Genomic DNA, 56,460 nt, shown 5'->3' with positions numbered 1-56,460 from the left:
CAGCGACTTGATCACGAAGCTGGCGACGGTGCCATCGACATCCGAGCCGCTGAGGCTGACCGGGATACCCGCCGAATCTTCGCTACCCGAACCGCTGGCCGCGAGGGTATCCGGCGCGTCGTTGACCGAGGCAACGGTGATGGTACCGGTGGCCGGAGTGGCGTCCTCCAGACCATCGTTATCCACGGCGGCATAGTCGAAGGTGGTGGTGCCGTTCCAGTTGGCATTCGGCACGAAGGTGACGTTGGCGCCGTTGCCGGAGGCCGGGACGCTGTCGCCGGCGGCCAGTGCGACGCCGTTCAGCAGCAGGGTGCCGTTGGCCGGCAGCGACTTGATCACGAAGCTGGCGACAGTGCCATCGACATCCGAGCCGCTGAGGCTGACCGGAATGCCTTCTGCGTCTTCGTTACCCGAACCGCTGGCCGCATTGGTTTCCGGCGCATCGTTCTCCGGGGTGACGGTGATGGTCAGTGTGGAGCTGCTGCCGGTGTTGGTGGTGTAGCTGACTTCCGGGACCGTACCGTTCCAGTTTTGCACCGGGGTAAAGGTGTAGGTGCCGTTGGCATTGATCACCAGGCTTCCGATGCCATTGATGGTGGCTGCGGTACCGGCGGTGAAGGTACCGGGCACACCATTGATGCTGAAAGTGGCGACAGTGAGGGTGTCATCCACGTCGCTGTCGTTGCCCAGGACGTTGCCGGTGGCCGGGTTGTCTTCGGTCACGGTGTTGCTGTCGGGGCTCAGGACTGAGGCATCGTTCACCGGAGTGACGTCGGCGAAATTCAGTTCGGCGGTGTCGGTGGTGGTGCCGTCGCTGACGGTATAGATCGCGGTGGGTACCGGACCGTTGTAGTTCGGCGCCGGGGTGAAGGTGAAGCTGCCGTCGCTGTTGATCACCAGGGTGCCGACGCCACTGAGGGTGGCAGTCTGGCCAGCGGTGTAGGTGCTCCCGCCCACTTCGAACTGGGTGACGGTCAGGGCGTCGCCATCGACGTCGCTGTCGTTGGTCAGGACATTGCCGACCGCCTGGATGTCCTCGATCACCGGGACCGGGCCGTCATTGGCCGCCAGCGGAGCGTCGTTCGCCGGGGTGACGGTGATGTCCAGCGTGGAGCTGCTGCCGGTAGTGGTGACGTAGGTTACCTGCGGCACTGCGCCGTTCCAGTTGGCGGCCGGGGTAAAGGTGTAATTGCCGTCGGCGGCGAGGGTCAGGGTGCCGACGCCGGTAATGGTCGCCGTCGCGCCTGCGGCGAAGCTGCCATTGATGCCGGCCACACTGAAGCTGGCGACCGACAAGGTGTTGTCCACATCGCTGTCGTTGGTGAGCACGTTGCCGGTGGCCGGGCTGTCCTCGGCGACAGTGTTGCTGTCGGCAGCCAGGACCGACGCGTCATCCACCGGGGTGACATCGGCGAAGCTCAGTTCGGCAGTGTCGGTAGCGCTGCCATCGCTGACGGTGTAGGTCGCGGTGGGAACCGGGCCGTTGTAGTTCGGTGCCGGGGTGAAGGTGAAGCTGCCGTTGGCGTTGATGACCAGGGAGCCGACACCATTGATGGTTGCGGTCTGGCCAGCCAGGTAATTGTTCCCGCCGAAGCTGAAGCCGGTGACGGACAGGACATCGCCGTCGGCATCGTTGTCATTGGTCAGCACATTACCGCTGGCCTGGGTGTCTTCGGTCACGGCGGTCGGTCCGTCATTGCTGGCGACCGGCGCATCGTTGACCGGGCTGACGGCGCCGAAGCTCAGCTCACCGGTATCGGTGGCGCTGCCGTCGGTAACGGTATAGGTGGCGGTCGGCACCGGACCGTTGTAGTTCGGTGCCGGGGTGAAGGTGAAGCTGCCGTCGCTGTTGATCACCAGGGTACCGACACCGCCGAGGGTGGCGGTCTGGCCGGCGGTGTAGGTGCTGCCGTCCACGGTGAACTGGGTGACGGTGAGGGCATCGCCTTCCACGTCGCTGTCGTTGGTCAGGACGTTGCCGGTGGCCGGGGTGTCCTCGGTGACCGGGACCGGGCCATCGTTGGCTGCGACGGGGGCGTCATTCACCGGGGTGACGCTGATGCTCAGCGTGGAACTGCTGCCAGTGTTGGTGGTGTAGCTGACCTGGGGGACCGTGCCGTTCCAGTTGGCGTCGGGGGTGAAGCTGTAGTCGCCATTGCTGGCGATGGTCAGGGTGCCGACGCCGGCGATGGTGGCGGTCTGGCCGGCGGTAAAGCTGCCAGTGACACCGGCGATGGTGAAGCTGGACACACTGAGGCTGTTGTCGACGTCGGAGTCGTTGCTCAGCACGTTGCCGGTGGCCGGAGTGTCCTCGGCCACGGTGTTGCTGTCGGCGACCAGGGCGGACGCGTCATCGACCGGCGTTACATCAGCGAAGCTCAGCTCGCCGGTATCGGTAGCCGTGCCATCGGTAACGGTGTAGGTGGCGGTGGGCACGGGGCCGGTGTAATTCGGCGCTGGGGTAAAGGTGTAGGAGCCGTCGGCATTGATGACCAGGGTGCCGACGCCGCCGAGGGTGGCGGTCTGGCCGGCGGTGTAGGTGCTGCCGGCCACGGTGAACTGGGTGACGGTCAGGGCATCGCCGTCGGTGTCGCTGTCGTTGGTCAGGACGTTGCCGGTGGCCGGGGTGTCCTCGGTGACTGCGGCTGGGCCATCGTTGGCGGCAACCGGGGCGTCGTTCACCGGATTCACACCAATGGTGACGGTAATGGTGTCGCTGCCGCCCTTACCGTCTCCGACGACGACCGTGAAGCTGTCACTGCCGTTGTAGTTCGGATTGGGCGTGTAGGTGTAGGAACCATCCGGGTTGATCACCACGGTGCCGTTGCGAGGACCATCCCCCGGGGTATAGGTGAGCGGGTCGCCATCGGGGTCGGTGGCGCCGAGCTGCCCTGTCACCGGAGTGTCTTCGTCGGTGGTGATGCTGCTGTCCTGGCCCTGCGGGGAATTGTTGGGTACATCCGGCAGAACGGTATCGGGGGGCAGGGGGGCATCCGCATCCGGGGTGTTGTCGTCCTCCACCAGCGCTTCAGTGGCCAGGGGGACGTTGCTGGTGGCGAAACCGATGGTCGCATCGACCTGGCCCGCCGTGGCATCCAGCATCACGAAACTGTGGCCACCACCGGCGGCACCACCGCCTGCGCCACCGGCGCTCGGGCCGGCTGCGGTGGCTTCGAGTGCCTGGGTCGGGTCAACGCCGGCCTCGATCGCCTTCTGCAATTGCGCGACGTCATCGGCGGGCGTCTGAGGGGCCGGCTGGGCAGCCTGGGTTTCGACGCTGGCCACGACGTCGGATTCGCTCCACTGGCTGTCGCGGCCGAGGTCGACCGTGCTGCCATCGGTGAGTTCGAGAGTCACCATCCCCTCAAGCCCGGTTTGCAACTGATCGCCTTTGAAGAGTTTGTCCCCCTCGACGAGGAGCCGCTGGAACCCTTCCGGAGACATCGCGAAGACCTGACCAACAATGCTTTTGACGACCGCAATAACACTGCTCATGGAGTGACTCTCCTGAAATTGGCTCTCAGCTGGCTTGTCGTCGCTGGGGTCGAATTTCGATGACCAAGCGCAGGACTGACATTCCCTTTCTATAGTTAATGCATGGCGTAAAGGTGGCGCCAATTAATTGGCTTATGACAATTGGCTATTGAGAATATGCCAAAGTATTGACCAATTGATTCCCATCCTAAACAATCGATTTCATGCTGTCACTTTGATATTTGCGTCGCCGTCCAGTGCTTGGCAATGTGATCTCGTCCACAACGCGCGGTGCTGACGGAAAGCAATCTCCGGTGAAGTTTCCGGACCTCCAATTCAACGAAAAGGATGCCAAGAATATGCGTCTGAGATTCTCCGCCGTTCTCCCTTTTGCCCTCGCTGTGAGCCTTCCCACTCAGGCCCAGAGCTTGTCCGAAGCCATGCAGCACGCCATGGATGTCCACCCGGAAATCCAGGCGGGGGTTAACAGCCGTCTGTCGGCCGACAAACAGTTGAGGGCGGCCAAGGGCGGTTACCTACCGTCCGTCGACCTGCTGGGCGGTTATGGCCGTGAGGGCAGCGACAACACCACCACCCGCGCCGAAGGCGACGACCACTGGAAGACCATGACCCGTGGCGAGTCCAGCCTGCGTCTGCAGCAGATGGTGTTCGACGGCTTCGCCACCCAGAACGAAGTGGGCCGCCAGCAGGCCACCGTGAACTCCCGCGCCTATTCCCTGCTCGGTACTTCCGAGCGCACCGCGCTGGATGTGGCCCAGGTCTACATCGATGTGCTGCGTCGCCAGGAAATGGTGCGTCTGGCCGAGACCAACCTGCGCAGCCACGAACGCATCTTCGACCAGATCAGCCTGCGCAGTGAGCGCGGGGTAGGGCGCCTGGCCGACCAGGACCAGGCCGAAGCGCGTCTGGCCCAGGCCCGCAACAACCTGATCACCGAGCAGACCAACCTGCGCGATGCACGCACCAACTTCTACAGCGTGGTGGGCATCGACCCGGTGGACCTGAGCGAGCCGGCCGGCCTGCGTGGACAGCTGCCCGAATCCCTTGAAGCTGCCCGCGGCACCCTGCTGGCCAACAGCCCGGTCCTGCGTTCGGCCGAGTCCGACGTGGCGGCGGCCGAGAAGCAGTACGACGCCGCGAAGTCCTTCTTCTATCCGCGCTTCGACGCCGAACTGTCCCGTGGGGCGGACAATGACCTGGATGGCGAAGACGGCCACGTGAACGATTGGCAGGCAATGTTGCGCATGCGTTACAACCTGTTCGCCGGCGGCAGCCACAAGGCCGACCTGGAGTCCAAGGCCTACCAGATCAACGAAGCGCTGGACATTCGCAACAACGCCCTGCGTGTGCTGAACGAAGAACTCGGTCTGTCGTGGAACGCTCTGGACAACGCCCGCGAGCAGATTCCGATCGCCCAGCAATACGTCGACTACAGCACCCGTGTGCGCGAGTCGTACCAGCAGCAGTTCAGCATCGGCGAACGTACGCTGCTCGACCTGCTGGACAGCGAAAACGAACTGTTCACCGCCTCGCGTCGCCTTGTGGACCTGCGCTACACCGAGCTGTTTACTCAGTACCGCATCAAAGCGACCATGGGCGAGTTGCTGAAGAGCCAGGGAGTGGTGGCGCCGATGGCGACGGTCGTACAGACCGAGCTCAAGCCCGAGGCAACTCTTCCCGGCCTGAACTAGGTACCTGTTTCGGATCCACGCGGCGCAAGGGGGCGTCCCCTCCCTCTTGCGTCGTCGGGGTCCGGCCTAGGCCCTGCCTCCCGTAGACCCCAGAGCAGAGAATCCAGGCGTGGATCCAGAAGTCAGTCGTTCAAGTGTCAATACCGATCCACGTGGGCAGCACGACGACCCCTTGCTCGATTCGCTGCTGTCCCTGTGCGTCCTGCACCACAAACCCGCCAACCGGGCCATGCTCACCAGCGGCCTGCCGCTGCCCAAGCAGCGCCTGACCGCCGATCTGCTTCCCCGCGCCGCCGCCCGTGCGGGCCTGCAGGGCCGCCTGATGCAGCGGCGCCTGGATCAGATTCCGAAGATCGCCATGCCGGCGCTGCTGCTGCTCAAGGAAGGCCGCTGCGCGGTCATGCTCGGCTGGGGCGACGACGGCAAGGCGCGCCTGCTGCTCAGCGAGAGCGACGGCGGTGAAGTGAAGGTCACCCGCGAGCTGCTGCAGGAGGACTACAGCGGCCAGGTGTTCTTCGCTCAGCCGCAGCACAAGTACGACCTGAATACCGACAGCCTGATCCCGCGCACCGAGTCCTGGTTCCGCGACACGCTGAAGCGCTCCCGCTGGCTCTATACCGATGCGGTTGCCGCCAGTCTGCTGATCAACCTGATTGGCCTGGGCGCTCCCCTGTTCGTGATGAACGTGTATGACCGTGTCGTGCCCAACCAGGCGGTCGCCACCCTCTGGGTGCTGGCCGTCGGCATCTCCGGGGCCTACCTCTTCGATCTGTTGCTCAAGACCATGCGCGGCCTTTGCCTGGACCTCGCGGGTAAGAAAACCGACCTGATCATCTCCGCCACCCTGTTCGAGCGCATCGTCGGCATGGCGATGAAGTACCGCCCGATGCGGGTCGGCAGCTTTGCCCAGAACATCCATGAGTTCCAGACGCTGCGGGACTTCCTAGCCTCGCTGACCCTCACCAGCGTCATCGACCTGCCGTTCACCTTGTTGATCCTGCTGGTAATCGGATTGCTCGGCGGGCACCTGGTCTGGGTGCCGGTCCTGGCGTTCCCGCTGGCCATGGGGATCAGCTGGCTGTTGCAGAAACCGCTGGTGGCGACCATGGACCGCACCATGGCGCTGGCGGCGGAACGCCAGTCGAGCCTGATCGAGACCCTTGCCGGTCTCGACGCGGTGAAGGTCAACAACGCCGAGAGCGATCGCCAATACCTCTGGGAGCAGACCATCGGCACCCTGGGTCGCCTCGAGCTGCGGGTGAAGATGCTTTCCAGCCTGGCGATGAACCTGACCCTGATGATCCAGCAGTTGGCGGGCGTGGTGATGATCGTGTCCGGCGTCTACCTGATCATGGCCGGTGACCTCAGCATGGGCGGCCTGATCGCCTGCTACATGCTCAATGGCCGTGCCCTTGGTCCGCTGACCCAGCTTTCCGGTCTGCTCACCCGCTACCAGCAGGCGCGCCTGACCATGAAGTCCGTCGACCACATGATGGACTTGCCGCAGGAGCGCCAGGAGGGCGAGCAGCCTCTGGTGCGGGACAAGCTGCAGGGCAGCTTGGAACTGCGCCAGATCAACTTCACCTACCCGCACCAGCAGACCCCGGCCCTGAGCGAAGTGAACCTGATCGTTCGTCCGGGCGAGAAGATCGGCATCATCGGCCGCAGTGGTTCCGGCAAGAGCTCATTGGCCAAGCTGATCGTCGGCCTCTACCAGGCCGATTCCGGCAGCCTGCTGGTGGACGGCACCGACATCCGCCAACTGGACGTCAGCGAGCTGCGCCACAACGTCGGCTACGTGCCCCAGGACATCCAGCTGTTCAGCGGCACCCTGCGTGACAACCTCATGTCCGGTGCCCGCTACGTGGAAGATGAACTGGTGCTGCAGGCGGCCGAGCTGTCCGGCGTGCACGAGTTCGCCCGGTTGCACCCGCAAGGCTACGAACTGCAGGTGGGTGAGCGGGGCCAGAACCTGTCCGGCGGCCAGCGGCAGAACGTCGCCCTGGCGCGCGCGCTGCTGCTCGATCCACCGATCCTGCTGCTCGACGAGCCCACCAGCTCCATGGACAACCCCGGCGAGGAGCGCCTCAAGGAACGTCTCACCGGGATGATCGCCAACAAGACCCTGCTGCTGGTCACCCACCGTGCCTCGATGCTTTCGCTGGTGGATCGCCTGCTGATCGTCGACCGCGGCCGGGTCATTGCCGACGGTCCGAAGGAAGCGGTCATGGAAGCGCTGAAGAAGGGGCAGATCAGTGTCGCATAAGGGCATGGGCGCGCTGCGCCAGTACTTCAAGGGCGGCGATTCGCTGTCCGACCAGCCGCTGCCGGAGGTCAACAAGGCCCTGGTGGAGGACGCGCCCCGCGTGGTGCGCCTGACCATCTGGACCCTCATCGGCTTCACCCTGTTCATGCTGCTCTGGGCCAACTTCGCCCAGGTGGACGAGGTCACCCGCGGCGAAGGCAAGGCGATTCCCTCATCCAAGCTGCAGAAGGTGCAGAACCTGGAAGGCGGCATCATCTCCGAGCTGTTCGTCCACGAGGGCCAGGTGGTGGAAGTCGGCGATCCGCTGCTGCGCCTGGACCCGACCCGCTTCGAGTCCAACGTCGGTGAAACCGAAGCGGACCGCACCGCCATGCAGCTGCAGGTCGAACGCCTGAGCGCCGAGGTGGATGACCGGCCGCTGCAGATCTCCGACGAGCTGCGCAAGCTTGCGCCGGAGCAGGCCAATAGCGAAGAAGCGCTGTATCGCAGCCGCCAGCAGCAATTGCAGGAAGAGGTGGCGGGCCTGGAAGAACAACTGGTGCAGCGCCGCCAGGAATTGCAGGAGTTCATCTCCAAGCAGGGCCAGTTCCGCAACAGCCTGCAGTTGCTGCGTCAGGAGATTTCCATCTCCGAGCCGCTGGTGTCCCAGGGGGCGATTTCCAAGGTGGAGGTCCTGCGCCTGCGCCGTGCCGAAGTGGAAAACCGTGGCGAGCTGGAAGCCACCAGCCTGGCCATTCCCCGCGCCGAATCGGCGATCAAGGAAGCCGAACGCAAGATCGCCGAAACCCGTTCGCGCTTCCGCAGCGAAGCGCTGGCCCAGCTCAACGAGGCGCGCACCGAACTGAACAAGGCCAATGCCACTGGCAAGGCCCTGGAAGACCGCGTCAAGCGCACCCTGGTCACCTCGCCGGTGCGGGGCATCGTCAAGCAGCTACTGGTCAACACCATCGGCGGCGTGATCCAGCCGGGCAGCGACCTGGTGGAGATCGTGCCGCTGGACGACACCCTGCTGGTGGAGGCGCGCATCCGTCCGCAGGACATCGCCTTCCTGCACCCCGGGCAGAGCGCCATGGTCAAGTTCACCGCCTACGACTACACCATCTACGGCGGGCTGAGTGCCGACCTGGAGCAGATCGGCGCGGACACCATCACGGATGAGGAAGGCAACAGCTTCTACCTGATCAAGCTGCGCACCAAGAAGAGCCATCTGGGGACGGAGCAGAATCCGCTGCTGATCATCCCTGGCATGGTCGCCTCGGTGGACATCATGACCGGCAAGAAGAGCATCCTGAGCTACCTGCTCAAGCCCATCATCAAGGCCCGCGCCGAGGCACTGCGCGAGCGCTGATCCTGTTGCGTAGGGTGCGCCGCGCGCACCGCCGGTTGTATGCGGTGCGGGGCCTGAGCCGATTGCCTTGTGGGAGCGATTTCAATCGCGAATAAATTCGCTCCCACCAAAAGCGCGGGTTACTCCACAAACAACTTCTGCACCACCGAGAAGTCTTTCTTGCCCTTGCCCTGCTTGAGCAGCAGCCGATAGATCTGCAGTGCCAGGGCGCCCATGGGCGTGCTGGATAGGCTGGCCTGCGCGGTTTCCTGGGCGAGCCCCAGGTCCTTGGCCATCAGCTCGGCCATGAAGCCCCCATCGTATTCCTTGCTCGCCGGTGCATTGGGCATCACCCCCGGCCAGGGGTTGTAGCGTTCCAGCACCCAGTTGCCGCCCGAACTCTGGCGCATGATCTCGGCGAGGACAGCCGGGTCCAGGCCATTGGCCACGCCCAGCGCCATGGACTCGGCGGTGCCGATCATCTGCACCGCCAGCAGCTGGTTGTTGCACACCTTGGCCACCTGGCCGGCACCGTCGGGGCCGGCATGGAAGATGTTCTTGCCCATGGACTGGAAGATCGGCCGCGCCTTTTCCAGTGCCCCGGCTTCGCCCCCGACCATGAAGGTCAGGGTGCCGGCCGCGGCTCCGGCGGTGCCGCCGGAAACGGGCGCATCCAGCAGCTCGATACCACGGGCCTTCGCCGCCGCGTGAACCTTGCGCGCGGACTCCGGGGCGATGGTGGAGCATTCCAGCAGCAGGCTGCCGGCTGCGATGGACTCCAGCAGCCCACCGTCGCCCAGCAACAGGCCTTCCACATGCCGGCTGGCCGGCAGCATGGTGATCACCACCTGGGCGCCGTTGACCGCTTCCCGCGCATCCCTTGCGGGCTTGGCACCCTCGGCCGCGAGCTCGTCGACGGCGGCCTGCACCAGGTCGTAGACCTTGAGGTCGTGGCCGGCCTTGAGCAGGTTGCGGGCCATGGGCAGGCCCATGTGGCCAAGTCCGATAAAGGCGATCTTGCTCATCGTGCTACTCCTTGGCCCGGCCGGGGTGGCTGCGGGCGGATTGTCAGAGATCGTCCAGCGGGTGCCGGCCGTCCCACACCGGCTCGAAATGGGCCTCGATCACCGCACGGGGAATGGCCGCTACATCCGGCCAGTGCCAGCGTGGGGCGTTGTCCTTGTCGATCAGGCGGGCGCGCACGCCTTCGGGGAATTCCGGATGACGGCAGCAGTTCAGGCTCATGGCGTATTCCATGCGGAACACCTCGGCCAGGGAGAGGTGCTTCGCCCGGCGGATCTGCTCCCACACCAGGTGCGCGGTGAGCGGGCAGCCGGCCGCCAGGGTCTTGGCGGCGCGGGCCAGCGGCACATCGCTGTCGTGCTGCAAAGCGGTCATGGCCTTCCAGGCGGCGGGCAGGTCGGCTACGTCGAGCAGATCGTCAATGCGCTTGCGCCGTGGCAGCCACTGGGCTTCCGGCAGTTGGCCACGGGCCTCGTGCTCCAGGGCCTTGAACAGGCTGTTGAGCTGGACCTCGGGCTTGTCCTGCCAGTTGAGCTGGACCAGCCCGGCGAGCAGGGCGTCCTGCTGGTCTTCCAGCAGGAAACGGTCGGCCAGGTCGAGGTCGAGGGCGTCGTGGGCATTGATGGTGCCGGCACCCAGGCCGAGGAACAGGCCGAGCTTGCCGGGCAGGCGGGCGAGGAACCAGCTGCCGCCAACATCCGGGTAAAGGCCGATATTGATTTCCGGCATTCCCAGGCGGCTGGAGGGCGTGACGATGCGGATCGACGCGCCCTGCATCAGGCCCATGCCGCCACCCAGCACGTGGCCGTGGGCCCAGCAGATCAGCGGTTTGGGAAAGGTGTGGATACGGTGGTCGAGGCGATATTCATCGGCGAAGAATCGGCCCGCCAGCGGCGGTACCACGCCGGGATGTTCGCGGCAGGCATCCACCAGTTTGCGCACGTCGCCGCCAGCGCAGAAGGCCTTGGGGCCGTTGCCGCGCAGCAGCACGCAGACGATCTCCGGGTCTTCGGCCCAGGCACGCAGCCGGGCATCCAGCGCCTCGATCATCGGCAGGGACAGGGCGTTGAGGCTGGCCTCGGCATCCAGGCTGGCGATGCCGATGCGGGCGCCGTGCAGGCCATTACGTTCTTCGAAACTCACATTCATGGTCGTGTTCGTCCGGCTTTCGGTCATTTGTTGCGCCAGTTCGGATTGCGCTTTTCCAGGAAGGCGTTGACGCCTTCGCGGGTGTCGTCGGCGTCGAACAGGTCGACGAAACGCTCGCGCTCTTCCGGCAGCCAGCCGTTCGGCCCGCGTTCCCGCGCGCCCTGGATCAGCGGCTTGATGGTGCGCACCGCCACCGGGCTCTGCCGCGCCACCTTGGCCGCCAGCAGCAGGGCGGTGCCACGGGCTTCGCCGCTATCCACCACCTGTTCCACCAGGCCGATGCGCAGCGCGGTTTCAGCATCCACGCGCTCACCGCAGAGGATCATGCGCTTGGCCCAGCCTTCGCCCACCAGCCACGGCAGCGCCTGGGTGCCGCCGGCGCAGGGCAGCAGGCCCACGGCGGCTTCCGGCAGAGCCATCTGTGCCTGGCGTTCGGCGATGCGGATGTCGCAGGCCAGGGCGCATTCCAGTCCGCCGCCCATGGCGTAGCCGTTGATCGCGGCAATGGACACGCCTCGGAAATCCCGCAGCGCCTCGAAGGCCTCGCCGAAGCGTCGGGCCATTTCGCGGGCACGGGCCTTGTCGCCATCGGCGAAGAGGTTGAGGTCGGCGCCGGCGCTGAAGAACTTCGGTCCCTGGCCAGTCACCACCAGGGCGTAGATGTTGTCGTCGTGGTTGAGGTGCTCGATGAGCTGCTTGAGCCCGATCAACGACTCGCGGTCCCAGGTGTTGGCCGGCGGGTGGTTGATGGTGAGAAGCGCGGTGTGGCCGTGCTTTTCCACCGTCAGCTTGTGGGTGAGGTCGAAGATGCCGGGCTGATAGGGTTCCAAGGCTGTGGTCATGTGCAGCTCCTTACAGAAGTCGGTCGAGGGCGCCGCCCTGTTCCAGTAAACGGCGCGCCACGATGACGCGCATGATTTCGTTGGTGCCTTCGAGAATCTGGTGTACCCGGGTGTCGCGTACCCAGCGTTCCAGAGGATAGTCGTTCAGGTAGCCATAGCCGCCGTGCAGTTGCAGCGCCTCGTTGCACAGATCAAAGCACTGGTCGGTGGCGAAGCGCTTGGCCATGGCGCAATAGAGGCTGGCCTCGGCGTGGCCCTGGTCCAGGCGGTGGGCGGCCAGGCGCACCATTTGCCGGCTGGCGGTGAGGGCGGTGAGCATGTCGGCGAGTTTGAATTGCAGGGCCTGGAATTCGGCCAGCGCCTTGCCGAACTGCTTGCGCTCTTCCACATAGCGCAGGCTTTGCTCCAGGGCCGCCTGGGCGGCGCCGAGGGAACAGCTGGCGATGTTCAGGCGGCCGCCATCCAGGCCTTTCATGGCGTAGACGAAGCCCTGGCCTTCCGGGCCGATGCGATTGCCGGCGGGAATGCGCACGCCTTCGAAGGTGATGGTGCGGGTGGGCTGGGCACGCCAGCCCATCTTGTCTTCATTGCGGCCATAGCGGATGCCGTCGGCGTCGGCCGGTACCAGGAAGCAGGAAATGCCCTTGGCGCCGTCCTCTCCCGTGCGGGCCATGACGATCAGCACCTGGGTGCTGCCGGCGCCGGAAATGAAGCATTTGCTGCCATCCAGCACATAGTGGTCGCCATCACGGCGGGCGCGGGTGCGCAGGCGGGCGGCATCGGAACCGGCGTCGGGTTCGGTCAGGCAGTAGGAGGCGAGTAGTTCGCCGCCGATCAGGCCGGGCAGCCAGCGCGACTTGAGTTCGGCGTCACCGAAGGAAGCCAGCATCCAGGTGGCCATGTTGTGGATGGTCAGGTAGGCGGTGGTGGCCACGCAGCCGGCGGCCAGTTGCTCGAAGATCAGGGAGGACGACAGCCGGGACAGCCCCAGGCCGCCATCCTCTTCGGCGATGTACAGGCCCAGGTAACCCTGTTCGGCGGCGCGGCGGATCACCTCCAGCGGGAAGTGGTGGTCACGGTCCCAGTCCGCGGCGCCGGGCGCCAGTTCGTGGCTGGCGAAGGCGCGGGCGCTGTCCACCAGCAGGTGTTGTTCCTCGGTGAGGTCGAAATCCATATGTCGTCTGCCTTGGCTCGGTTGCGTGGCGGCGCTGTGCACCGCTTGGCGAATGAATTCGCCCCTACTTCAAGTGAATGGTCATGTTCGGGCCGGTGACCGGTGTGTCATCGAACCAGCGGCTGGTGACTGTCTTGGTCTCGGTGTAGAAGCGCACCGCCTGCTTGCCGTAGGCGTGCAGGTCGCCATAGAAGGAACCCTTCCAGCCCGTGAAGGAGAAGAAGGGCAGGGGCACTGGGATAGGGACGTTGATCCCCACCTGGCCCACTTCCACCGCATGCTGGAAGTGCCGCGCGGCGCCGCCGGAGCGTGTGAACAGGCTGGTGCCGTTGCCGTAGGGGTTGGCGTTGACCAGGGCGATGGCTTCTTCGAGGCTGTCCACTTCCATGCAGACCAGCACCGGGCCGAAGATTTCTTCGCGGTACAGGCCCATCTTCGGCGTCACGCCACGGAACAGGGTCGGGCCCAGCCAGTTGCCGTTCGGGTAATCCGGCACCGTGCACTGGGAGCCATCGAGCAGGCATTCGGCGCCTTCCGCCTTGCCCTCGGCAATCAGTCGCAATACGCGCTGGCGGGCCTGCTGGCTGATCAACGGGCCGAACGCCGAATGGGCGTCCTTCCAGTGGCCGGGGCGCAACTCCGCCATCTGTGCGGCCAGCTCGGGAATCCACTGGCGTGCCTCGCCAACGAAGATCGCCACGCTGATGGCCATGCAGCGCTGGCCGGCGGCACCGCAGCTGGCGCCTATCAGGTTGCTCAGGACCTGGTCCTTGTGGGCGTCGGGCAGCACCACCATGTGGTTCTTGGCGCCAGCGAACGCCTGCACCCGCTTCAGGTGGGCAGTGCCGGTGCGGTAGATATGCTGGCCCACCGGCACCGAGCCGACGAAGGAGATGGCGCGCACGTCCGGGTGGGTCAGCAGGGCATCGACCTGTTCGCGGCCACCGTGGATCACCTGCAGCACGCCCTTGGGCGCACCGGCTTCGATGAAGAGTTCGGCGAGGCGGTTGGGGGTCAGCGGGTCCTGCTCGGAGGGCTTGAGGACGAAGGTGTTGCCGCAGGCGATGGCCAGCGGAAACATCCACAGCGGGATCATCGCCGGGAAGTTGAAGGGGGTGATGCCGACGCAGACGCCCAGGGGCTGGACCCAGCTCGCGGTGTCGATCTCGCGGGCAACGTTCTCCACCGTCTCGCCCATCATCAGGCTGGCCACGTTGGCGGCGTGTTCAGCCACCTCGATACCACGCCAGACATCGCCCTTGGCGTCAGCGAAGGTCTTTCCGGTCTCGCTGGCCAGCAATTCCGCCAGTTCGTCGTGGTGATCCTTGAGCAACTGCTGGTAGCGCAGCATGAGGCGGGCGCGTTCCGGGACCGGTACCTCTCGCCAGGTCTGGAAGGCAGCCTTGGCGCTGGCGACGGCGGCCTCGATCTCCTCGGCCGTGGCCTTTGGCGCCAGGGCCAGGACCTCCTGGGTCGCCGGGTCGGTGATCTCGATCAGCTCACGGGCGCGGCTGTCGCGCCACTCGCCGTCGATCAATTGCGGAATTGTCCGAGACATCTGGTCCTCCACCCGTGAGACGGGACCTTGTTGTTTCTTGCTCTTATAACGGCCGCCGATTCAGATGTGGATTGACGATCTTGGTTGCGGGATGGACGATCTTGGGATTGCGGGCCACCACAAGAATGACCATGAGCCGCTCCGTCGAAACCTCCAACTGGCCGCTGCCGGCCAATGGCGTGCGCTTCACCACGCCGCCCCGCCTGCGCCGCTTGCTGGCTCGCCACGCCTTGACTTCCGCCTGTTATCCACTGGCACTGGGCTACTACCCGGAGGCCCTCGGGCACCTCATGGATCGCCATGAACCGGAAGACAACCTGCTGATCTACTGCCGCTCCGGACAGGGCTGGCTGGAAACCGGGGATGGACGATTCGATGTGGGCGGTGGCGACCTGCTGCTGCTGCCCAAAGGCCGCGCCCATGCATACGGCGCTGATGCGCAGCGACCCTGGAGCATCTATTGGGTGCACTTCGAAGGTGAACTGGTGGAGGACTACCTGCGGCCCCTGGGGCAGTCGGTCCTGCATCGGATCGGCGTGCAGCCGCGCCTGCTGGCCGATTTCGATGCGCTGCTGGGGCTGCGCAAGCAGGGCCTGAACCTGCCGCACTTCGTCCACGCCGCCCATCAGTTGCAGACCTTGCTGACCTCCCTGGCGGTGCTGCCGGTGCGGGGGTATCTCAAGTCAGGCCGGGTGCTCGACGTGGATGCGGTGCAGGCGGTGATGCGTGCCCATCTGCACGACAGTCTCAACCTCGACCAGCTGGCGGCCCAGTTCAAACTGTCGCGCTTCCACTTCGCCAAGACCTACCGGGCCCTCACGGGGCACGCGCCGATCCAGGATTTCATCCAGCTGAAGATGGCCCACGCCTGCCGCTTGCTCGACGAGGGCGACCAGGGGGTGAAGCAGATCGCCGAGCAACTCGGTTACGACGACGTCTATTACTTCTCGCGCCTGTTCAGGAAGGTGGTGGGGATGGCGCCCAGTCATTACCGGGCATTGCATCAGGGGTGAGCTGTACCGGGCTTCTTGCCGGTCAATCGGCTTCGAGCGGCCGGCCGCCCAGCAGTTTCAGCCAGAGCGCCACCACTTCCGCGAGCTCCGCGCGCAGGAGGCGCGGTGTTGGCAGCTCCATGCGCTGGTAGGCCGGCAACCGCGCAAGGCGGTCGTCGTCACGGGGTTCGTCCAGCAACTGGCTGGCGACCTGCACCACGTCCGCCAAATCCACCGCGCCCTTGTGCTGGCGGCACCAGTCGCGACGCAGGCGTGCGCAGTCCTGCAGGTTGCCGGGCAATTTCCAGGCGCTCAGCAGCAGCACGCCCAGTTCAGCGGAGAGCTGTTCGCACAGCCGTTGCACATCGACCTCCAGGCGTGACACCTGCGGCCAGCGATGCAGCTCCTGGAGCAACGGCAGGCTGCCGACGTCCTGCAGCAGGCCGGCCAACAGGGCGTCCTCCTCTTGCAGGTGGGGCAGGTGCTGGGCCAGGCCGGCGCTCAGGGCGGCCCGTTGCAGACTGAGGTTCCAGCGCTTGTTGTAGACCTTGCGCAGGCTGGGTTCGTCACCGCTGAACAGCTGGTGCAGTTCGAAGGCCAGCACCAGGTTGGCCAGGCGCCTGCCGTCCAGCTGCCTGACCAGGTCCAGCAGCCGGGGACAGGGACGGACGTGACCCAGCAGCGGCAGGCTGGCGAACTCCATCAGGCGCCCGGTCAGCGCCGGGTTGGTTTCCAGCAGGTCGCTGACCTGCTCATGGGAGGGCTTGTCGCCCGCCTGCAACTGGCGCAGGTGCAGGGACGTCTCCGGCATCGGCGGCAGCGCACTGGCATCCTTGAGAAAGCGTTCGTAGAGCGCGAGTTTCACGGTGTCGTGGCGATTATCCATGCGGGCTCACTCCGGGCGTCCTTGATTGACAAGGGTAGTGGGCATTTCATAGGGTGCCCGACCATCGGGCGGGAAGCGCCCTGGCAACTGCCACGGAACAGATTGAGTGATGACTGAAAGCGACGACCGGATCAGGCTCGAAGAGAGCTGGAAAGAAGCCCTGCGGGACGAGTTCGAAAAGCCCTATATGAAGGCCCTGGGCGATTTCCTGCGCCAGGAGAAGGCCGCCGGCAAGGTGATCTTCCCGCCGGGACCGCTGATCTTCAATGCGCTGAACTCCACGCCGCTGGAGCGGGTGAAGGTGGTCATCATCGGCCAGGATCCCTACCACGGTCCGGGCCAGGCCCACGGCCTGTGCTTCTCCGTACAGCCGGGCGTACCGGCGCCGCCGTCGCTGCAGAACATCTACAAGGAACTCAAGCGCGACCTGAACATCGACATTCCGTCCCATGGTTACCTGCAATCCTGGGCGGAGCAGGGCGTGCTGCTGCTCAACACCTCCCTGACCGTCGAACAGGCTCGCGCCGGTTCCCATGCCGGTGCCGGCTGGCAGCCCTTCACCGACAAGGTGATCGAGGCCGTCAGCCAGAACCGTCCGCACCTGGTCTTCCTGCTCTGGGGCTCCCACGCGCAGAGCAAGGAACGGCTGATCGACCCCACCAAGCACCTGATCCTGAAGTCGGCGCATCCGTCGCCGCTGTCGGCCTACCGGGGCTTCCTCGGCAACGGCCACTTCAGCCGCTGCAACAAGTTCCTCGTCCAGCACGAATTGGCCCCGATCGACTGGAGCCTGCCCGCGCTCTGAGGCTGGGCACTCAGTGCGGGTAGCACTCCAATCCCTTGAGGTCCGCCATCATCTCGCCGATGTGCTGGCGCAACGCATTGCGCTGGCCCTCGTCGGCACTGTTGAACAGGTCGGTGAGCAGCCGAGCCAGGGCGTCCTCCGCCACGGGATAGGCCTTGCGGTACTTCGCTGTCCAGAAGGTTTCCGGGTCCTGCAGCAGGGCGGTGAGGCGCGCCGGGAAGTCCGCGTTATGACGGCTATAAAGCGCACTGCGCAGCTCCTTCTGCCAGTTCTCGCGGTTGTCGGACCAGATCCGGTTGTAGTCGCCCTGTTCCTTGGCCCAGGTGTCGATGCGCGCCTGCTGGCTCGGCCGCAACGGTCCCAACCATTCCTCGACGCGTTCGCGCATGCGCTCTGATCGCGCTACCACCTGTTCCTTGAACGGCGGCTCGACGTGTTCCTCGCGCAACTCGACATTGCGCTCGTCCATGGAGACATAGAGCTCGCCCATCTGCTGCGGGTAAAGATTCTTCGCCACGCCTATCGCCGTGGGAGTGATTTCTACAGCGATGTCCCGCGCGGCCTCGCGAACCTGCACGAACTGGCCCTGCACATCAGTGGCCGTCAGCTTCGGCCGCTGACTGAGCTGGACCAGTTGCTCCAGCCAGGCGACGTATTCGGGCAGCTGGGTTTTGCAATGCCAGGCGAGGTGCTTTTGCAGACGCGGTTCCAGCCAGGCCTTCTGTGAGTCGTCGAGGCTGACGTAGGTGCTGATCCACCAGGGAATGACCAGATCCAGGTTGCGATAGGCCAGGTCCAGACGACTGCAGGCCGCCACCAGCAGGAATGTCGCGGCGAGCAGCACAGCACGAAGCGGGGTAACGCGTCCGAACATGGAAGTCGGCCTTGGCAATAAGTGGATAGGGGAGAGCATAGGCGGGCCGCATTGCGGTTGACGGTGTGCACGCAACCGGATGTTGCGAATGAGGTGTGAAGTTGGTCGTGTCGATGCGGGGGCGGACGGGGCGCGGGATAAAAAAAGCCCGCACAGGGCGGGCTAAACGTGGGTCTTGTGCTTCTGCCAGCGTCGGAACACCGGCTCGGCGAGGAACAGCACCAGGAGCAGGCGCAACACCTGCAAGGCGGTGACCAGGGGTACCGAGAGCTGCAGGGCTTCGGCGGTGAGGCTGAGTTCGGCGATGCCGCCCGGCATCATGCCCAGCATCAGCGAGCGATGATCGAGCCCGTCCAGCCAGCCCAGTAGTTCGGCGGCAAGGGCGGCGAAGGCCATGCCCAGGGAGGTGGCCAGCAGGGTGCGAGCGATGAATGAGGGCGCGCGCTTGAAGAAGGCGCGGTCGAAGTGACAGCCCAGGGCGCTGCCGATCAGCCATTGGCCGAGCTGGCTGGCGCCTTGCGGCAGGCCCAATTGCAGGTCGAAGCCGATGCTCATCCCGGCACTGACCAGCAGTGGGCCGATCAGCCAGGGATTGGGTTGGTGGAAACGCTGCATCAACAGGGCGAGCAGTGCGCCGCCGGCGAGCAGCAGGGCGAGCCAGCCCCAGTCCACCGACGCGGCCTGGTGCTGCACTGAGGGAACGCCGACGAACAGCTGGAACAAGGCAGGCACGCTCAGCACCACCAGCAGCAGGCGCAGGCTTTGCCCGGCGGCGACGCGGCTGAGCACCGCGCCGTTGCGCTGGCCGAGGTTGACCATTTCGCTGGCGCCCCCCGGCATGCTGGCGAAGAACGCGGTGGCGCGGTCCTCGCCGCTGCGCAGCATGAGGCTGATGCCGATGACGCTGGAAAGCGTGGTGGCCACGGCGCCGACCAGGATGATTGCGCTGTTGGCCAGTACCTGCTCGATCACCGCGGGGGTGAAGTGCAGGCCAATGCCCACACCCACCACCCACTGGCCGCATTTGCGTGCGCCCGGCACTTCCACCAGCGGCAGGTTGCCGATGCAGCGCACGGCGATCACCGCCAGCAGCGAGCCCACCATCCACGGCAGCGGCCAGCCGATCAAGCTGGCCAGCCAGCCGCCGGCGGCGCCCACCAGCGGCGTGAGCAGCCACTTAGGCATGAGCGAGCTTCGCCTTGGCGCGGCGTGCGCGCATCCAGCGGAGGCCTGGCAGGGCCAGCATCACGGCGGTGAGCACCCAGAGGGCGATGGTGATCGGGCTGCTCCAGAGGATGCCGAGGTCGCCGTTGGTGATGGACAGGGCGCGGCGCAGGTTGGATTCCATCAGCTCACCAAGGACGAAGCCGAGGATCAGCGACGACAGCGGGAAGTCCATCTTGCGCAGCAGGTAGCCGAACACCCCGAGGGCCGCCATCAGGACCAGGTCGAAGGTGGTGCTGTGCACGGCGTACACCCCCACCACGCTGATCACGGTGACGGCCGGGACGAGGATCCAGTTCGGCACACTGAGCATGCGGGCGAACAGACCCACCAGCGGGATGTTCATCACCAGCAGGATGACGTTGCCGATGAACAGCGAGGCGATCAGGCCCCAGACCACATCGGGCTGCTGCTCGAACAGCAGCGGGCCGGGCGTGATGTTGTACAGGGTCAGGGCGCCGATCATCACCGCGGTGGTGCCCGAGCCCGGCACGCCGAGGGTCAGCATGGGAATCAGTGAACCGCAGGCCGAAGCGTTGTTGGCCGCTTCCGGGGCCGCCACGCCACGCAGGTCACCTTCGCCGAAGCGGCTGCTGCTGCCGGCCATGCGCTTCTCGCTCATGTAGGTGATAGCGCTGGCGATGGTGGCGCCGGCACCCGGCAGCACGCCGATGACGAAGCCGGCCAGGGAGCTGCGCACGCTGCTCCACCAGGTGAAGGTGAATTCCTTCAGGTTGAACAGCATGCGTCCGCTGGTTTTCACGGCCTGCTGGCCGGTGGCGGTGTGCTCCAGCATCAGTAGCATTTCGCTGACGCTGAACAGGCCGATGACGACGATCACGAACTGGATACCGTCGGACAGGCCGACGCTGTCGAAGGTGAAGCGGTAGACGCCGGTGGTGGCGTCTACGCCCACCGTGGCCAGGCCCAGGCCGATCAGCGCCGAGAGCAGGGTCTTGACCGGCTTGTCGCCGACCATGCCGCCCAGGCAGGCAATGGCGAAGACCATCAGCATGAAGTACTCCGCCGGGCCGAAGGCCACCGCCCAGTTGGCCAGGATCGGTGCGAAGAGCACGACGCCTATGGTGGCGATGGTGCTGCCGATGAAGGAACTCATGGCCGACAGCGAGAGGGCGATGCCGGCCTTGCCCTGACGGGCCAGCGGATAGCCGTCAAGGGTGGTCATGATGGCCGCAGCGTCGCCCGGTACGTTAAGCAGGATGGCCGAGATGCGCCCGCCGTACTCGCAGCCCAGGTACACGGCGGCCAGCAGGATCAGGGCGGTTTCAGGCGGCAGGCCGAGGGCGAACGCCAGCGGCAGCAGGATCGCCACGCCGTTGATCGGCCCCAGGCCCGGCAACAGGCCGACCACGGTGCCGATGAAGGCGCCGAACAGTGCCACCAGGAGGTTGATTGGGCGCAGGGCGACGTCGAAGCCCTGGGCCAGGAAGTTCAGGGTTTCCATGTCAGTTCTCCAGGAAGGCCAGCAGCCCCAGGGGCAGCGGAACGTCCAGCAGGTAGTCGAACAGGCCGTAAAGCAGTGCGCCCATCAGCAGGCCGCTGGCCAGGCTCGGCAGCAGGCGGCCGTTGAACAGCATGCCGAGGCCGAAGCCCACGAGGGTGGTGCTGATGACGAAGCCCAGGGGCTCGAAGAGCAGCCCATAGGCGAACAGGGCGATGACGAAGATCGCGACCTTGCGCGCCAGGGACCAGGAAATCGGCAGGTCCTCGACGTCACCCGGCTTGTAGATCAGCCAGATGGCGGCGGTGGCCATGAGGAACAGCAGCAGCAGGGGGTAGGCGCGCGGGCCGACCGGGTCGTAGCTGAACGGCGCCTGGAAGCCCCAGGCGACCACGGCGAGCAGGGCACAGACGAGCAGCCAGACCGCAGCGAAGATTCGTACGTACATGGCGGTTTACCTAGGAATGCGGAGTCGCCCCTCTCCCAGGGGGAGAGGGGACCGGATTGTGGCGATTACTGCGCCAGGCCGAATTCGCCGGCGAGCTGCTTGTACTGCTTCACCTGGTCGAAGACGTAGGCCTTCAACTGGTCGCCGGTGAGGCTCAGGGGGAACAGGTCGCGCTGTTCACGCAGCTTGGCGAACTCCTCGCTGGCCAGCAGGGTGTCGAACTGCTGCTTCCACCAGTTGAAATCCTCGTCGCTGACTTCCGGGCCCATATAGAAGCCGCGGATCACCGGCCAGACGATGTCGAAGCCCTGCTCCTTGGCGGTGGGGATTTCCGCCAGCTTGCCGGGCAGACGCTGGTCGGAGAGCACGGCGAGGATGCGAATCTTGCCGGCGGCCAGTTGCGGGGTGATTTCACCCAGGCCGCTGCTGGTTACCTGCACGTGGCCCCCCAGCATGGCGGTGAGGGTCTCGCCGCCGCCCTCGAACGCTACGTAGCGCAGCTTCTGCGGGTCGATGCCGGCGGCGCGTGCGATCAGCGCGGTCTGCATCCAGTCCTGGCCGCCGATGGTGGCGCCGGCGCCGAAGACGATGGCGGCGGGGTCCTTCTTCACGGCTTCGACCAGGTCGCTCAGGGTCTGGTAGGGGGAATCGGCGCGTACGGAGATGGCGCCGTAGTCGGTGCCGATGCCTGCCAGCCAGCGCACGGCGTTCTCGTCGTAGCGACCGAATTTGCCCTGGGCGAGGTTCAGCAGGGAGCCGGAGGAGAAGGCGGTGATGGTGCCGGCATCCTTCGGGCGCTGGGCGACCACGGCGTTGTAGGCCACGGCGCCGACGCCGCCAGGCATGTAGGTGACGCGCATCGGCGCCTTGAGCAGGCCGCCATCCTTCAGGCCGCTCTGGGCCAGCTTGCAGGTGAGGTCGAAGCCGCCGCCGGGCTTGGCCGGGGCGATGCACTCGGGGCGCTTGGGCTCAGCCAGCAGCTGGGTGGACAGCAGCAGGCCCGAGGTGATCAGGGCGATGCGGGAGAGGGCAGTCTTCATCGGGAGTCTCCTGTGGAGTTTTATTGTGGTTCAGGCCTCACCAGATCGGCAGTGCATAACTGACGATCAGGCGAAGTTCATCCGCATCGCGGGCAAAGTTGGAGCGGAATCCGGCGTGGCGGGCGCGGAAGGTCAGGTTCTTCAGGCTGCCGCTGGGGACCACGTACTTGAATTCGATATCGCGTTCCCATTCCCGGCCTTCCTCGCTGCTCCCGGTGACCTGGGCGTTGTCGCTGGTGACGTAACGGGTCATGAAGCTCAGGCCGGGCACGCCCATGGCGGCGAAGTCCAAGTCGTAGCGGGCTTGCCAGGAGCGCTGGTCGGCGTTGGCGAAGTCGTTGATCTGCACGAAGTTGACCAGGAAGGGATCGCTGCCATCGATGTAGGCGTAACCGGTGTCGCCGCTCATTCGCTGGTAGCCCAGGCCGACCTTGTGGCTGCCCTGGCCGTAACTGACCATGCCGTTGAGGGCGCGGTTATCCACCTTGCCGGCCTCGGCGCGGCCGGTGTCGTCGCTGATGGCATAGCGCAGGTCGGCGCTCAGGGTGCCGGCGCCCAGCGGCTGGCTGGCCAGCAGGCCGAAGAAGTTCTGGCGGTAGACATCGTCCAGCTCGGCGAAGAAGTAGCGGCCGGTGACGCGCTCGGTGAAGGCGTAGTCCAGGCCGCCGAGGTCGAAGTGATCGCCCGTGGCGGCTGCGGCGAAGCGCTTGTTCTTGTTGTTGATGGCGAGGTCTTCGGAGTTGGTCGAAGCGCGGTCCTTGACCTCATTGAGGCGACCGCCGGTGAAGGTCAGGTTGCTGATTTCCTTCGAGGTGAGCAGGCCACCTTCGAATACCTGGGGAAGGATGCGGCTGTCGCTGGCCTTCACCACCGGCAGTTCGGGAATGTGGGTGCCCAGGCGCAGCTCGCTCTTGGAGGCACGGACCTTGGCGGTCAGACCGAGCTTGCTGTACTCGTCCGGAGTGCCGCCGTCGTCCTGCACCGGTAGCAGGTCGGTACCGCTGCGGCCTGGGCCGGAATCGAGCTTGATGCCGAGCATGCCGAGGGCGTCCAGGCCCAGACCGACGGTGCCTTCGGTGTATCCGGATTCGACGTTGAGGATGAAGCCCTGCGCCCACTCCTCGCGCTTGGACTGGCCGGAGCCGTCGCGGAAGTCGCGGTTCAGGTAGATGTTGCGGGCTTCGAGGGTCGCCGAGCTGTCCTTGAAGAACTCGGCATTGGCGTGCGTGGCCAGGGTGCAGCTTGCGATGGCGAGACTGAGGGTGCAAACAGGCGGAAGCGCCTGCCGTGCGGCAGTTGGCATCGAGTGGTCTCCATTGTTGTTCTTGTCAGCCGGCGCAACCACGGGCCGGCTTTTTTACGGGTGGTCCTTGCCACCCTGTCGCGATGCTATGCAGTGAAACTTTCGCCAGCCTTTCAGTGTGAAAGAAACCTTGCATGGCATTCACAGCGCCCGGCGGCCCGTTAAACTGCTGAGCGATCGCTGCCATTTCGGAGACTTTGTCGTGCGAATCCTGCTGGTCGAAGACCATCCCCAGTTGGCTGCAAGCGTTGCCCAGGTGCTCAAGAGCGCAGGTTGGACGGTGGACGTGCTGCACGATGGCGTCGCCGCCGACCTGGCCCTGGCCAGTGAGGACTACGCCCTGGCGGTACTGGACGTGGGACTGCCGCGCATGGATGGCTTCGAGGTGCTGGCGCGCCTGCGCGGGCGCGGTAAGACGTTGCCGGTGCTGATGCTTACCGCGCGCGGCGAGGTGAAGGACCGGGTCCATGGCCTCAACCTCGGGGCCGACGACTACCTGGCCAAACCCTTCGAGCTGACCGAGCTGGAGGCACGGGTCAAGGCACTGCTGCGCCGCAGCGTGCTCGGTGGCGAGCAGCAACAGCGCTGCGGGGCGCTGGTCTATGACCTGGGAACCCGGCGCTTCAGCCTCGCAGATGAAGTCCTCAGCCTGACCTCACGCGAGCAATCCGTTCTGCAGGCCCTGATCGCGCGCCCGGGGCGGGTGATGAGCAAGGAACAGCTGGCTTCCCAGGTGTTCGGGCTCGATGAGGAAGCCAGCCCCGATGCCATCGAGATCTACATCCACCGCCTGCGCAAGAAGCTGGAAGGCAGCGCCGTACGCATCGTCACCTTCCGTGGCCTGGGCTACCTGCTGGAGAGCCAGGATGCGTGAGGCCGGCAGCCTGCGCGGGCGGCTGCTGCGCCGCCTGGCGCTGATGCTGGGTGGCCCGCTGCTGATCGCCAGCCTGAGTTCCTACTGGAACGCCCGCGAGGCCGCAGACACTGCCTACGACCGAACACTGCTGGCGTCGGCGAGGGCCATTGCCGATGGCCTCTATGAAAACGACGGTCGCCTGAAGGCGGACGTCCCCTATGTGGCGCTGGATGTCTTCGCCTATGACAGCGCCGGGCGCATCTTCTACCAGGTGAACGACCCGGACGGGAAACTGGTCTCGGGCTACGAACACCTGCCGCCGCCACCACCGGGCACCCAGCGCACTGACGACTACCCTGCGCTGGCGCGCTTCTATGACGCCGAGTACGAAGGGGTTGGGGTGCGGGTGGTAAGCCTGTTGCAGCCGGTGAGTGAGCCGCGGCTGAACGGGATCGCCGAGATACGTGTCGCCGAAACCGAAAGCGCCCGCGAGCGCCTGGCCAGGGGGCTGCTGGTGGACAGCCTGTGGCGCCTGGTGCTGCTGGTGGTGGCGGCGCTGGTGCTGGTGTGGCTGGCGGTCAGCGCTTCGCTGCAACCGTTGAACAAGCTGCGCCTGGCGGTGGAGGAACGCGAGGCCGACGATCTGCGGCCTCTACCGGAAGTGGCGGTGCAGCGTGAATTGCGCCCCCTGGTGGACGCGCTCAACCAGTTCACCGAACGTCTGCGCGGCCTGTTTCAGCGTCAGGCGGATTTCATCGCGGACGCTTCCCACGAGCTGCGTACGCCACTGGCCGCCCTCAAGGCGCGGGTGGAGCTGGGGCTGCGCGAGCAGGACCCGGCGATCTGGCGCTCGACCCTGGAAGAAGCGGCACAGAACACCGATCGCCTGACCCACCTGGCCAACCAGTTGCTGTCTCTGGCACGCATTGAAAGCGGCGCGCGGGCCATCGCCGAAGGTGGCGCCGAGCGCATCGAGCTGGGCCAACTGGCGCGTGAGTTGGGTATGGCGCTGGCTCCTCTGGCCCATGCGCGCGGCATCGCCCTGGCGCTGGAGGCGGAGGATCAGGCCTGGGTGATGGGGGAGCCGACGCTGCTCAACGAACTGCTCTGCAACCTGGTGGACAACGCCCTGGCCCACACGCCCAAGGGCGGCAACGTGATCCTGCGGGTATGCTCGCCGGCGGTGCTGGAGGTGGAGGACGACGGCAGCGGCATTCCGCCCGAGGAACGCGACAAGGTGTTCCAGCGCTTCTATCGGCGCAATGTGCAGAGTCGTGGAGCGGGATTGGGGCTGGCGATCGTCGGCGAGATCTGCCGCGCCCACCAGGCCGAGATAAGTCTTCACGATGGCGAGGCTGGCGGGCTGAAGGTGCGGGTGAGTTTCCCGCCGGCGTGACGTCGACCCGCCGAGAAGCTGCTTGGTTGTGGGAGCGATTTGAATCGCGATTGGTCAGTGCCAATGGTCTGCTCTTCGCGAATGAATTCGCTCCCACAGTATTTTTCGGCCTACGGCGCGAGGCTCAGCGGCTCCTGCACTTCCATCAGGTACTGGGCCACCTTGCCGCTGTCCCGCAACAGGGTCAGGCCCTCGTTGAAGCGCTTGATCAGTTCGGCATTGCCGGGCACCTCGCGGGATAGCATCAGGTGCAGGCTGTCGCTACGTACGGGAAGCGGATGGAAGCTCAACCGGGCGCGATCGGCGGAGGTGAACTTGTCGTTGAGCAGGGCGAAGGCGACGACCTTGTCCATGGGAAAGGCGTCCAGCCGTCCGGCCAGGACCATGCGAAGGCCCTGTTCCTCGCCGCTGAGGCGCTTGACCTTGATCTGGCCGTCGCGCTCCGCCTGCTGGAAGGCTGTGCCGTAGTCGTAGCCGAGCGCACCACCCAGGCGCACGTCCTTGAGGTCGGAGACCCGCTGCCAGTCCAGGGGATGGTCCTTGCGGTGGAAGAAGTAGTAGGTGCTTTCCACCACCGGGTCGCTGATGAAGAACTGCCGTTCCCGCTTCGGGCTACGCAGCCAGACGGCGGTGCCGGCACGTTCGCCACGCTCGGCCAGGTGCATCGAGCGGGCCCAGGGGTAGAACTCCCACTGCACCTTGACGCCTTGCAGGGCGAAGGCCTCTTCGACGATGCGTGATGCCACGCCCTGGTGCGGCAGGCGGGCACCCAGGTAGGGCGCCCACTCGCCATTGGTCAGGCGCACTTCTTCCGCGGCGGCAAGGCCGTGGAACAACAGGCAGAAGGCGAGAAGGAGTACGCGCATCCGGTTCCATCCAGCGACGTAGGGGAACCTGAGTCTAGCGCCGGATGGACGAATGCGCGCAAGGCTTTATTGGAGCATGCCCATGGCCGCTTCCATGGCGGCAGAGAGATCTTCGTCGGCCTGCATGTCGACGTTCGGGTCGAGGCCGAGCTTGGCGAAGGCTGGCACCTGGCTCCAGTCCAGCTGGGTATAGGGGTGCTCGCTGCCGAGGTAGCTCTGCAGGGTCGCGACCTGGACGATGTCGATGTAGTCGACGCGCGCCGAGTTGCGGCTGAAGTCCAGGTACTGGCTGGGCACGGCGGCGATCGGCTCGGGGAATTCCCAGGCGCGCAGGATGCGGTCGCCAATCAGCGGATGGATGCGTTCGATCACGTGGTTGAGGCTGATGGAGTCGGCCAGCAGCTCGTTGTGCTCTTCGGCATAGGTGAGGATGGGCAGCACGCCGATCTGTTGCACCAGGCCGGCCAGGGTGGCCTGGTCGGGCATCAGGCGGGTGTAGTGTCGGCAGAGTACGTGGCAGATACCGGCGATTTCGGTGCTTTTGTTCCAGACTTCGCGCATCTTGCGGTCAACCACATCGGAAGTGGCCTGGAACATCTGCTCCATGGCCAGGCCCGTGGCGAGGTTGCTGGTGTAGTTGATGCCGAGACGGCTGATGGCCATCTGCAGGTCGGTAATCTCCTTGTTCGTGCGCAGCAGCGGGCTGTTCACCACTTTGATGATGCGGGCTGTCAGCGCGGCGTCGTTGCCGATCACCTTGGCCAGGTCCTGGATGCTCGCGTTCGGGTCTTCGGCGGTTTCGCGCACCTTCAGCGCGACTTCCGGCAGGGTCGGCAGTACCAGCTCATCGCTTTCGATGGCCTGGATGAGTTCCTGTTGGACTTTCTCGGCAAGCTTGCTCATTGAGTTTCTCGTCAGTGGCCTTCAGGGGCGGGCTAGCGTTGGATTTCGCGGTCGGCGTCCAGGGTGTAGGGCAGGCTCAGCAGGTTCAGTGCGGGGCCGTCGGCGGCGCCCAGGTGGATGCGGCCATCGTTCACGGCATCTTCCTGAAGCACGGCAAGCAGTTCGCAGCCGTTCGCGGCCGGAGCCGCCAGCACCACTTCACCCACTGAGCTCTGGTGAACCGGGGAGAACAGTTCGGCGCCGGGCTGCGGCAGTTCGCCGTCGGCCAACGCCAGGCGGTAGAGGCGGCGCTTGAGTTTGCCCAGGTACTGCATGCGGGCGACGATTTCCTGGCCGGTGTAGCAGCCTTTCTTGAAGCTGACGCCGCCGAGGGCCTGGAGGTTGATCATCTGCGGAATGAACAGCTCGCGGGTGCTGCCGAAGACCTGGCCGATGCCGGCGCGTACCTGGGCCAGCAGCCATGCATCCAGCGGCGCTTGTGGCAGTTGGGCGGCCAGGCGGCTTTCCAGGGCGGCGGCTTCGGCGCGGGGCGCCCAGAGCTCTGCACGGCCATCGGCAAGGCGAATGGCGATCAGGCTGCCTTCACGGGCGACGCTGTCGGCGGTCTGCGGCAGGTCCAGACCGAGGGCGAGCAACGCACCGTCGCCCTGGCTGAGGCCGAAGCGCACCCACTCGGCGCTTTCATCGCTCAAGGTGGATTTGGAGAAGACGGCATATTTCTTCAGGTCGGCCAACTGGGCTTCGAGCAGGTCGCTTGCCATGGCCAGGAGGAAACCCTCGCCTTCCTGGATGATGCGGAAGCTGGAAATCATCCGGCCCTTGGGGGTGCAGCGGGAACCCAGGCTGCTGGTGGCCTGGTCCAGGTAATTGAGGTTGCAGGTCACCTGGCCCTGGAGGAACTTTGAGGCATCCACGCCGCGGACGGCGAGCAGGCCTTCATGGGGGAGCGGACAGAAGAATGCTGAGTCGGCCATTGCGGATCGCTGGAAAAAAGTCTGGGGCGCCATCATAGAGTTCCGCCGGGGGCTTGTCAGCGGGTGTCCGGGGCGGCGGCTGTGGTTATAATGCGCGCCTCATTCCTGGAGGCGCTGTGATGGCCGACTCAATTGAACTGAACCGACTCTTCTGGCACAGCCGCCGCGGCATGCTTGAGCTGGACGTGCTCCTCGTCCCCTTCGTGCAGGAGGTCTATCCGAGTCTCGACGCCGAGGACCAGGCCCGCTACCGCAAGCTGCTCGAGTGCGAAGACCAGGACATGTTCGGCTGGTTCATGCAGCGCGGCGAGCCGGAAGACGCGGACCTGCGCCGCATGGTTCGCATGATCCTGGACCGTGTCCAGCCCAAGTAACGCCTTCGAATGCCACTGGCGCCCGTCGCGGCGCCTGCTGGCCCTCTACCTGATTCTGTCTTTCCTGGCCGTTCTGGCCCTGTCGGTTGCCGACGTTCCTTTCTGGGCTCGGCTTGCCGGCTATTTCGCCTGCGTGGCGCATGCCGCGTGGTGCTTGCCCAGACAGATTCTCCTGAGTTCCCCCAAGGCCTTTACCGGCTTGCGCCTGGATGGTGACGGCTGGCAGCTCTGGTGCGCGGCCGACGGCTGGCGCCCGGTGCAGTTGCGGCCGGACAGCCTGGCGCTGCCGCTGGCGGTGATCCTGCGTTTCCGGCTGTCGGGAGCCTGGTGGGGGAGGGGACTGTGCATTCCGGCGGATGCCCTCGACCATGAGCAGCACCGCCGGTTGCGGGTGAGGCTGGGGTTCAGTCGCCGAAGATGGTCGGAACCAGGATAGTGTCCCGGGCTTCCGGGAGCAGGTCCGGGTAGTCCAGGGTGTAATGCAGGCCGCGGCTCTCGTGGCGCTGCATGGCCGAACGGATCATCAGCTCCGCCACCAGTGCGAGGTTGCGCAGTTCGATCAGGTCGCGGCTGACTTTGTAGTTGCTGTAGAACTCGTCGATCTCGCTGAGCAGCAGGCGTACCCGGTGCTGGGCGCGCTGCAGGCGCTTGTTGGTGCGCACGATGCCGACGTAGTCCCACATGAAGCGCCGCAGCTCGTCCCAGTTGTGGGCGATGATCACGTCCTCGTCCGAATCGGTCACCTGGCTGGCGTCCCAGGTCGGCAGGTGGGTGGGCATCGGGACCTTGTCCAGTTGCCCAAGCATGTCTTCCGCCGCTGAGCGGCCATAGACGAAGCATTCGAGCAGGGAGTTGCTGGCCATGCGGTTGGCGCCGTGCAGGCCGGTAAAGCTGGTCTCGCCGATGGCGTAGAGGCCGGGAATGTCGGTACGCCCGTGCTGGTCAACCACCACGCCACCGCAGGTGTAATGCGCCGCCGGCACCACCGGGATGGCCTGGCGGGTGATGTCGATCCCGAAGTCCAGGCAGCGCTCGTAAACGGTGGGGAAGTGGCTCTTCACGAACTCGGCAGGTTTGTGGCTGATGTCCAGATAGACGCAGTCCACGCCGAGGCGCTTCATCTCATGGTCGATGGCGCGGGCTACCACGTCCCGCGGGGCAAGTTCGGCGCGCGGGTGGAAACGCTGCATGAAGCGCTCGCCGTTCGGCAGCTTTAGCAGGCCGCCTTCTCCACGCACGGCTTCGGTAATGAGGAAACTCTTGGCCTGCGGGTGATAGAGGCAAGTGGGATGGAACTGGTTGAACTCCAGGTTGCCCACCCGGCAGCCGGCGCGCCAGGCCATGGCGATACCATCGCCACAAGCGCCGTCGGGGTTGCTGGTATAGAGATAGACCTTGGCCGCGCCGCCGGAAGCGAGCACAGTGAAGCGGGCATGGAAGGTGTCCACTTCGCCGCTGGTGCGATTCAGCACGTAGGCGCCCAGGCAGCGCTGGCCCTTGCGGCCGAGCTTGCGCTCGGTGATCAGGTCGACGGCGACGCGCTGCTCCAGCAGCTGGATGTTCGGCCGCTTCTTGGCCTGTTCCAGCAAGGTGTTGAAGATGGCGGCGCCAGTGGCGTCGGCGGCATGGATGATGCGCCGGTGGCTGTGGCCGCCTTCACGGGTCAGGTGGAATTCGAAGCCGCCATCCTCGCGAGCGCTTTCATCGTCGCGGGTGAAGGGCACGCCCTGGTCGATCAGCCATTGGATCGCTGCGCGGCTGTGTTCTACCGTGAAGCGCACGGCGTCCTCGCGGCACAGGCCGGCGCCGGCGACCAGGGTGTCTTCGACGTGGGAATCGACCGTGTCGGTATCGTCCAGCACCGCAGCGACACCGCCCTGGGCCCAATAGGTCGAGCCATTGCTGAGATCGGCCTTGCTCAGTACAACGATGTTCAGGTGCGAGGGCAGGGTGAGGGCCAGGGTCAGGCCAGCGGCGCCGCTGCCGATGACCAGTACGTCATGCTGGAAATGTTGGCTCATGTCGGTTCCCGCGAAAAAAGCGGCGGCTAGTATATAGCCGGGGTGGGCGGCACAATAGCTCGCTTATGACAGTGCATGGTGCCAGGGAACTTTTTTAGTCGTTCAGGTTCCATTCAGGGTCACCATTTTGAAGAGACGGTGCTTGCTTACATTTACGCAACGAATGCACATGAAATGTGCAGCCCGGATGCCTGTAGATCAAGCGACTTATATTCGGCGCAGCATGGCCGCGAGCCCTGCTGCGTCATTCCGTGCAGGTGAAAAAACAATCTGCAGGAAGCTTGCTTGGAGGGGAGAACTTTTGCGCAACGCCCGAGTCTATTTTGGCAAGCCGATCCACTGGCTGGCGCAACACCCCTTCGCGATCGACGAGGAGTGTTCATGCTAACCCAGGAACAGGATCAGCAGCTGGTCGAACGGGTGCAGCGGGGCGACAAGCGGGCTTTCGATCTGCTGGTGTTGAAATACCAGCACAAGATCCTCGGGTTGATCGTGCGTTTCGTGCACGACGCCCAGGAAGCCCAGGACGTAGCTCAGGAAGCCTTCATCAAGGCTTACCGCGCGCTCGGAAACTTTCGCGGCGACAGTGCGTTTTATACGTGGCTGTACCGCATCGCCATCAACACGGCGAAGAACCATCTGGTGGCGCGTGGAAGACGCCCGCCAGATAGTGATGTAAGTGCTGAGGACGCCGAGTTTTATGACGGCGACCACGCCCTCAAGGATATCGAGTCGCCGGAGCGAGCCCTGCTCCGCGATGAGATCGAGGCCACAGTGCACCGGAGCATCCAGCAGTTGCCGGAAGATTTGCGCACGGCGTTGACCCTGCGCGAGTTCGACGGCCTAAGTTACGAAGACATTGCCAGCGTCATGCAGTGTCCGGTCGGTACTGTGCGATCCCGCATCTTCCGGGCGCGGGAAGCCATCGATAAAGCCCTGCAACCTTTGTTGCACGGGACCTGAGACAGCGGCGACAGCCAAGAGGGGAACCGCCATGAGTCGTGAAGCTTTGCAAGAATCGCTGTCCGCGGTAATGGATAACGAGGCGGACGAACTGGAGCTGCGTCGAGTTCTCGCCGCCAGCGAAGATCAAGAACTCCGGGCTACCTGGTCGCGTTACCAGATCGCCCGGGCCGTGATGCACAAGGAGCTGCTGGAGCCGCGCCTGGACATCGCTGCCGCAGTCTCGGCCGCGCTGGCCGAGGAAGCCGCACCGCCTGCCCAGGTGGTTCGTGCTCCGTGGCGCAACCTGGGGCGTCTGGCTGTAGCCGCTTCGGTGACCCTCGCCGTACTGGCCGGCGTACGCATGTACAACCAGGACGAAGTCGTGGGTACCCAGCAGCTCGCCCAGCAGCAGGCCAGCCAGCCCGCCATGGTCATGCCGCAAGCACAGCAAGGTGCCGTGCTGGCTGGCTATAGTGAGGATGGTCAACAGGCGCAACAGCCCATCGGTGCGACCCAGTCGTCGTCCGGTTGGCACGAGAAGCGTCTGCCGGCGTACCTGCGGCAACATGCGCAGCAGGCTGCGATGAGCGGTAGCGACAGCGCTCTGCCATACGCCCGCGCTGCCAGTCTGGAGAGCCGCTGAGGAGGAACATGCGCGCACTTCCGGTATTCATCTTGCTTGGCGGCTGGCTGACTCAATCAGCCCATGCCGCCGACGCTCAGGACTGGCTGCAGCGCCTCGCTGATGCGGAGCAGCGCCAGAGTTTCCAGGGAACTTTCGTCTACGAACGAAATGGGAGTTTCTCCACCCATGAAGTCTGGCATCAGGTCCAGCAGGGTGGGGAGGTGCGCGAGCGTCTGCTACAGCTCGATGGGCCGGCTCAGGAAGTGGTGCGCGTCAACGGGCGCACCCAGTGCGTGAGTGGCTCCCTCTCCGATCAGATGGCCGACGGCCAGGTCTGGCCAGCCCGGGCGCTCGACGCCAAGCAGCTGTCCGAATGGTATGACCTGCGCCTCGCTGGCGAGTCCCGGGTCGCCGGGCACGCCGCAGTGGTCCTGACTCTGACCCCGCGTGACCAGCACCGCTATGGCTTCGAGCTGCATCTGGATCGGGACACCGGCCTGCCGCTCAAGTCCCTGTTGCTGAGCGACAAGGGGCAACTGCTGGAACGCTTCCAGTTCACCCGTATCGATACGGCAACCGCTCCGGCGGATGCCGACCTTCAGCCTGGTTCGGCGTGCAAGGCGGTGCGTACCGCTGAGGCGCAGTCCGAGAAAGCCTCCCACTGGCGCTCCGACTGGCTGCCGCCGGGCTTCAGCCTGACCAGCGCCCAGGAACGCCGTAGCCCGGTATCGTCCGATCCGGTATCCAGCCTGCTTTACAGCGACGGACTGGCGCGCTTCTCGGTGTTCCTCGAGCCACTGCATGGCGCCGTAGTCGAAGACGCGCGCAGCCAGCTGGGGCCGACTGTGATGGTGTCCAAGCGGGTCAGCACGGCCGATGGCGACGTGATGGTGACCGTGGTCGGCGAAATCCCGCTGGGAACGGCCGAACGGGTTGCACTGTCCATGCGGGCAGCGGCAGCGGAGGCCACCGCGACACAATGATCCTTGCTACAGGACCCGTATTCGGTTCATGGCGCGGGAGCCTCTGCTCCCGGCCTGTCTTTTTCACGATGTTCCACCGAGCCTTGGGCTGACGCCCCGGGCTCTTTTTGCTTTTGTGTTGTGTTTTGCTCGCAGGGCCGGGCGGTCCAGCGAGTTCATACCACTCGTTATGCGACGGGAGCTGTATGTCGATGCTTAACCTCAAATCCTGCATGACCGCCGTGGCAGCCCTGCTGCTGCTCGGTCAAACCCTCGTGGCTCGTGCCGAGCTGCCGGACTTCACGCCCCTGGTCGAAGAGGCGTCTCCGGCGGTGGTCAACATCAGTACCCGGCAGAAGCTGCCCCAGCGCGGTGCTGCCGGTGCCCAGGCGATGCCTGACCTGGAAGGCCTGCCACCCATGCTGCGCGAATTCTTCGAGCGCAACATGCCGCAAGCGCCGCGCAACCCGCAGGGCGGCCGCCAGCGCGAGGCGCAGTCCCTCGGTTCCGGCTTCATCATTTCCCAGGACGGTTACGTCCTGACCAACAACCACGTGGTGGCCGACGCCGACGAGATCATCGTGCGCCTGTCCGATCGTAGCGAGCTGGAAGCCAAGCTGATCGGTGCAGACCCGCGTACCGACGTGGCGCTGCTGAAGGTCGAGGGCAAGGACCTGCCGATCGTGAAGATCGGCAAGTCCGACGACCTCAAGGTGGGCAGCTGGGTGCTGGCCATCGGTTCGCCCTTCGGTTTCGACCACTCGGTGACCGCCGGTATCGTCAGCGCCAAGGGCCGCAGCCTGCCTAACGAGAACTACGTACCGTTCATCCAGACCGACGTGGCCATCAACCCGGGTAACTCCGGTGGCCCGCTGTTCAACCTGGACGGCGAAGTGGTGGGTATCAACTCGCAGATATTCACCCGCTCCGGCGGCTTCATGGGCCTGTCCTTCGCCATCCCGATCGACGTCGCCATGAGCGTGGCCGACCAGCTCAAGGCCGAAGGCAAGGTCAGCCGCGGCTGGCTGGGCGTGGTCATCCAGGAAGTGAACAAGGACCTCGCCGAATCCTTCGGCCTGGACAAGCCGGCCGGTGCGCTGGTGGCCCAGGTCCAGGAAGGTGGCCCTGCCGCCAAGGGTGGTCTGCAGGTGGGTGACGTCATCCTCAGCATGAACGGCCAGCCGATCGTGGTATCCGCTGACCTGCCGCACCTGGTGGGCAACCTCAAGCCGGGTAGCAAGATCAAGCTGGAAGTCGTGCGTGGCGGCAGCCGCAAGACCCTCGACATGGCTATCGGCGCGCTGCCGGAAGACGGCGACGAAATGGCCGCCGCGACTGGCGACGGCGTCGAGCGCAGCAGCAATCGCCTGGGCGTGAGCGTGGTCGAGCTGACTGACGAGCAGAAGAGGGCCCTGGACATCCAGGGTGGCGTGGTGATCAAGGACGTCCAGGACGGTCCGGCTGCCATGATGGGCCTGCGTCCGGGTGATGTGATCACCCACCTGAACAACCAGGCGATTCCGTCCGCCAAGGCCTTCACGCAAATCGCCAAGGACCTGCCGAAGAACCGTTCGGTATCCATGCGCGTGCTGCGTCAGGGACGCGCCAGCTTCATTACCTTCAAACTGGCCGAGTAGCGCGGTTGTAGTGCAAAAGGGCGGCCAATGGCCGCCCTTTTTCGTTTCTGCCTTCCGCCGCATGGGCGTGACGGGTTGGTCGCCGATCAGGTAAACTCCCCCGCTATTTTTCGGCGAGCAGCCTGCTCGCGGCTTTTTCGAGTGTCCATCCGTGAGTGACCTGAGTCATATCCGCAATTTCTCCATCATCGCCCACATCGACCATGGCAAGTCGACCCTGGCAGACCGCTTCATTCAGATGTGCGGCGGCCTGTCCGACCGCGAGATGGAGGCCCAGGTGCTGGACTCCATGGACCTGGAACGCGAGCGCGGCATCACCATCAAGGCCCACAGCGTTACCCTGCACTACAAGTCGCAGAGCGGTAAGACCTACCAGCTGAACTTCATCGACACCCCCGGCCACGTGGACTTCACCTACGAGGTCAGCCGTTCCCTGGCGGCCTGTGAAGGCGCGCTGCTGGTGGTGGACGCCGGTCAGGGCGTGGAAGCCCAGTCCGTGGCCAACTGCTACACCGCCATCGAGCAGGGCCTCGAGGTCATGCCGGTGCTGAACAAGATGGACCTGCCCCAGGCCGAACCGGAGCGGGTGAAGGAAGAGATCGAGCACATCATCGGCATCGATGCCACCGACGCCGTTCCCTGCAGCGCCAAGAGCGGCATGGGCGTGATCGACGTGCTGGAGCGCCTGGTGGAAGTCATCCCGGCTCCGGAAGGCGAAATCGACGCACCGCTGCAGGCCCTGATCATCGACTCCTGGTTCGACAACTACCTGGGCGTGGTCTCGCTGGTGCGGGTCAAGCACGGCCGGGTGAAGAAGGGCGACAAGATCCTGGTGAAGTCCACCGGCAAGGTCCACCAGGTGGACAGCGTCGGCGTATTCACCCCGAAACACACTGATATGCCCGACCTCAAGGCCGGCGAAGTGGGTTTCATCATTGCTGGTATCAAGGACATTCACGGCGCCCCGGTGGGCGATACCCTGACCCTGTCCAATACCCCCGACGTGGACGTTCTGCCGGGCTTTCAGCGAATCAAACCGCAGGTTTACGCCGGCCTGTTCCCGGTCAGCTCCGACGATTTCGAGGACTTCCGCGAAGCCCTGCAGAAGCTGACCCTGAACGACGCGGCGCTGCAATACGAGCCGGAAAGCTCCGAGGCTCTGGGCTTCGGTTTCCGTATCGGCTTCCTCGGCATGCTGCACATGGAGATCATCCAGGAGCGCCTGGAGCGCGAATACGACCTGGACCTGATCACCACAGCGCCGACCGTAGTCTTCGAAATCGTGCAGAAGAACGGCGAGACCATCTACGTCGACAACCCGTCCAAACTGCCCGACCTCTCGTCCATCGACGAAATGCGCGAGCCCATCGTGCGCGCCAACATCCTGGTTCCCCAGGAACACCTCGGCAACGTCATCACCCTGTGCATCGAGAAGCGTGGCGTCCAGCGCGACATGCAATTCCTCAGCTCGCAGGTTCAGGTTTGCTACGACCTGCCGATGAACGAGGTGGTGCTGGACTTCTTCGACCGTCTGAAGTCGGTAAGCCGCGGCTATGCGTCGCTGGACTACAGCTTCGATCGCTTCGAACCGGCTAATCTGGTGAAGCTGGACGTACTGATCAACGGCGAGAAGGTCGATGCCCTGGCACTTATCGTGCACCGCGACCAGGCCCACTACAAAGGCCGCGCGTTGACCGAGAAGATGAAAGAACTGATCCCGCGTCAGATGTTCGACGTGGCGATCCAGGCGGCGATCGGTGGACAGATCGTTGCACGTACTACTGTAAAAGCGCTCAGGAAGAACGTTCTGGCCAAGTGCTACGGCGGTGACGTCAGCCGTAAGAAGAAACTGCTGGAGAAGCAGAAGGCCGGTAAGAAACGGATGAAGCAGGTCGGCAGCGTGGAAATCCCGCAGGAAGCCTTCCTCGCTGTGCTCAAAGTGGATAGCTAGGGTCTATGTCGATCAATTTCCCGCTGTTGTTGGTTATCGCCGTGGCAGTCTGCGGCGTACTCGCGCTTATCGACCTGGTTCTGCTGGCGCCGCGCCGGCGCTCCGCGATTGCCACCTACGAGGGGCAAGTCAGCGAGCCCGACCCGGACGTGCTCGACAGGCTGAACAAGGAACCGCTGCTGGTGGAGTACGGGAAGTCCTTCTTCCCCGTGCTGGCCATCGTGCTGGTGCTGCGGTCCTTCCTGGTCGAGCCCTTCCAGATCCCGTCCGGCTCCATGAAGCCGACCCTGGAAGTAGGCGATTTCATCCTGGTCAACAAGTTCGCCTATGGCATCCGCCTGCCGGTGCTGGACAACAAGGTGATCGAGGTGGGTGACCCGCAGCGTGGCGATGTCATGGTGTTCCGCTACCCCAGCGACCCGAACATCAACTACATCAAGCGGGTGATCGGCCTGCCGGGTGATCGCATCGCCTACAGCAGCGACAAGCACCTGACCATCAATGGTCAGCCAGTGGCTGAAAAGATGCTGGGTGAAGAGCCGGGTACCCTGGGCAGCGCCATGCTCTACCAGGAAAAGCTGGGCGAAGCCGAGCACCTGATCCGCAAGGAAATGAAGCGCTACCGCATGGAGCCGGGCCGCGAGTGGGTGGTGCCCCAGGGGCATTACTTCATGATGGGCGACAACCGCGACAACTCCAACGACAGCCGCTACTGGAACGATCCCCGTATCCCGAAGGATCTGCTGGGCATGGTTCCGGATCGCAACATCGTCGGCAAGGCGTTCGCCGTGTGGATGAGCTGGCCCGATCCCAAGCTGCGCAACGTGCCGAACTTCTCCCGAGTGGGCCTGATTCACTAACTGCCCCCTCGCCATCGCGGTTTTGCGGCGTTGTTCATGACAGCGCCGCAGTCGCTATATAGTCTTGCTTGCGGGCCAACCGGCCTCCATAAAAACACAGACATTGAGGTCGATCATGACGTTCGCGCGTAAGCAGAAGGGTATGTCGGTTCTGGGCTGGCTGCTGGTCCTGGCCGTAGTGGCTTTCCTGGCCAGCACCGCCTTCAAGGTGATCCCGCATTACCTCGATTTCTTCTCCATGGAGAAGATCATCAGTTCGGTGGAAACCGAAAAGGCCCTGGAAATCAGGACCATTCCCGACTTCTACAGCCATGTATCCAAGGGCATGCAGGTCAACGGCATCCGTAACCTGGACCTGGATAAGGCGCTGAAGGTGACCCTGGAAAACAACGAGTTCCAGGCCCACCTCAAGTATGAAAAACGCGAGCCCCTGGTCGAGAACCTCGATCTGGTGGTGCGCTTCGACAAAGAATTCCGTGTGCGAGTCCAGTGAGCGTATCCCTCAGCCGTCTCGAGCGTAAGCTCGGCTATACCTTCAAGGACCAGAGTCTGATGACTCTGGCCCTGACCCACCGCAGCTATGCGGGGCGCAACAACGAGCGCCTCGAGTTCCTCGGCGATGCCATTCTGAACTTCGTCGCCGGCGAAGCCCTGTTCGCACGCTTCCCGCAGGCACGCGAGGGGCAGTTGTCGCGGCTGCGTGCACGGCTGGTGAAGGGCGAAACCCTGGCCTTGCTGGCCCGTGGCTTCGAACTGGGCGAATACTTGCGCCTGGGATCGGGCGAGCTGAAGAGTGGCGGTTTCCGCCGCGAGTCGATCCTCGCCGACGCACTGGAAGCGCTGATCGGCGCGATCTACCTGGATTCCGGCATGGAGGCCGCGCGCGAGCGTGTCCTCGCCTGGCTGGCCAACGAGCTCGAAGGCCTGACCCTGGTGGATACCAACAAGGACCCCAAGACCCGCCTGCAGGAATTCCTGCAATCCCGGGCCTGTGAACTGCCACGCTATGAAGTGGTGGATATCCAGGGTGAACCGCACTGCCGGACGTTCTTCGTCGAGTGCCAGGTCACCCTGCTGAATGACAAGACCCAGGGTCAGGGCGCCAGCCGCCGGATCGCTGAACAGGTGGCCGCCGCCGCCGCCCTGGTCGCCCTTGGTGTGGAGAATGGCAATGACTGATATCGATACCCCCCGCTGCGGCTACGTTGCCATCGTCGGCCGCCCCAATGTGGGCAAGTCCACGCTGCTCAACCACATCCTCGGGCAAAAGCTGGCGATCACCTCGCGCAAGCCGCAGACCACCCGCCACAACATGCTCGGCATCAAGACCGAGGGCAATGTCCAGGCGATCTACGTGGACACCCCCGGCCTGCACAAGAAGAGCGACAAGGCACTCAACCGTTACATGAACCGCAGCGCCTCGGCGGCGTTGAAGGACGTGGACGTGGTCGTCTTCGTGGTCGACCGTGACCGCTGGACCGAAGAGGACCAACTGGTTCTGGAGCGTGTGCAGTACGTGCAGGGCCCGGTGCTGCTCGCCGTGAACAAGACCGATCGCATGGACGAGAAGGGCGACCTGATCCCGCACCTGTCCTGGCTTCAGGAGCAACTCCCGAATGCCGAGCTGGTCCCGATTTCCGCCCTCCAGGGCCACAATCTCGACACCCTGGAGCGCCTGGTGGCCGAGCGCCTGCCGGAAGGGGATCATTTCTTCCCGGAAGACCAGATCACCGACCGTAGCAGCCGTTTCCTCGCCGCCGAACTGGTGCGCGAGAAGATCATGCGCCAGCTGGGCGCCGAGCTGCCCTACCAGATCACGGTGGAAATCGAAGAGTTCAAGCAGGAAGGCCATGTCCTGCACATCCACGCCCTGATCCTGGTTGAGCGCGACGGCCAGAAGAAGATCATCATTGGCGACGGCGGCGAGCGCATCAAACGCATCGGCCAGGACGCCCGCAAGGACATGGAAACCATGTTCGACTCCAAGGTCATGCTCAACCTCTGGGTGAAAGTGAAGGGCGGCTGGTCCGACGACGAGCGTGCCCTGCGTTCCCTGGGCTACAACGACCTCTGAGCCTCTCGATGATCAGCGCGGCGCTGCCGACGTTCGTCCTGCACAGCAGGGCCTATCGGGAAAGCAGCGCGCTGGTCGACTTCTTCACGCCCGAAGGGCGCCTGCGTGCAGTGCTACGCGGCGCCCGTGGCAAGGCCGGCACCCTGGCGCGGCCATTCCTGCCGCTGGAAGCCGAATTCCGCGGCCGCGGCGAGCTGAAGAACGTTGGCCGACTGGAGAGCGCCGGCATTCCCAACCTGCTTGCCGGCGAGGCACTGTTCAGCGGCCTCTACCTCAATGAACTGCTGATTCGCCTGCTGCCGGCCGAAGACCCGCAGCCCGCGCTTTTCGAGCATTACGCCGTAACCCTCCAGGCGCTTGCCGCCAACCGTCCGCTGGAACCGCTGCTGCGCGCATTCGAATGGCGCCTGCTGGATGAGCTGGGCTATGGTTTCGCCCTGGATACGGACCTGGTCGGGCAACCCATCGCCCCTGACGGCATCTACCGGCTGCAGCCCGATGCCGGACTGGAGCCGGTGGCGCAGTTGCAGCCCGGCCTGTTCCAGGGCCGCGAACTCCTCGCCCTGGCCGAAGCCGACTGGAGCGCCCCGGGCGCGCTCGGCGCGGCCAAGCGCCTGATGCGCCAGGCCCTGGCACCTCACCTGGGCGGCCGGCCACTGGTCAGCCGCGAGCTATTCATGACGATCAAGGAACCTCCCCGTGACTGAAGCCAACCGCGTACTTCTCGGCGTGAACATCGACCACGTCGCCACCCTCCGCCAGGCCCGCGGCACCCGTTACCCGGACCCGGTCAAGGCGGCCCTGGACGCCGAAGAGGCAGGCGCCGATGGCATCACCGTGCACCTGCGCGAGGACCGCCGGCACATCCAGGAGCGTGACGTACGCGTGCTCAAGGAAGTGCTGCAGACCCGCATGAACTTCGAGATGGGCGTGACCGAGGAAATGATGACCTTCGCCGAGGAAATCCGCCCCGAGCATGTCTGCCTGGTACCCGAAACCCGTCAGGAACTGACCACCGAAGGTGGCCTCGACGTCGCCGGCCAGGAAGCACGCATCAAGGCCGCAGTGGAGCGCCTGGCCAAGGTGGGTAGCGAGGTTTCGCTGTTCATCGACGCTGACCCGCGACAGATCGAGGCCTCGCATCGCGTGGGAGCCCCGGCCATCGAACTGCATACCGGCCGCTATGCCGACGCTCATACCCCGGAAGAAGCCGCCCGCGAGCTGCAGCGCATCCAGGAAGGCGTCGCCCTGGGCCTCAAGCTCGGCCTGATCGTCAACGCCGGCCATGGCCTGCATTACCACAACGTCGAGCCGGTGGCTGCGATCCCCGGCATCAACGAACTGAACATCGGCCACGCCCTGGTGGCCCACGCGCTGTTCGTTGGCTTCAAGCAGGCGGTGGTGGAGATGAAGCAACTGATCGTTTCGGCTGCCGCCAAGGGCTGATCAGGATCAGGGCCGGACTCCGGCCTGGCTTAGCAATTGAAATCGCCCCCCACAGGATTTGCTTTCTGTGGGGGGCGATTTCATTCGCCAAGGGCTGCGCAGCGGCCCTGTAGGTTGACGCCGAGGAACGAGGCCCAACGATGTGTGGGGTGAGTTCGCTGCGTTGGGTTTCGCAGGATCTACCCAACCTACGAAAAGCGGGGCGTGCTCACCATAAGCAGCGATCGTCAGGGCTTGCGCGCAATCAGCACGGCGCGGGCCGGTGCCGGGAGGCCTTCGATGGTGCGGCTGTGGTCTGCGGGGTCGAGGAATTCGGGCAGGGACTGGTAGCGCATCCAGTCGGTGCTGCGTTGCTCTTCCACGCTGGTGTAGCTGACGTCTACGCAACGGACGTCCACGTAGCCCGCGCGGCGCAGCCACAATTCCAGGGCCGGCACCGAAGGCAGGAACCAGACGTTGCGCATCTGCGCGTAGCGATCCTCGGGTACCAGCACCTGCTGGGCGTCGCCTTCCACCACGAGGGTTTCCAGCACCAGCTCGCCACCGCGACGCAGGCAGTCCTTGAGGTCGAGCAGATGGTCGATGGGCGAGCGGCGATGGTAGAGCACGCCCATGGAGAACACGGTATCGAAGCCTTCCAGCTTCGGTGGCAGTTCTTCCAGCGCCAGCGGCAGGTGCCAGGCGGGGAGGTCGGGCAGGAAGCGCTTCATGGCCAGGAACTGGCAGAAGAACAGCCAGTTGGGATCGACGCCCACCACGCAGTCAGCGCCTGCGCCCAGCATGCGCCACTGGTAGTAACCGTTTCCGCAGCCGACATCCAGTACACGGCGGCCGCGCAGGTCCAGATGCGGCGCGACCCGCGACCACTTCCAGTCCGAACGCCATTCGGTATCGACGTGCACACCGAACACTTCGAAGGGGCCTTTGCGCCAGGGAATCAGCCCCTGTAGTGCGGTTTTCAGTGCGGCTCGCGTGGCGTCGTCACAAGGGCCGTCGAGCAGGAAGCGCTGCGCCAGTTCCACCTGCTGCGGTTGCAGGGGCGGCAGGGCATTGACCGCCGCACCCCAGCGCTCGAGGTCGCCGTGGCCGACTGCCAGCTTGGTGTCGAGTTGCGCGGGCAGGTCGGCTGCCCAGTCCTGCAGGTTTGTGCCCGCCAGTCGTTGTTGCAGGGCGTCGAGGTCCAGCGTTCGAATCATGGCAGGGCGATCAGCGAAGCGAAGTTGAGACACTGGAACCAGGGCACGACCTTGGAGAATCCCGCTGCCAGCAGGCGTTCGCGGTGTTCTTCCAGGCTGTCCGGGTGCATGACGTTTTCCAGCGCGCTGCGTTTCTGGGCGATTTCCAGTTCGCTGTAGCCGTTGGCACGCTTGAAGGCGACGTGCAGGTCGGTGAGCAACTGGTGCTCGTCGGCATCTTCGAAGCGCAGCTTCTCCGAGAGGATCAGCGCGCCGCCCGGCAGCAGCGCCTGGCGAATGCGGCCAAGGAGCGGGGTGCGGTGCTCGCGGGGTACGAACTGCAGGGTGAAGTTCATCGCCACCAGGGAACAGGGCTGGAAGTCCAGGGCGAGGATGTCGGCCTCGACCACCTCCACCGGCAGCAGCTCCTGGAACATGGCGTCCTGGGCATGCAGGTATTCGCGGCAGCGATCCACCATGGCGCTGGAGTTATCCACAGCGATGACCTTGCAACCATCGGTCTTCACATGGCGACGCAGGGCCTGGGTCACGGCGCCGAGGGAGCTGCCCAGGTCATACAGCGGGGTGTTGGGCTGGGCGAACTGCGCCGCCAGCACGCCGATGTTCTCGACGATAGTGGGATAACCCGGAACCGAGCGCTTGATCATGTCCGGAAAGACCCGGACCACGTCTTCATTGAAGGCGAAGTCGGCGACTTGGGCCTGGGGATTGGCGTAGATGCGATCGGGACTTTCGGTCACGGGCCGGTACCAGCAAGGGAAAAGGCCGGCATTCTAACGGACTGCGCGACGCGGCCAAACCTCCCTCACTTCAGCTGATCGGAAAAGAACTCTCCCGCACCCTGCAACGGCCCCAGCGGGTTGCGCTTGACCTCGTGACGGCGGATGTTCGGCTCGCCGTTGCTCACCTTGTGCACCAGCACGTCATCCACCAGCACGAACACCGCGCGGAATACCCAGCCCTGGAGCTCGCGGTTCTTGCGGAAGTTGAAGACGTCCGCCCAGAAGCTGCCCACCCGCTGGGTATCGGTCTTGGTGAACTCGAAGGCGTAGCCGATGCAGCGATCCTTGGCTTCCAGGCACTTCATCAAGCCTTCGGGCAGGTAGTCGATGGGCACGTTGGGCTGGACGAACATCAGGCGCACGTCGATGAACGAGAGCATCTTGCCGTTCCCTTCGATCAGCGGATCGAATCCCAGGGAGAACAGCTCAGGGCGTGTCGTCCGGCCTGGGACCGCTTGTGAATAGCGGGCTTCCGCATCGGAGTAACTGCGAAATGGCGACAGGACTTCAGCTCGTTCGCTGGGCAGCAAACTACCGCAACCCGCGATAGCAACTGCACAGCACAGCAAGCTCCACAGTCGAACCAGGTTACCCATTACACGCTCCCCGTTTAAGTGTCCGCCTATTTGCTATAGCCGATTTCCCGGGACGGCGCTGACGGTTTTTTCAGGGAGAGTGCGGAGGTCGACATGGCCACTACAGAGGCTGCGATTCCCCATTGGCCCAACCAGTAGCTGAGGATGATCAGGTAGCTCGCGCCGCTGAAGGGGGAGACGAAACGGTTGATGCCGATCAGGCTGTCCGACAGCACGAAGAGTGCCGCACCGCTCGCTGCCAGCAGTGCCGATTGGCGGTCGAGATCGTGTCCCAGGCGGGCCAGGGCGCGCCAAAGCATGGCGCTGATGGCCAGCGCGTAGCAGGCGACTGGCACCAGCAGGGCGCCAAGCCCGCCCGAGGCGAGCAGGGCGAAGATGGCAGCGCCGCAGCCGGCGGCCACCAGCAGCGCGAGCGGGGCCAGCCGGCGGGTGTCCAGCAGGTAGGCGCGCAGGTAGGCCAGGTGGGCAAGGAGAAAGGCGCCGAGGCCGAACACGAACAGGTCGGCCGGCCATTCCAGCAGCATGTCGCCGAGCAGGGAGAGCACGAGGCCGATGGCGATCCAGCGGCGATAGGCACCAGCGGGCGCACGACGCAGCCAGATCAACAGCGCGATGACAGGGGTCGGCTTGCTGATGAAGCACAACCAGTCGAGGTCCAGCGCGAGTCCGCTGAGAAAGGCCAGTGCGCCGGCCAGTCCGAAGATCAGGGTTCCCATGAATGCTCCTGCGAGTCCGTCAGGGCATCACTATGGAAAGGTGCCGCTGCGCCCGCCAGGCGGCAGACGCCAACGGCGCAGTCATTTGGCGCTACTTGACGCTGATCTGGCAGTCGAAGCTTTCCGCCGGCGCCACGTCGGTCTCCCAGGGGCGCTGGTAGTCCAGGCGCAAGCGACCTTCGCCGGGCTGGCTGGCCTTGAAGCGCCAGGTGGATTGCCCGGCGCTGCCCACGAGACCGGCATCCTCCGGCGTCGAGTAGACCTCCGGGCCGAGGCTCTGCAGCACGTTGGTGGCGGCATCGCGCATCACCCAGCGGAAGCCGGTGGTGGGATTGCTCGGCAGGGTCAGCACCAGGGGTTGGCCCTGGCTGAGGGACAGCGGGCAATCGTCCTGCTGGTCCTGGACCACAATCGGGCCGGTTTTCTGCTGGGCGCAGGCGGCGAGCAGGGCGAGGCCCAGGGGCAACAGCAGGCGAGGGGAGGGAACGAGGGACATCGGAGGCTCCATCGGTCAAGGGCGGGGTCAGCATAACGGCTGACCCCGCCCTTGCGTAGGGCCTGTCAGTCGAACAGCACCTTCGCCACATCGCTGAAGCGGCGGGCGAAGTGCACCGTCAGGCCTTCCTTGAGGTAGTCCGGCAGCTCTTCGAAGGCTCCCCGATTGGCTTCCGGCAGGATCAGCTCGTGGATCTTCTGTCGGCGCGCGGCGATGACTTTCTCGCGGACCCCGCCAATGGGCAGGACCTTGCCAGTCAGGGTCAGTTCGCCGGTCATGGCCACACCCTTCTTCGGCACCTGGTTACGCGCCAGGGAGAGCAACGCGCTGGCCATGGTGATGCCGGCGCTGGGGCCATCCTTGGGGGTCGCGCCTTCCGGTACGTGGAGGTGGACGAACGCCTGGTCGAAGAAGCCCGCGTCGCCGCCATAGCGCTTGAGGTGCGAGCTGATATAGCTGTAGGCGATCTCGGCGGACTCTTTCATCACGTCGCCCAACTGGCCGGTGAGCTTGAAGCCGCGATTCAGCGTGTGGATGCGCGTCGCCTCGATGGGCAGGGTGGCCCCGCCGAGGCTGGTCCAGGCCAGCCCGGTGATCACGCCGACGCCCGCCAGCAGCTGTTCCTTGCGGAATGGCGCCAGCCCCAGGTAGTGCTCCAGGTCCTTCTGGCCGACCTTGATCTTCGCCTCCGGCTCTTCCAGCAGGCGCACGACGGATTTGCGGATGATCTTGCCCAACTGCTTCTCGAGCTGGCGCACCCCGGCTTCGCGCGCATAGCCTTCGATCACCGAGGTCATCGCACCGTCGGTGATCGACAGGCGTTCCTTCGGCACCCCGGTTCGCTCCAGCAGACGCGGCCAGAGGTGGCGCTTGGCGATGGCGTGCTTCTCTTCGGTGATGTAGCCGGACAGACGAATGGTCTCCATGCGGTCGAGCAGCGGGCCGGGAATGGAGTCCAGGGTGTTGGCGGTGCAGATGAACAGCACCTTGGACAGGTCCAGGCGCAGGTCCAGGTAATGGTCGAGGAATTCGACGTTCTGCTCCGGGTCGAGGGTCTCCAGTAGCGCGGAGGCCGGGTCGCCCTGGTAGCTGGCGCCGAGCTTGTCGATTTCGTCGAGCATGATGACCGGGTTCATCACCTCGACCTCCTTCAGTGCCTGCACCAGCTTGCCGGGCAGGGCGCCGATGTAGGTGCGGCGGTGACCCTTGATTTCGGCTTCGTCGCGCATGCCACCGACGCTGAAGCGATAGAAGGGGCGCCCAAGGGATTCGGCGATGGATTTGCCGATGCTGGTCTTGCCCACGCCGGGCGGGCCCACCAACAGCACGATGGAACCGGAGATTTCCCCCTTGAAGGCACCGACGGCGAGGAACTCGAGAATGCGGTTCTTCACGTCGTCCAGCCCGGCGTGGTGCTTGTCCAGCACCTTGCGGGCGTGCTTGAGGTCGAGCTTGTCGGCGCCGTAGACGCCCCAGGGGACCGAGGTGGCCCAGTCCAGGTAGTTGCGGGTGACCGCGTACTCCGGCGACCCGGTTTCCAGGATCGACAGCTTGTTCATCTCTTCGTCGATGCGCTTCTTCGCCTGGTCGGGCAGCACCTTGCCTTCCAGGCGCTGGGCGAACTGCTCGCTGTCGGCGCTGCGGTCGTCTTTGGTGATGCCCAGTTCCTGCTGGATCAGCTTGAGCTGTTCCTTGAGGAAGAATTCGCGCTGGTGCTGGCCGATCTTGCGGTTCACCTCGGCGGAAAGCTCGCTCTGCAACCGCGCCATTTCCACTTCCTTGCGCAGCAGCGGCAGCACCTTCTCCATGCGCTTGAGGATCGGCACCGTGTCCAGCACCTCCTGCAGTTCCCGGGCGGGCGCAGTGGTCAGGGCGGCGGCGAAGTCGGTCAGCGGCGAGGGATCGTTGGGGCTGAAGCGGTTGAGGTAGTTCTTCAGTTCCTCGCTGTACAGCGGGTTGAGCGGCAGCAACTCCTTGATCGCGTTGATCAGCGCCATGCCATAGGCCTTGACCTCGTCGCGCGGGTCCTGGGGGCTCTGTGGATAATCCACCTCCACCAGGTAGGGCGGACGATGGCGCTTGAGCCAGCCGCGAATGCGCACGCGTGACAGGCCCTGGGCCACGAACTGCAGCTTGCCGCCATCGCGGCTGGCGTGGTGCACGCGCACCAGCGTGCCGTGTTCGGGCAGGGTGCTGGGGTCGAAGTGGCGTGGGTCTTCCGGCGGGTTTTCCATGAAGAACAGTGCCAGGCAGCGATGGTCGGTCTTGGCCACCAGCTCCAGGGTCTCCGCCCAGGGTTCTTCGTTGACGATCACCGGCAGCACCTGGGCCGGGAAGAATGGGCGGTTGTGGATGGGAATGATGTAGACCTTGTCGGGCAGGGTCTGGCCGGGTAACACCAGGCCTGTCCGCTGGCTTGAAGTGGCTTCTTCGACGATGTCGGCGTTGATGTCCTGATCGCTCATGGGGGCACCTGGCAGTTGGCTTACCCAGGCTAGATGGGGCGGGGCGGAAGGCTTTTCAACCGCCCGCCGAGGTGCGCCTCTGCCGGATGGCGCTGTGCAACCCGGGTTGCGACGGCTAGAATGCGCAAATTTTGATCAGGCCGCCCCATGTTCGAAGCTCGTCTCCTGTGCCTGGACGATCAGGCCCACCATCACGCCCATGACCATCACCAACTGGTGATGTCCCTTGCCGGCCGCGCCGAGTTCGAGGTGGATGGCCGTGGCGGCGAGGTTTGCCGGATGCGTGCGTGCCTGGTGCCGGGGGATGCCGGGCACGAATTTGCCGGCGTGGGCGAGAACCGCATGCTGATCCTCGACCTGGATCAGCAGGGCACCTCCGCCGAAGACCAGGAACTGCTCGGCCGCCTGTTCGAGGCGCCGCGCTATCCCGAACTGGACGCCGACTTCCAGAACCTCCTGAGCTACGCCGGTGCTGAACTCGCCCGCTACGGCAGCGACCCGATGCTGGCCCGCTCCCTCGGCGGCATCCTGCTGCGCGCCCTGTATCTGCGCCTGTTTGGCGAGGTGAATCGACGGCCGGTGGGCAGCCTCGATGTCGAACGTCTGGACGGCTACATCCAGGACAACCTGTCGCGCCGGATCAGCGTGGCGGAACTGGCCCAGGTAGCGTGCCTGAGCCCGAGCCACTTCCATGCCCAGTTCAAGGACAGCCTGGGCCTGACGCCCCACCAGTACCTGCTCAAGACCCGCCTCGATCACGCCGCACGCCTGCTGCGGGAAAGCGATCAGCCGCTGGTGCGCATTGCCGAAGAATGTGGTTTCTCCAGCCAGAGCGCGCTGACCACTGCCATGCGCCGCTACCTGGGGCTTACCCCCAAGCGACTGCGCGGCAACGAATAAATCCCCTCGCCAGCCACTTCGGCGGGTCGCCAGGACCGCCGGTCATCCATTTATTGGAGTTGCTGATTGGGTGCAACCGGTTCTTCCATGCTCGGGATGGTTGTACCTGTCAGGCGCAACCGACCTTTATCGATTCACCTGTCTGACTTTGCCGAATGTGCTATTTCAGGCGCTCGGCGCCGGGTTGCACCTTTTGGCGGAAAGTTCCCTTAATCAGAGCTTTCTGCAAATAAATCAGAGAATCTGACAAGAAAGGCGGAGTGCCATATCTCTAAATTCCGCACTCGCCTTCCGGGGTCCAAATGGGAATCGTTCTTGCGAGCCCGGATGGATGTACTAGACCGAGCAATAGCGCGGTTCGCCGGTGTGCCGGGAGCGTCTTGGATTCGTGCGATGGGCCAGGTCCACCGGGGCTGGTCCGTCGTCGCATTGGTGGGGCCGGATGCCCTGCGTCGATTGCCCGATCGGGATTGCATTGGCCCCATGGCCGAGGTGGTCGGGAAGAAAACCGGTGGTCGCCACGAGCGCCCGCCAAATAGCAACCAAGGGAGCGGATTACCCGCCGCCCCCGAATAAAAACAAACGAGCAGGGGAGACCCCCATGAGTATGAGCAACCCGATGCTGATCACCTTCGTGATCTATATCGCGGCCATGGTGCTGATCGGCTTCGCCGCCTATCGCTCCACCAATAACCTTTCCGACTACATCCTGGGTGGCCGCAGCCTCGGTAGCTTCGTTACCGCACTGTCCGCCGGCGCCTCCGACATGAGCGGCTGGCTGCTGATGGGCCTGCCGGGTGCCGTCTACCTCTCTGGTCTCTCCGAAAGCTGGATCGCCATTGGCCTGATCGCCGGTGCCTACCTCAACTGGCTGCTGGTTGCCGGCCGTCTGCGCGTGCAGACCGAGCACAACGGCAACGCCCTGACCCTGCCGGACTACTTCACCAACCGCTTCGAAGACAACAGCCGCATCCTGCGCATCTTCTCCGCCGTGGTGATCCTGGTGTTCTTCACCATCTACTGCGCCTCCGGTGTTGTGGCCGGTGCCCGCCTGTTCGAGAGCACCTTCGGCATTTCCTACGAAACCGCCCTGTGGGCCGGTGCTGCTGCCACCATCTGCTACACCTTCGTCGGTGGCTTCCTGGCCGTTAGCTGGACCGACACTGTCCAGGCCAGCCTGATGATCTTCGCCCTGATCCTCACTCCGATCATCGTGATGATTGCCACCGGCGGCATGGACGCTACCTTCGTCGCCATCGAAATGAAGGACGCCGCCCACTTCGACATGTTCAAGGGTGCCACCTTCGTTGGTGTGATCTCCCTGCTCGCCTGGGGCCTGGGCTACTTCGGCCAGCCGCACATCCTGGCGCGCTTCATGGCTGCCGACTCGGTCAAGTCCATCCCGAATGCCCGCCGCATCTCCATGGCCTGGATGATCTTCTGCCTGGCCGGCGCTGTAGCCGTGGGCTTCTTCGGTATCGCCTACTTCTCCGCTCATCCGGAGCAGGCTGGCGCCGTTGGCGAGAACCACGAGCGCGTGTTCATCGAGCTGGCCAAGATCCTCTTCAACCCGTGGATCGCTGGCGTGCTGCTGTCCGCCATCCTGGCGGCCGTGATGTCCACCCTGAGCTGCCAGCTGCTGGTGTGCTCCAGTGCCCTCACCGAAGACTTCTACAAGGCCTTCTTCCGCAAGAACGCCAGCCAGGCCGAACTGGTCTGGGTCGGTCGCGCCATGGTGCTGCTGGTGGCCGTGATCGCTATCGCCATCGCCGCTGACCCGGAAAGCAAGGTACTGGGCCTGGTGTCCTACGCCTGGGCTGGTTTCGGCGCTGCCTTCGGTCCGGTGGTGATCCTGTCCCTGATCTGGAAGGGCATGACTCGAAACGGTGCCCTGGCCGGCATGATCCTGGGTGCTGTGACCGTTGTCCTGTGGAAGAACTTCTTCGGCTGGACCGGTCTGTACGAAATCGTTCCGGGCTTCATCCTCTGCACCCTCGGCATCCTGATCTTCAGCCGCATCGGCAATGCGCCGTCCGCTGCGATGATCAAGCGCTTCGACGAAGCCGAGAAGGAATACCAGGACGCCCACGTCTGACACTGTGCGGCACGTGGCCGGTCGTCCACGTGCCGTGCTCCGGGTTGATCCCGGGCTCTCACCAACGACCCGATAGTGCTTCACCGGCCCATGTCCCTGGATATGGGCCGGTTTTTTTTGCCCTGTGGATAAGTGAGTGCGTGCCTGTCCGGCGCTACGCGATTTTCGGTGCTTCGACCATAGTCCGGGTTTGGTAAGACCATGGTCGAATGGCCGTGTAGAAGGGTGGGGGATACAAAAGACGTCATACAAAAACAACTACCCACCGAGGTAAGACCCAATGAGTGCTGCTTCTCTGTATCCGGTCCGCCCTGAAGTGGCCGCCCAGTCCCTCACCGACGAAGCGACCTACAAAGCCATGTACCAGCAGTCCGTGATCAACCCAGACGGATTCTGGCGCGAGCAGGCCAAGCGCCTGGACTGGATCAAGCCCTTCACCAAGGTGAAGCAGACCTCCTTCGACGATCACCACGTCGACATCAAGTGGTTCGCCGACGGCAGCCTCAACGTCTCCGCCAACTGCCTGGATCGCCATCTCGCCGAGCGCGGCGACCAGCCTGCGATCATCTGGGAAGGCGATGACCCGGCCGAGCACGAAGTCATCACCTACCGCGACCTCCACGAGCGCGTCTGCAAATTCGCCAACGCCCTGCGCGGCCAGGACGTGCACCGTGGTGACGTGGTGACCATCTACATGCCGATGATCCCGGAAGCCGTGGTCGCCATGCTGGCCTGTACCCGCATTGGCGCGATCCACTCCGTGGTGTTCGGCGGTTTCTCCCCTGAGGCCCTGGCCGGTCGCATCATCGACTGCAAGTCCAAGGTGGTGATCACCTCCGACGAAGGTGTGCGCGGTGGCAAGAAGGTACCGCTCAAGGCCAACGTCGATGACGCCCTGACCAACCCTGAAACCTGCAGCGTGCAGAAGATCGTTGTGGTCAAGCGCACCGGTGCCGACATCAAGTGGAACCAGCATCGCGACGTCTGGTACGAGGACCTGATGAAGGTCGCTTCCAGCCACTGCATTCCGAAGGAAATGGGCGCCGAGGACCCGCTGTTCATCCTCTACACCTCCGGCTCCACCGGTAAGCCCAAGGGTGTGCTGCACACCACTGGCGGCTATCTGGTCTACGCCTCGCTGACCCATGAGCGCGTGTTCGACTACCGCCCGGGCGAAGTCTTCTGGTGCACCGCCGACATCGGCTGGGTGACCGGCCACACCTATCTGGTCTACGGCCCTCTGGCCAATGGCGCCACTACCCTGATGTTCGAAGGCGTGCCGAACTACCCGGATGTCACCCGCGTGGCGAAGATCGTCGACAAGCACAAGGTGAACATCCTCTACACCGCGCCGACCGCCATTCGCGCCATGATGGCCGAGGGCAAGGCCGCGGTCGAAGGTGCCGATGGTTCCAGCCTGCGCCTGCTGGGCTCGGTGGGTGAGCCGATCAATCCGGAAGCCTGGCACTGGTACTATGAGAACGTCGGCCAGGGTCGCTGCCCGATCGTCGACACCTGGTGGCAGACCGAAACCGGCGCCTGCCTGATGACTCCGCTGCCGGGCGCCCATGCGCTGAAACCGGGATCCGCCGCACGTCCCTTCTTCGGCGTGCAGCCGGCGCTGGTGGACAACCTGGGCAACCTCATCGACGGCCCGGCTGAAGGCAACCTGGTGATCATCGACTCCTGGCCGGGTCAGGCCCGTACCCTGTTCGGCGATCACGACCGCTTCGTCGACACCTACTTCAAGACCTTCAAAGGCATGTACTTCACCGGCGACGGCGCCCGTCGCGATGAAGACGGCTACTTCTGGATCACCGGTCGCGTGGATGACGTGCTGAACGTCTCCGGCCACCGCATGGGCACTGCCGAAATCGAGAGCGCCATGGTTGCCCACTCGAAGGTGGCCGAGGCCGCGGTAGTAGGCGTGCCGCACGACATCAAGGGGCAGGGCATCTACGTCTACGTCACCCTGAATGCTGGCGAGGAAGCCTCCGAGCAACTGCGTCAGGAACTCAGGGCTTGGGTGCGCAAGGAGATCGGTCCGATCGCTACCCCGGATGTGATCCAGTGGGCTCCGGGCCTTCCGAAGACCCGCTCGGGCAAGATCATGCGCCGTATCCTGCGCAAGATCGCCGTCGCCGAATACGACGCCCTCGGCGACATCTCCACCCTGGCTGATCCCGGAGTGGTGCAACACCTCATCGATACTCATCGCACCATGCAGGCCGCCTGATCGGAGCCTGCAGCAAAACCCCGCCCCGGCCACAAGCCGCGGCGGGGTTTCGCATTTATGGCTGTCTGAAATTCGTGAGCCGGTTTATCTGCTTTCGATGGCAAATACCGAATTCGTATCGGATTTCGGGTGAGGGAGGAGAGGGCAAGTAACAGTCGTGGTTACAGCGCGCACGGAACTGGTTCCATCGGGAACGAGTCGCGCTCATTCAAGGTGTTTTTTGTGCGCCGAAGAACAAGAGGAAATTCGCCAGGCCGCGAAATAAAAGGCTTAAGGAATTTGTGGTCCGATAATTGCCTTATTAATAGGTTCTGTGCTTGATCTTCCCGGCACTTTTCTCAGTGCCTGTCAATGCTGTTTCTCCCTCTCTCCTGCGCTTCTGTAATTTGTTGTCGCATTGAAGAAATATCGACTTAAGGGGTGTGGCTAGAATGCCGCACACCCAGTCGGAGCCTTTTGCACACGGCCTTCAGCCAGCAAAGACGACGACTCTTTCTACAATTTCGTGGACCGTCTGGGCGAACTCTCACGCTGCCAACAGAAGCCATATCCCTTTGAAGGAGTCATAACATGAAGAAGATTGCACTTCTCGGCGCCATGGCGCTGTCCCTGTTGTCGCCGCTGGCTGCTATCGCTGACGACGCCAAGCCTCTGCGCATTGGTATCGAAGCCGCTTACCCGCCCTTCGCCTTCAAGACCCCGGACGGCAAGATCACTGGCTTCGACTACGACATCGGCAACGCCCTGTGCGAAGAGATGAAGGTCAAGTGCCAGTGGATCGAGCAGGAGTTCGACGGCCTGATCCCGGCCCTGAAAGTACGCAAGTTCGACGCCGTACTTTCGTCCATGACCATTACCGAAGAACGCAAGAAGTCCGTGGACTTCACCGGCAAGTACTACCAGACCCCGGTCAAACTGGCGATGAAGGCCGGCACCGTGATCAACGACCCGCTGGCGGACCTGAAGGGCAAGAAAGTCGGCGTGCAGCGCGCTTCTGTCTACGACCGCTACGCAACCGACGTCTTCGCACCTGCCGGTGTCGAAGTGGTGCGCTACAGCTCGCAGAACGAGATCTTCCTGGACATGACCGCCGGCCGCCTGGACGCCACCCTGGCCGACGCCGTGAACATCGACGACGGCTTCCTCAAGACCGATGCCGGCAAGGGCTTCGCCCTGGTTGGTCCGGACTACACCGAGCAGAAGTACTTCGGTGAAGGCGCCGGTATCGCCGTGCGCAAGGGCGATAAGGCCCTGGCCGACAAAATCACTGCCGCCATTGCCGCCATTCGTGCCAATGGCAAGTACAAGGAAGTACAGGACAAGTACTTCACCTTCGACGTCTACGGCGAGTAATCGCTTTTCCCTGAAAGTGGCACAAACTTCAGATTGCGGTTTGTGCCACTTTTTCGTTGTGGCGGTGCCGCCCGGTGCAACCCGGCGCGCTGCATGAGGATCTGATCATGCTCAACGGCTACGGCTCGACCATTCTCGATGGTGCCTGGCTCACCCTGCTGCTGGCCCTGTCTTCCATATCCCTGGCGGTGGTGCTCGGCCTGGTGGGTGCGGCCTTCCGGCTTTCGCCGATCAAGTGGCTCGCCCTGATGGGCGAGACCTATGCCACCGTGATCCGCGGCATCCCTGACCTGGTGCTGATCCTGCTGATCTTCTACGGCGGCCAGCAATTGGTGAACGTCGTGGCGCCCATGGTCGGCTATGAGGACTACATCGACCTCGACCCGTTCTGGTCCGGTGTCTTCACCCTCGGCTTCATCTTCGGTGCATACCTTTCCGAAACCTTCCGTGGCGCCTTCATGGCGATCCCGAAAGGGCAGGGCGAGGCGGGCCTGGCCTATGGCATGAGCGGGACCAAGGTGTTCTTCCGCATCCTGGTGCCGCAGATGATCCGCCTGGCGATTCCCGGTTTCACCAACAACTGGCTGGTGATGACCAAGGCCACTGCGCTGATCTCGGTGGTCGGTCTGCAGGACATGATGTTCAAGGCCAAGAGTGCAGCGGACGCGACCCGTGAACCCTTCACCTTCTATCTCGCGGTTGCCGCGCTCTACCTGGTGCTGACCAGCATTTCCCTGCTGGCCCTGCGCTTCATGGAGCGGCGCTACTCCGTAGGCATCAAGGCGGCTGAACTATGATCTTCGACTACAACGTGATCTGGGAGAGCCTGCCGCTCTACTTCGGTGGCGTGCTGGTTACCCTCAAGCTCCTGGCGATTTCCCTCGCCCTTGGTCTGGCCTCGGCCGTGCCGCTGGCGCTGATGCGAGTGTCGAAGCAGCCATGGGTGAACTTGCCCGCCTGGCTTTACACCTACGTGATCCGCGGCACTCCGATGCTGGTGCAGCTGTTCCTCATCTACTACGGCCTGGCCCAGTTCGAGTGGGTGCGCGAGAGCGCTTTCTGGCCCTATCTGTCCAACGCGACCTTCTGCGCGTGCCTGGCCTTTGCCATCAACACCAGCGCCTACACCGCAGAAATCCTCGCCGGCAGCATCAAGGCCACGCCCCACGGCGAAATCGAGGCGGCCAAGGCCATGGGCATGTCCCGCGCCAAGCTCTATCGCCGCATCCTGCTGCCGTCGGCCCTGCGTCGCGCGCTGCCGCAGTACAGCAACGAAGTCATCATGATGCTGCACACCACCAGTCTGGCGTCCATCGTCACCCTGATCGACATCACCGGCGCCGCGCGTACCGTGAACTCGCAGTACTACCTGCCGTTCGAGGCCTTCATCACCGCCGGCCTGTTCTACCTCTGCCTGACCTTCATCCTGGTGCGCCTGTTCAAGGCCGCCGAGCGCCGCTACCTGGCCTACCTGGCCCCGCGCAAGGCCTGACTTTCCACGAATCGCACAGAGAGCCCCCACCATGTACAAACTGGAAGTCCAAGACCTGCACAAGCGCTACGGCAGCCACGAAGTGCTCAAGGGCGTGTCCCTGGCGGCCAAGGCCGGTGACGTCATCAGCATCATCGGCTCGAGCGGCTCGGGCAAAAGTACCTTCCTGCGCTGCATCAACATGCTGGAGCAGCCCCACGGCGGCAAGATCCTCCTCAATGGCGAAGAGCTGAAGCTCGTGGCCAACCGCGACGGTGGCCTCAAGGCGTCCGATCCGAAGCAGCTGCAGCGCATGCGTTCGCGGCTGGCGATGGTGTTCCAGCACTTCAACCTGTGGTCGCACATGAGCGCCCTGGAGAACGTGATCGAAGCGCCGGTGCATGTGCTCGGTGTGCCGAAGAAGGAAGCCATCGAAAAGGCCGAGCACTACCTGGCCAAGGTGGGCGTGGCCCATCGCAAGGATGCCTACCCGGCGCACATGTCTGGTGGCGAGCAGCAGCGCGTGGCCATCGCCCGTGCCCTGGCCATGGAGCCGGAGGTGATGCTGTTCGACGAACCCACCTCGGCGCTGGACCCGGAACTGGTGGGAGAGGTGCTCAAGGTCATGCAGGACCTGGCCGTGGAAGGCCGCACCATGGTGGTGGTGACCCACGAGATGGGCTTCGCCCGCGAGGTGTCCAACCA

The 56,460-nt window shown here is 64.4% G+C and carries 50 protein-coding genes; 27 read left to right on the top strand and 23 right to left on the bottom strand.

Going from position 1 to position 56,460, the window contains the following annotated elements:
- A partial coding sequence (locus tag E8E91_RS13485; protein WP_280376166.1) for a retention module-containing protein occupies positions 1-3,495 on the bottom strand: 3,495 nt, incomplete at its 3' end.
- A gap of 338 nt (positions 3,496-3,833) precedes the next feature.
- Here E8E91_RS13485 and E8E91_RS13480 point away from each other — a divergent pair.
- The 3 genes from E8E91_RS13480 (at position 3,834) to E8E91_RS13470 (ending at position 8,800) form a co-directional block, all read left to right on the top strand.
- Positions 3,834-5,186, top strand: coding sequence for a TolC family outer membrane protein (locus tag E8E91_RS13480; RefSeq protein WP_280372448.1), 1,353 nt, complete (start codon positions 3,834-3,836; stop codon positions 5,184-5,186).
- 109 nt (positions 5,187-5,295) lie between these two features.
- Positions 5,296-7,452: a type I secretion system permease/ATPase gene (locus E8E91_RS13475; RefSeq protein ID WP_280376165.1), complete on the top strand. Its 2,157-nt coding sequence runs from the start codon at positions 5,296-5,298 to the stop codon at positions 7,450-7,452.
- 4 nt (positions 7,453-7,456) lie between these two features.
- Positions 7,457-8,800, top strand: coding sequence for an HlyD family type I secretion periplasmic adaptor subunit (locus tag E8E91_RS13470; protein ID WP_280376167.1), 1,344 nt, complete (start codon positions 7,457-7,459; stop codon positions 8,798-8,800).
- A 119-nt stretch (positions 8,801-8,919) separates the two neighbouring features.
- Here E8E91_RS13470 and mmsB read toward each other — a convergent pair whose 3' ends face one another.
- The 5 genes from mmsB to E8E91_RS13445 form a co-directional block, all read right to left on the bottom strand.
- On the bottom strand, positions 8,920-9,804 hold the full coding sequence (gene mmsB, locus E8E91_RS13465; RefSeq protein ID WP_280376164.1) for a 3-hydroxyisobutyrate dehydrogenase: 885 nt from the start codon (positions 9,802-9,804) through the stop codon (positions 8,920-8,922).
- A gap of 43 nt (positions 9,805-9,847) precedes the next feature.
- On the bottom strand, positions 9,848-10,951 hold the full coding sequence (locus E8E91_RS13460; protein WP_280376163.1) for an enoyl-CoA hydratase/isomerase family protein: 1,104 nt from the start codon (positions 10,949-10,951) through the stop codon (positions 9,848-9,850).
- Between the two features lie 23 nt (positions 10,952-10,974).
- A complete protein-coding gene (locus tag E8E91_RS13455; RefSeq protein ID WP_190834391.1) occupies positions 10,975-11,793 on the bottom strand; it encodes an enoyl-CoA hydratase in 819 nt (272 codons plus the stop codon).
- A gap of 10 nt (positions 11,794-11,803) precedes the next feature.
- Complete coding sequence (locus E8E91_RS13450; protein WP_280376162.1) at positions 11,804-12,967, bottom strand: acyl-CoA dehydrogenase family protein; 1,164 nt, start codon at positions 12,965-12,967, stop codon at positions 11,804-11,806.
- 64 nt (positions 12,968-13,031) lie between these two features.
- A complete protein-coding gene (locus tag E8E91_RS13445) occupies positions 13,032-14,525 on the bottom strand; it encodes a CoA-acylating methylmalonate-semialdehyde dehydrogenase (protein ID WP_280376161.1) in 1,494 nt (497 codons plus the stop codon).
- A 131-nt stretch (positions 14,526-14,656) separates the two neighbouring features.
- Here E8E91_RS13445 and E8E91_RS13440 point away from each other — a divergent pair, with 131 nt between their 5' ends.
- On the top strand, positions 14,657-15,538 hold the full coding sequence (locus E8E91_RS13440; RefSeq protein ID WP_280376160.1) for an AraC family transcriptional regulator: 882 nt from the start codon (positions 14,657-14,659) through the stop codon (positions 15,536-15,538).
- Between the two features lie 22 nt (positions 15,539-15,560).
- Here E8E91_RS13440 and E8E91_RS13435 read toward each other — a convergent pair whose 3' ends face one another.
- The gene (locus tag E8E91_RS13435) at positions 15,561-16,403 is read right to left on the bottom strand and encodes an HDOD domain-containing protein (protein WP_280376159.1); all 843 of its coding nucleotides are present in this window, start codon (positions 16,401-16,403) and stop codon (positions 15,561-15,563) included.
- A gap of 109 nt (positions 16,404-16,512) precedes the next feature.
- On the opposite strand from E8E91_RS13435, the gene ung reads away from it, so the two are divergent.
- Positions 16,513-17,208 carry a uracil-DNA glycosylase gene (ung, locus tag E8E91_RS13430; protein WP_280372439.1) on the top strand — a complete coding sequence of 232 codons (696 nt, stop codon included), beginning with the start codon at positions 16,513-16,515 and terminating at the stop codon, positions 17,206-17,208.
- Between the two features lie 10 nt (positions 17,209-17,218).
- Here ung and E8E91_RS13425 read toward each other — a convergent pair whose 3' ends face one another.
- The 6 genes from E8E91_RS13425 to E8E91_RS13400 all read right to left on the bottom strand — a co-directional run bounded on the left by E8E91_RS13425 (position 17,219) and on the right by E8E91_RS13400 (position 23,559).
- On the bottom strand, positions 17,219-18,082 hold the full coding sequence (locus tag E8E91_RS13425; RefSeq protein WP_280376158.1) for a DUF6279 family lipoprotein: 864 nt from the start codon (positions 18,080-18,082) through the stop codon (positions 17,219-17,221).
- 162 nt (positions 18,083-18,244) lie between these two features.
- Positions 18,245-19,267: an AbrB family transcriptional regulator gene (locus E8E91_RS13420; protein WP_280376157.1), complete on the bottom strand. Its 1,023-nt coding sequence runs from the start codon at positions 19,265-19,267 to the stop codon at positions 18,245-18,247.
- Positions 19,260-20,771 (bottom strand): tripartite tricarboxylate transporter permease, encoded by a 1,512-nt coding sequence (locus tag E8E91_RS13415; RefSeq protein ID WP_280372436.1) that lies wholly within the window; start codon positions 20,769-20,771, stop codon positions 19,260-19,262. Before E8E91_RS13415 ends, E8E91_RS13420 begins: the two co-directional genes overlap by 8 nt.
- Before the next feature lies 1 nt (position 20,772).
- Positions 20,773-21,216 carry a tripartite tricarboxylate transporter TctB family protein gene (locus E8E91_RS13410; RefSeq protein ID WP_280376156.1) on the bottom strand — a complete coding sequence of 148 codons (444 nt, stop codon included), beginning with the start codon at positions 21,214-21,216 and terminating at the stop codon, positions 20,773-20,775.
- 65 nt (positions 21,217-21,281) lie between these two features.
- Entirely contained in the window at positions 21,282-22,256 is a 975-nt protein-coding gene (locus E8E91_RS13405; protein ID WP_280376155.1) for a tripartite tricarboxylate transporter substrate binding protein, read from the bottom strand.
- A 37-nt stretch (positions 22,257-22,293) separates the two neighbouring features.
- Positions 22,294-23,559 (bottom strand): OprD family porin, encoded by a 1,266-nt coding sequence (locus E8E91_RS13400; protein WP_280376154.1) that lies wholly within the window; start codon positions 23,557-23,559, stop codon positions 22,294-22,296.
- A gap of 202 nt (positions 23,560-23,761) precedes the next feature.
- Here E8E91_RS13400 and E8E91_RS13395 point away from each other — a divergent pair, with 202 nt between their 5' ends.
- On the top strand, positions 23,762-24,433 hold the full coding sequence (locus tag E8E91_RS13395) for a response regulator (protein WP_280372432.1): 672 nt from the start codon (positions 23,762-23,764) through the stop codon (positions 24,431-24,433).
- Positions 24,426-25,811, top strand: coding sequence for a sensor histidine kinase (locus tag E8E91_RS13390; protein WP_280376153.1), 1,386 nt, complete (start codon positions 24,426-24,428; stop codon positions 25,809-25,811). Before E8E91_RS13395 ends, E8E91_RS13390 begins: the two co-directional genes overlap by 8 nt.
- A 110-nt stretch (positions 25,812-25,921) precedes the next feature.
- Here the strand turns inward: E8E91_RS13390 and E8E91_RS13385 are convergent, their stop codons facing one another.
- The 3 genes from E8E91_RS13385 to E8E91_RS13375 all read right to left on the bottom strand — a co-directional run bounded on the left by E8E91_RS13385 (position 25,922) and on the right by E8E91_RS13375 (position 28,554).
- Positions 25,922-26,677 carry a transporter substrate-binding domain-containing protein gene (locus tag E8E91_RS13385; RefSeq protein ID WP_280376152.1) on the bottom strand — a complete coding sequence of 252 codons (756 nt, stop codon included), beginning with the start codon at positions 26,675-26,677 and terminating at the stop codon, positions 25,922-25,924.
- 66 nt (positions 26,678-26,743) lie between these two features.
- The gene (locus E8E91_RS13380; RefSeq protein WP_271470352.1) at positions 26,744-27,580 is read right to left on the bottom strand and encodes an HDOD domain-containing protein; all 837 of its coding nucleotides are present in this window, start codon (positions 27,578-27,580) and stop codon (positions 26,744-26,746) included.
- A gap of 32 nt (positions 27,581-27,612) precedes the next feature.
- Positions 27,613-28,554, bottom strand: a complete 942-nt coding sequence (locus tag E8E91_RS13375; protein WP_280376151.1) for a folate-binding protein YgfZ — start codon at positions 28,552-28,554, stop codon at positions 27,613-27,615.
- Positions 28,555-28,673: 119 nt separating this feature from the next.
- On the opposite strand from E8E91_RS13375, the gene E8E91_RS13370 reads away from it, so the two are divergent.
- Both E8E91_RS13370 and E8E91_RS13365 read left to right on the top strand, forming a co-directional pair.
- Entirely contained in the window at positions 28,674-28,928 is a 255-nt protein-coding gene (locus E8E91_RS13370) for a succinate dehydrogenase assembly factor 2 (RefSeq protein ID WP_151132420.1), read from the top strand.
- Positions 28,912-29,364, top strand: coding sequence for a protein YgfX (locus tag E8E91_RS13365; RefSeq protein ID WP_280376150.1), 453 nt, complete (start codon positions 28,912-28,914; stop codon positions 29,362-29,364). The genes E8E91_RS13370 and E8E91_RS13365 overlap by 17 nt, the downstream gene beginning before the upstream one ends.
- On the opposite strand, the gene nadB is transcribed toward E8E91_RS13365, so the two are convergent.
- Positions 29,333-30,949, bottom strand: coding sequence for an L-aspartate oxidase (gene nadB, locus E8E91_RS13360; protein WP_280372426.1), 1,617 nt, complete (start codon positions 30,947-30,949; stop codon positions 29,333-29,335). The genes E8E91_RS13365 and nadB overlap by 32 nt on opposite strands.
- A gap of 381 nt (positions 30,950-31,330) precedes the next feature.
- Here nadB and rpoE point away from each other — a divergent pair, with 381 nt between their 5' ends.
- The 11 genes from rpoE (at position 31,331) to pdxJ (ending at position 41,449) form a co-directional block, all read left to right on the top strand.
- Positions 31,331-31,912 carry an RNA polymerase sigma factor RpoE gene (gene rpoE / locus E8E91_RS13355; RefSeq protein ID WP_044870604.1) on the top strand — a complete coding sequence of 194 codons (582 nt, stop codon included), beginning with the start codon at positions 31,331-31,333 and terminating at the stop codon, positions 31,910-31,912.
- A 31-nt stretch (positions 31,913-31,943) separates the two neighbouring features.
- Positions 31,944-32,537 (top strand): RseA family anti-sigma factor, encoded by a 594-nt coding sequence (locus E8E91_RS13350; protein ID WP_190832940.1) that lies wholly within the window; start codon positions 31,944-31,946, stop codon positions 32,535-32,537.
- 8 nt (positions 32,538-32,545) lie between these two features.
- Entirely contained in the window at positions 32,546-33,502 is a 957-nt protein-coding gene (locus tag E8E91_RS13345; RefSeq protein ID WP_280376149.1) for a MucB/RseB C-terminal domain-containing protein, read from the top strand.
- A 191-nt stretch (positions 33,503-33,693) separates the two neighbouring features.
- On the top strand, positions 33,694-35,118 hold the full coding sequence (locus tag E8E91_RS13340) for a DegQ family serine endoprotease (RefSeq protein WP_280376148.1): 1,425 nt from the start codon (positions 33,694-33,696) through the stop codon (positions 35,116-35,118).
- A gap of 151 nt (positions 35,119-35,269) precedes the next feature.
- Positions 35,270-37,069, top strand: coding sequence for a translation elongation factor 4 (gene lepA, locus E8E91_RS13335; protein ID WP_280372424.1), 1,800 nt, complete (start codon positions 35,270-35,272; stop codon positions 37,067-37,069).
- A 5-nt stretch (positions 37,070-37,074) separates the two neighbouring features.
- The gene (gene lepB, locus E8E91_RS13330; protein ID WP_280376147.1) at positions 37,075-37,929 is read left to right on the top strand and encodes a signal peptidase I; all 855 of its coding nucleotides are present in this window, start codon (positions 37,075-37,077) and stop codon (positions 37,927-37,929) included.
- A gap of 115 nt (positions 37,930-38,044) precedes the next feature.
- On the top strand, positions 38,045-38,422 hold the full coding sequence (locus E8E91_RS13325; RefSeq protein ID WP_280376146.1) for a DUF4845 domain-containing protein: 378 nt from the start codon (positions 38,045-38,047) through the stop codon (positions 38,420-38,422).
- Positions 38,419-39,108, top strand: coding sequence for a ribonuclease III (rnc, locus tag E8E91_RS13320; RefSeq protein ID WP_190832929.1), 690 nt, complete (start codon positions 38,419-38,421; stop codon positions 39,106-39,108). The genes E8E91_RS13325 and rnc overlap by 4 nt, the downstream gene beginning before the upstream one ends.
- Entirely contained in the window at positions 39,101-40,003 is a 903-nt protein-coding gene (gene era / locus E8E91_RS13315) for a GTPase Era (RefSeq protein WP_179060976.1), read from the top strand. The genes rnc and era overlap by 8 nt, the downstream gene beginning before the upstream one ends.
- An 8-nt stretch (positions 40,004-40,011) precedes the next feature.
- Positions 40,012-40,710, top strand: coding sequence for a DNA repair protein RecO (recO, locus tag E8E91_RS13310; protein ID WP_280376145.1), 699 nt, complete (start codon positions 40,012-40,014; stop codon positions 40,708-40,710).
- Positions 40,703-41,449 carry a pyridoxine 5'-phosphate synthase gene (gene pdxJ / locus E8E91_RS13305; RefSeq protein WP_280376144.1) on the top strand — a complete coding sequence of 249 codons (747 nt, stop codon included), beginning with the start codon at positions 40,703-40,705 and terminating at the stop codon, positions 41,447-41,449. The genes recO and pdxJ overlap by 8 nt, the downstream gene beginning before the upstream one ends.
- 227 nt (positions 41,450-41,676) lie before the next feature.
- Here pdxJ and cmoB read toward each other — a convergent pair whose 3' ends face one another.
- The 6 genes from cmoB to lon form a co-directional block, all read right to left on the bottom strand.
- Positions 41,677-42,645: a tRNA 5-methoxyuridine(34)/uridine 5-oxyacetic acid(34) synthase CmoB gene (cmoB, locus tag E8E91_RS13300; RefSeq protein WP_280376143.1), complete on the bottom strand. Its 969-nt coding sequence runs from the start codon at positions 42,643-42,645 to the stop codon at positions 41,677-41,679.
- A complete protein-coding gene (gene cmoA, locus E8E91_RS13295) occupies positions 42,642-43,385 on the bottom strand; it encodes a carboxy-S-adenosyl-L-methionine synthase CmoA (RefSeq protein ID WP_280376142.1) in 744 nt (247 codons plus the stop codon). The genes cmoB and cmoA overlap by 4 nt, the downstream gene beginning before the upstream one ends.
- A 65-nt stretch (positions 43,386-43,450) precedes the next feature.
- On the bottom strand, positions 43,451-44,023 hold the full coding sequence (locus E8E91_RS13290) for a hypothetical protein (RefSeq protein WP_190834416.1): 573 nt from the start codon (positions 44,021-44,023) through the stop codon (positions 43,451-43,453).
- Between the two features lie 26 nt (positions 44,024-44,049).
- Positions 44,050-44,739: a lysoplasmalogenase gene (locus E8E91_RS13285; RefSeq protein WP_280376141.1), complete on the bottom strand. Its 690-nt coding sequence runs from the start codon at positions 44,737-44,739 to the stop codon at positions 44,050-44,052.
- A 91-nt stretch (positions 44,740-44,830) separates the two neighbouring features.
- Complete coding sequence (locus tag E8E91_RS13280) at positions 44,831-45,235, bottom strand: protease inhibitor I42 family protein (protein ID WP_280376140.1); 405 nt, start codon at positions 45,233-45,235, stop codon at positions 44,831-44,833.
- A 65-nt stretch (positions 45,236-45,300) separates the two neighbouring features.
- Positions 45,301-47,700, bottom strand: a complete 2,400-nt coding sequence (gene lon / locus E8E91_RS13275; RefSeq protein WP_280376139.1) for an endopeptidase La — start codon at positions 47,698-47,700, stop codon at positions 45,301-45,303.
- A gap of 147 nt (positions 47,701-47,847) precedes the next feature.
- On the opposite strand from lon, the gene E8E91_RS13270 reads away from it, so the two are divergent.
- From E8E91_RS13270 to E8E91_RS13240, 7 genes are all read left to right on the top strand, one after another.
- On the top strand, positions 47,848-48,600 hold the full coding sequence (locus E8E91_RS13270) for an AraC family transcriptional regulator (protein WP_280376138.1): 753 nt from the start codon (positions 47,848-47,850) through the stop codon (positions 48,598-48,600).
- Positions 48,601-49,201: 601 nt separating this feature from the next.
- A complete protein-coding gene (gene putP, locus E8E91_RS13265) occupies positions 49,202-50,695 on the top strand; it encodes a sodium/proline symporter PutP (protein ID WP_280376137.1) in 1,494 nt (497 codons plus the stop codon).
- A 280-nt stretch (positions 50,696-50,975) separates the two neighbouring features.
- Entirely contained in the window at positions 50,976-52,931 is a 1,956-nt protein-coding gene (gene acs / locus E8E91_RS13260) for an acetate--CoA ligase (RefSeq protein ID WP_280372411.1), read from the top strand.
- A gap of 570 nt (positions 52,932-53,501) precedes the next feature.
- Positions 53,502-54,284, top strand: a complete 783-nt coding sequence (locus tag E8E91_RS13255; RefSeq protein WP_271471466.1) for an ABC transporter substrate-binding protein — start codon at positions 53,502-53,504, stop codon at positions 54,282-54,284.
- A 107-nt stretch (positions 54,285-54,391) separates the two neighbouring features.
- The gene (locus E8E91_RS13250) at positions 54,392-55,081 is read left to right on the top strand and encodes an ABC transporter permease (RefSeq protein ID WP_190834431.1); all 690 of its coding nucleotides are present in this window, start codon (positions 54,392-54,394) and stop codon (positions 55,079-55,081) included.
- The gene (locus tag E8E91_RS13245) at positions 55,078-55,776 is read left to right on the top strand and encodes an ABC transporter permease (protein ID WP_280372409.1); all 699 of its coding nucleotides are present in this window, start codon (positions 55,078-55,080) and stop codon (positions 55,774-55,776) included. Before E8E91_RS13250 ends, E8E91_RS13245 begins: the two co-directional genes overlap by 4 nt.
- Positions 55,777-55,807: 31 nt before the next feature.
- A partial coding sequence (locus tag E8E91_RS13240) for an ATP-binding cassette domain-containing protein (RefSeq protein WP_280376136.1) occupies positions 55,808-56,460 on the top strand: 653 nt, incomplete at its 3' end.

This window comes from Pseudomonas sp. BN515, from assembly GCF_029873155.1.
Taxonomy (GTDB): Bacteria; Pseudomonadota; Gammaproteobacteria; order Pseudomonadales; family Pseudomonadaceae; genus Metapseudomonas.
This window is presented reverse-complemented; position numbering and strand designations above follow the sequence as displayed.

Coding starts and splice junctions, on each gene's coding strand:
- E8E91_RS13445 (WP_280376161.1), bottom strand. CDS start 14,525: ATGTCTCGGACAATTCCGCAATTGATCGACGGCGAGTGGCGCGACAGC.
- E8E91_RS13440 (WP_280376160.1), top strand. CDS start 14,657: ATGAGCCGCTCCGTCGAAACCTCCAACTGGCCGCTGCCGGCCAATGGC.
- E8E91_RS13420 (WP_280376157.1), bottom strand. CDS start 19,267: ATGCCTAAGTGGCTGCTCACGCCGCTGGTGGGCGCCGCCGGCGGCTGG.
- E8E91_RS13480 (WP_280372448.1), top strand. CDS start 3,834: ATGCGTCTGAGATTCTCCGCCGTTCTCCCTTTTGCCCTCGCTGTGAGC.
- E8E91_RS13350 (WP_190832940.1), top strand. CDS start 31,944: ATGAGTCGTGAAGCTTTGCAAGAATCGCTGTCCGCGGTAATGGATAAC.
- E8E91_RS13250 (WP_190834431.1), top strand. CDS start 54,392: ATGCTCAACGGCTACGGCTCGACCATTCTCGATGGTGCCTGGCTCACC.
- E8E91_RS13345 (WP_280376149.1), top strand. CDS start 32,546: ATGCGCGCACTTCCGGTATTCATCTTGCTTGGCGGCTGGCTGACTCAA.
- E8E91_RS13390 (WP_280376153.1), top strand. CDS start 24,426: ATGCGTGAGGCCGGCAGCCTGCGCGGGCGGCTGCTGCGCCGCCTGGCG.
- cmoB (WP_280376143.1), bottom strand. CDS start 42,645: ATGATTCGAACGCTGGACCTCGACGCCCTGCAACAACGACTGGCGGGC.
- putP (WP_280376137.1), top strand. CDS start 49,202: ATGAGTATGAGCAACCCGATGCTGATCACCTTCGTGATCTATATCGCG.
- E8E91_RS13375 (WP_280376151.1), bottom strand. CDS start 28,554: ATGGCCGACTCAGCATTCTTCTGTCCGCTCCCCCATGAAGGCCTGCTC.
- E8E91_RS13405 (WP_280376155.1), bottom strand. CDS start 22,256: ATGAAGACTGCCCTCTCCCGCATCGCCCTGATCACCTCGGGCCTGCTG.
- nadB (WP_280372426.1), bottom strand. CDS start 30,949: ATGAGCCAACATTTCCAGCATGACGTACTGGTCATCGGCAGCGGCGCC.
- E8E91_RS13280 (WP_280376140.1), bottom strand. CDS start 45,235: ATGTCCCTCGTTCCCTCCCCTCGCCTGCTGTTGCCCCTGGGCCTCGCC.
- E8E91_RS13400 (WP_280376154.1), bottom strand. CDS start 23,559: ATGCCAACTGCCGCACGGCAGGCGCTTCCGCCTGTTTGCACCCTCAGT.
- E8E91_RS13435 (WP_280376159.1), bottom strand. CDS start 16,403: ATGGATAATCGCCACGACACCGTGAAACTCGCGCTCTACGAACGCTTT.
- recO (WP_280376145.1), top strand. CDS start 40,012: ATGATCAGCGCGGCGCTGCCGACGTTCGTCCTGCACAGCAGGGCCTAT.
- E8E91_RS13270 (WP_280376138.1), top strand. CDS start 47,848: ATGTTCGAAGCTCGTCTCCTGTGCCTGGACGATCAGGCCCACCATCAC.
- E8E91_RS13285 (WP_280376141.1), bottom strand. CDS start 44,739: ATGGGAACCCTGATCTTCGGACTGGCCGGCGCACTGGCCTTTCTCAGC.
- E8E91_RS13460 (WP_280376163.1), bottom strand. CDS start 10,951: ATGAATGTGAGTTTCGAAGAACGTAATGGCCTGCACGGCGCCCGCATC.
- E8E91_RS13245 (WP_280372409.1), top strand. CDS start 55,078: ATGATCTTCGACTACAACGTGATCTGGGAGAGCCTGCCGCTCTACTTC.
- E8E91_RS13325 (WP_280376146.1), top strand. CDS start 38,045: ATGACGTTCGCGCGTAAGCAGAAGGGTATGTCGGTTCTGGGCTGGCTG.
- lon (WP_280376139.1), bottom strand. CDS start 47,700: ATGAGCGATCAGGACATCAACGCCGACATCGTCGAAGAAGCCACTTCA.
- E8E91_RS13255 (WP_271471466.1), top strand. CDS start 53,502: ATGAAGAAGATTGCACTTCTCGGCGCCATGGCGCTGTCCCTGTTGTCG.
- rpoE (WP_044870604.1), top strand. CDS start 31,331: ATGCTAACCCAGGAACAGGATCAGCAGCTGGTCGAACGGGTGCAGCGG.
- acs (WP_280372411.1), top strand. CDS start 50,976: ATGAGTGCTGCTTCTCTGTATCCGGTCCGCCCTGAAGTGGCCGCCCAG.
- E8E91_RS13290 (WP_190834416.1), bottom strand. CDS start 44,023: ATGGGTAACCTGGTTCGACTGTGGAGCTTGCTGTGCTGTGCAGTTGCT.
- E8E91_RS13385 (WP_280376152.1), bottom strand. CDS start 26,677: ATGCGCGTACTCCTTCTCGCCTTCTGCCTGTTGTTCCACGGCCTTGCC.
- E8E91_RS13340 (WP_280376148.1), top strand. CDS start 33,694: ATGCTTAACCTCAAATCCTGCATGACCGCCGTGGCAGCCCTGCTGCTG.
- mmsB (WP_280376164.1), bottom strand. CDS start 9,804: ATGAGCAAGATCGCCTTTATCGGACTTGGCCACATGGGCCTGCCCATG.
- E8E91_RS13455 (WP_190834391.1), bottom strand. CDS start 11,793: ATGACCACAGCCTTGGAACCCTATCAGCCCGGCATCTTCGACCTCACC.
- E8E91_RS13470 (WP_280376167.1), top strand. CDS start 7,457: ATGGGCGCGCTGCGCCAGTACTTCAAGGGCGGCGATTCGCTGTCCGAC.
- era (WP_179060976.1), top strand. CDS start 39,101: ATGACTGATATCGATACCCCCCGCTGCGGCTACGTTGCCATCGTCGGC.
- E8E91_RS13410 (WP_280376156.1), bottom strand. CDS start 21,216: ATGTACGTACGAATCTTCGCTGCGGTCTGGCTGCTCGTCTGTGCCCTG.
- E8E91_RS13370 (WP_151132420.1), top strand. CDS start 28,674: ATGGCCGACTCAATTGAACTGAACCGACTCTTCTGGCACAGCCGCCGC.
- E8E91_RS13425 (WP_280376158.1), bottom strand. CDS start 18,082: ATGTTCGGACGCGTTACCCCGCTTCGTGCTGTGCTGCTCGCCGCGACA.
- lepB (WP_280376147.1), top strand. CDS start 37,075: ATGTCGATCAATTTCCCGCTGTTGTTGGTTATCGCCGTGGCAGTCTGC.
- E8E91_RS13415 (WP_280372436.1), bottom strand. CDS start 20,771: ATGGAAACCCTGAACTTCCTGGCCCAGGGCTTCGACGTCGCCCTGCGC.
- E8E91_RS13380 (WP_271470352.1), bottom strand. CDS start 27,580: ATGAGCAAGCTTGCCGAGAAAGTCCAACAGGAACTCATCCAGGCCATC.
- E8E91_RS13450 (WP_280376162.1), bottom strand. CDS start 12,967: ATGGATTTCGACCTCACCGAGGAACAACACCTGCTGGTGGACAGCGCC.
- ung (WP_280372439.1), top strand. CDS start 16,513: ATGACTGAAAGCGACGACCGGATCAGGCTCGAAGAGAGCTGGAAAGAA.